We start from the raw sequence: 51,929 nt of genomic DNA on the forward strand, positions 1-51,929 counted from the left end.
ACAGACTTATTTACACACTCCTGAAAATAATAATAAGCATATTCATTTAAGACTTAAGGTATACTATTATTTATAATTTATTCATAGGAGCATTTTTAAAATGTATAATTATCTTCAAATAAATTGTTAAGCTCATTATCATTTAAAACATCTAACTCTTCAAGGTCATCTGTATTATTTGAATCTAATTCAATCATAACACTTCTTTTTTTATTTCTTGACAATTTTCTTTGATTCTTATCATCTAAGGCCATTTTTATTAATTTTATTGATTCAGTAGGGGTTTCACATCCACCAAGAACTACTATATTGTGTTTATCATTGTATGTTATATAGGTGCTTTTATAAACTTCAAATAACTTAGAAACCTCATATGGATCGTAACCATCAATTTTTAAATTAACACCTAGGTAATCACAATCATATACATCAGGTTGAACAAAAACGCTATTTTTTATGGCTAAATCAACTGCTGTTTTGGCATCCTTCAAACCATCATATAATTTCAAAACAAGACCAGAGCCATCTGCTGTATTTATTCTAAAAGAATCCTTATTATCGATACTACCATCAGCATGAATACCTGTTATATTATAGGATAAATCTAAACTCTCAATTACTTCATTATTTATTTCTTTATATGTATTTCGCTTGTTATTATCTACAAATTTAACATCATTTATTAAATTCATTATACTATTTATATCGTTCCAACATTCTAGAGTGTTTTTAAAGGCTAATTCATCCTCTTTTAAGCTAGGTAGGATAGCTACTACATTAATTTTAGAATTTGGTAATGCTTTTTTTGCAATTTGTATAAAGGTTTTTATTGCTCCAGAACCTGTTCCCCCAGCCATAGTTGTAAATATTACAATTGATTCTGTTATAGGATACTTTCTTAATAATAGCCCTATAGAGTTAGCATTATCTTTTATCATGTCTTTAGATTTATTTCTATCTCTTCCTGAACCATCTGTTCCTGGATAAATATATACATTTTTACCTATATGTGCATTTTTTAATGGCTTAATATCAAACAAGCTACTATTTAAAAATAAGCCGTTGTATCTTGGGTTTTTACTTAATAATCCATCTACTATATTTCCAGCACCTTGACCTAATGAAACTAATAACATTTTACCTTTTTCCATAACTAATCTCCCTTATCATATTATCTAGTAGTATTATCGAAAAAAATTATAACAACATTACACTTTATATAATTTTTACGTAATTTTTCATAATATTTCATTTATCACTTAAGTTTAAGTTTGTTAACTCGAAAAAAGAAGGGGGGGAGGAATAATTATATGGATTATAACACTAAGTATATAGATGCAGAAAATGTTACTTATAAAATTCAGAATAAAAAAAGAGGAGAAATATCTTACTATTCTATTGAACAAGTTTCTGATTTGTTAAATGAGGATATTAGTAATATCAAATACTACACAAAATTATTTGATGATCTCTTAAAAATTGAAATAGTTGGTAAGGAATTACGTTATACTAATGTTGATGTTGATAGATTAGAATTTTTGATAAAGTTAAAGAATAGAGGGATGTCACTTAAGGAAATTCAAGATTATTATAATATATTACCCTTAAATGATGTTGAATTTCAGGGGAGTGAAAGTAACTTGTTGTCTGTTGAAGAGCTTATTGACTCAATAAAAAAAGAAAATCAAATTCAACTTAATGATTTTAAGGCTCAACTAATCCATGATATAAAAAAGGACAATTTATTATATCTAGAAAAAATTATATCAACAATTATCGAAGCTCAAAATAAAGGGTTTCAGCAGTTAAAGGAAGAATTAACTAATGAAATTAAAGAAAAATTGAATAAAAAGTTTGATGAAGTTAATGAAACTAATATAAGTTTAAATAATAAATTTATTAATAATACCACTGAGTTTATATCTGGAAAAATAGATACAAAAAATGATGAATTAAGAACTGCTTTTCACAATGACTTTAGTAAATTCAATGAATTAGCTAATACAAACAATGAGCGTCTAATAAAAGAAGTTAAAGATTTTAAAAGAGTTATGCAAGAAGCTTACTATACTCAATATGATATAGCCATGGAAAATGCTAATAATAGTTTTATTAATAAATTAGCTCAATTACTTAAACGTAAGTAGATTTATATATTTAAGCTTTATTTGACAGTAGCTACTTTGATATAAATAACATCTAATAAACTGAGATTACTTATTTGTTTTATCAAAAGTTCTTATAGTGAATTATTAATAAGATTAGTCCTAATAATCATCTCATAGTAAGAAATAAGTTTTCTTTTATACATAGATTTATTTGCATTGTGAAATGATTAGAAACCCTCGGTCATGGTAAATAATATAAAGATAGTCTAATGTAGCAAGGAAAACAAATAAAGCATTAAAAAAAGGTTATAATAAATGATAAAATATGATATTATATTAGATAATAAATGATAAGTTATGTAGTTACTTAGAACTTTTTATAAGCTTAAATAATCAACACAAAATTTTACATAAAAGAGCAGCTGTGATGAAAGCTACGATTTTAAACTTTCTTCAGAGAGTCCATGGGTGGTGTGAATGGATGAAAGGTAAAATCTCTCCACTTTTGGAGCTGCCGGTGATGAATCGAAAGGCTAGTAACCTTTATCTGACTATATCGAGTGGCTGGATTAATTATTATTTCAGCAATTTGGGTGGCAACGCGGTGTACTTCCGTCCCATTTATATGTGGGATGGGAGTTTTTTGTTTTATAATTTTATAATAATAAATTTTAATTTTAATCAGGAGGGAATTTTATGTTAGATTTAAGATTTGTAAGGGAAAACCCAGAAATAGTTAAGCAAAATATAATAAATAAATTTCAACACAACAAGTTGGGTTTAGTAGATGAGGTAATTGCTTTGGATGCTCAGCATAGAAGTGCAAAACAAGAAGCTGAAGCTTTAAGAGCTGGAAGGAATAAAATTTCCAAGGAAATAGGTAAACTAATGGCCCAGGGAAAAAGAGAAGAAGCAGAAGAATTGAAAAAGAAGATAAATACAGATGCCCAGCGTTTAGCTGAGCTGGAAGTAAAAGAAGATGAACTAGATAAAAAGGTTAAGGATATTTTAATGGCAATTCCAAATATAATTCATCCAAGTGTGCCTGTTGGAAAAGATGATAGTGAAAATGTAGAGATTCAACGTTATGGAGAGCCTATTGTACCTGACTTTGAAATTCCATATCACACTGAAATTATGGAGAAGTTAAAGGGTATCGATTTAGATAGTGCTAGAAAAGTTGCAGGTAGTGGTTTTTATTACTTTATGGGTAACATTGCTAGACTTCATTCTGGGATTATTTCCTATGCCAGAGATTTTATGATAGATAGAGGTTTCACTTACTGTATACCACCTTTTATGATTCGTAGCGAAATTGCAACAGGAGTAATGAGTTTTGCAGAAATGGATGCCATGATGTATAAGGTTGAGGGTGAAGATTTATATTTAATTGGAACTAGTGAGCATTCTATGATAGGTAAATTTATTGATACAATTTTACCTGAGAGCTCTTTGCCACAAACCTTGACTAGTTACTCTCCTTGTTTTAGAAAGGAAAAAGGTGCCCATGGACTTGAGGAAAGAGGAGTTTATAGAATTCATCAATTTGAGAAACAAGAGATGATTGTTGTATGTAAGCCTGAAGAAAGTATGATGTGGTATGATAAAATGTGGAGGTATACAGTGGATTTATTCCGCTCTTTAAACATACCAGTTAGAACTTTAGAATGTTGTTCTGGAGACTTAGCAGACTTAAAAGTAAAATCAGTAGATGTGGAAGCATGGTCACCTAGACAAAAGAAGTATTTTGAGGTTGGAAGTTGTTCTAACTTAGGAGATGCACAGGCTCGTCGTCTTAAAATTCGTGTAGAAGGTGAAAATGGAAAGTACCATGCACATATCTTAAATAATACAGTGGTAGCGCCACCGAGAATGCTAATTGCATTTTTAGAGAACAACTTAAATGAAGATGGTTCAATAAATATTCCAGCTGCATTACAACCATATATGGGTGGAATGACAACAATAAGATAAGAAAAACCATAGTGTAGGAGAGAAAACTTCCTATACTATGGTTTTTTTATATGATTTTAAAGAAAGGCATAAGTGTTAGGTTTGTTGAAATAAAAAGCTTAGTAAAATGATAAGTTTCTTATTTTTGTCTAAAAAATTTTAAATAACTGTGATCTGTTAGCTTATAAATTTTTAATTTTCGTTCTTATAAAAAATTTCTTAAGAGTTAAACTAATTATTTTCACAAGTACAAGTAAAAAATTTAATATTACAATATTCTCTTAAGTTTTAAAGTTAAAAGTACAAGCATATATTAGAGAGTAATTATTTTAAAAAATGTATTTTTGGCGAAAGGTATAAACCAATATGAAGAATCTTAGTGTAAAGAATTTTTTAAAAGGCAAAGCATTAGGAAATGTTGTTATTGCAATAGGCTTAATTATGCTACTATACATACTTATTTCCATATATTTTGCTAAGCATTTCTTTTTTAATACAGTAATAAATGGAGTAGAATTATCACTAAAAGCACATAGCGATGCTAATGGAATAATTAGAAATTATGCCAAAGATTATAAATTACAGTTAATAGAAAGAAATAATGAAATAGAAGAAATACAAGGAAAAGATATAGGGATGCTTTATAATGAACAAAATAGCATTTCTAAAGTTTATGAAGCACAAAAACCTATGAAATGGATATATTCTTTATTTAAGAAACAAAAATACAATGTAGAAGATTTGTTTAGCTTCAATGCAGAGGATTTAGAAAGCAAAATAATCGGACTAAACTGTTTGAATAAAAACATTATAGAGCCAAAAAATGTAAGTTTTAAATATTCCAATGGGTCTTATGAGGTAATTGAAGAGGTTTATGGAAATAAAATAATCAAGGATAAGTTAATTGAAATAATAAAAACCAGCATAGTAAAAGGGGAAAGAAAGTTAGATTTAGACCAAAATCAATGCTACGAAAGTCCAAAATATGTTGCAGGATCTGATAAGGCACTTCAAACTAAGAACTTGCTAGATAAATATATAAGGACAAAGGTAAAGTATTTATTTGATAAGAACAATGAGATTTTAGATGAAGGCCTAATAAGTCAATGGTTAAGCATTGATGAGAATTTAGATGTAGTAATCGATAAAAAAGCAGTTTTTCAATATGTGTTAGAGCTTAGTAAAAAATATGATACAGTTGGAACTGTAAGAAAAATAAAGACTTCCCTAGGAAAAACCGTAGAAGTTAAGGGTGGATTTTATGGATGGAAGATTAATATATCTTCTGAAACGAAGGCTTTACTAGAAAGTATAAACAAGGGAGATGCAGTTGAAAGAGAACCAGTATATACGCAAAGGGCTATAACTAGAGAGGAAAATGATATAGGGAATACTTACGTAGAAATTAATATAACAAGGCAGCACTTATGGTTCTATAAAAATGGGAAACTGGTGACTCAAGGTGCTGTAGTAACTGGAAACCCCAATAGAGGGAATGCTACAAATGTTGGAATCTATATGCTAAATTACAAGGAAAAGGATTCTACTCTTAGGGGCGCAAATTATGAAGCAGAGGTCACCTATTGGATGCCTTTTAATGGGAACATAGGCATACATGATGCCAGTTGGAGATATTCCTTTGGTGGGGAAATATATAAAAATAATGGAACTCATGGCTGTGTTAATGCTCCCAAATACTTAGCTAAAACTATTTTTGAGAATATAGAACCAGGTACCCCTATTATTTGCTATGAAGAAGAGAAGTTATAATAACAGAAGAGATTATAATAGCTAAAACTCTATTGGAGTTTTACCTGTAGAAGTTATTGGGGAAAATAGGTAAGACTGTAGGAACATTAGAAAAGTTTAATTATTAATATAAGAGGTTGCGTCAATATATTTCTATGCAAAATACTTTGACACAACCTTTGCTTATTTAAGCTTTATAGACCTACATATATAGATTTTGTAAAAAAACATTTTAGGGTTAGGTAAAGTAAAGTGAGCTATTCAAAGCATATGTCCATGCATTTCTAGGGAACTGAATTTGTTTAAGTTAAGTATTCAATAAATTCCTTCAAGGAATATTTCATATGTTCATTTCTGCCAAGGGTAGTATCAGCACAAATAAGTGAATTCAAAATAGCTTCTTCTATACTTTCAGCAGTAGCTTTGAAAACTAAATCTATTTTATTGTCACTTAAAATCTTCATGTCGCAGATAGCCTTTTCTTCATAATGACTAACCTTATTAGCGGTTGAAAAGCCAATAACAATATCTCCACTTCCATTTCCAATGAAGGAACCTGTTCTTGAAAGTCCTACAACTGCATGTTTGCATACTCTTTTAAGTTGTCTTTCACTAAGGGGTATATCAGTAGCAATTATCATAATAATAGATCCCTTATCTCCTTCCTCACTTCTTTTAGCGAGTAAAGAGTTTATTTTTTCACCAGCTTTAATTCCGTTTATTAAGAGCTCTTCTCCAATACCAAAATTGGATAACACTAGGCTTCCAAGAATATATTTTTTATTATCTAAGGGGATAACTCTTGAAGCTGCTCCAATACCTCCTTTAACACCAAGGCAGCACATACCAGTACCAGCACCTACCGAACCCTCTTCAAATTCTACATCAGCCTTTTTTATAGCTTCTAGTACATGAGATTTTTCAACTACTCTTTTTCTTATACTATTTAAATAACCATCATTACACTCACAAACAATAGGATTTATAGTACCAGTTGTAGTACCAATATCCTGATTTCCCTCTAGCATATAGTCTAAAACTCCATCAAAAGCAGTTCCAATACTTAAGGTATTAGTTAAAACTATAGGACTTTCAATGGTGCCTAATTCATCTATTTGAATCAGTCCCATAGATTTTCCAAAACCATTTATAACATAACTAGATGCCATAACTTTTTCCTTAAAAAGATTGCCACTATGAGGTAGTAAAGCTGTTACCCCAGTTTTAATTTCACCACTATTTAGAGTAATGTGGCCAACTTTTATTCCGTCTACATCTGTAATAGAATTTAGTTTTCCCGGAAGCATTCTTCCAATTGATACTCCATAATCTCTAATTCTTTTTTGATTTTTCATAACAATCCCACCCAACATACCTGTAATATAGTTATATTGTACCATGATATAGGGGGAGAAGGTAAAAACTTATTTTATTTATTAGTAACATGGGTTAGTGACTTAAGATATGTGGATATAGTGGACCTGGAATAAAATTTAAACATCTATATTTTAGTTGGGATAAAGAGTAACTTTAAAGGTTATTTCAATATTATGATGAATATTATATAATTATCAACACCTTTAGAAAAATGAGGATTCTTTAGATGTTGAATTTAACTTAAGTAAGTTAGGGGGAGATTCTTATGTATGAGTACAAATATGTTAAGTGTTCTATGGGGGGAATGTTTACAGGAGATAATCACCAAGAAATCATTAATGAATTTGCAAAGCAGGGGTGGAGGCTTATTCAAATTTTACCTTTATATTATAGCTTAGAAGGAAGAGGCAAGGACTTTGAAATTATCTTTGAGAGAGAGATAAGGTAAAAGAAGATAGGCAGAAGCAGCTAGAAAATTATTATAAAAGTAAGTGCATTATAAAACACATAAAAAAGTAACGATGCATCTCAAAATGAGACTAATAAAAATGGAACTAGGTGCTAATACACCTAGTTCCATTTTTGTTACATTATTCTTGGTAGTTAGAAAGTGTGTTATTAACTGATTGCATTGCATTTTCTACAGAGCTAAGTGTGCTTTGTATTTTTTCTCTGTTTTCTGGTTTCTCAACAGATTGTAAAGCTTGGTTTAAGCAACTTGAAGCACTTTGAAGATGGTTTTGTACATCTTGAACATGTTGTTTAGCATTTTTTCCTTGGTTGTTTCCTTGATTGTTTTGCATGGGAATCTACCTCCTAAAAATTTAAATTTAAGAAATGAAGTGAAATAATTATTACTAAATCCATTTCTTATAATATTGGTGTTAACTCTCCCTAGAGTTTTTACTGAAGTAAAAAGTTTAGCAAGCATTAACTACAATCTTATTATTAGTTTTTAACTTAAAAAAATACTTGGTAACTTTAATTTGTTAAGGAAAAAATGTTGAATTAATAATTATTTTGTCAAATAACCTAACTAATTGTGGAAAGAACTCTTGTTAATCAGTGGTTAAACTATCTTAACAAAAAAATAAATTATCATAGAATCCTAAAGTTTATAGCCTTAAAAGAATTAGAAATACTAAGGTTGCATCAAGTGTGAAGTCTTAACAAAAACTTTAAAAAGTATATTTAAGTAGTTATATGTATGTAGGAAAATGAATATAAATAGAATTAAATGGAAAATAAAAATTTTTACATGATAAGTTACAATATTAGCTTTATGCTGGAGAAATATTCTAAGTTACCGTAAATTGAAAAAATGCAAATTGAAATCACCATTTAAGAACAACTTCTATAAAGTCTATGAACTTAAGAATTTGGCTAATAAGATAAGAATTACTTATGTGAGTACTTAATTAAAGGTACAAATACATAGACAACCTAGTTAACAAATAATTAACGAACAATATATATTGATTTATTTCAAATGTTCGTGTATAATTCAATGTGTAGTTCGGATTTATTGTAATTAGTATTGTTAATATTAAAAAAGGTAGGTGTTCTTGATGGATAAGTTCTTTAAACTAAAGGAAAATGGTACAGATATTAAAACAGAATCATTAGCTGGATTAACTACGTTCCTTACAATGGCATATGTTATTTTTGTTAATCCAATAATTTTATCTCAGGCAGGAATGGACAAGGGTGCAGTATTTGTAGCAACAATTCTTGCAGCGGTAATTGGAACCTTTATTATGGGGTTTGTAGCTAATGTTCCTTTTGCATTAGCACCAGGTATGGGACTTAATGCATTCTTTACTTTTACCGTAGTTTTTGGCTTAGGCTTTACATGGCAACAGGCTTTAGCAATGGTATTCATCTGTGGTATTGTAAATATCATAATTACAGTTACTAACATAAGAAAAATGATAATAGTAGCTATACCAGAATCACTTCAATATGCAATTAGTGGTGGTATAGGGTTATTTATAGCATATATAGGCGTTAAACAAGCTCACTTCCTCCAATTTACTGGAGAAGCAGTAAACAAGGTTGCGGCTTTAGGTGAAGGCGGAGTATTCCAAGATGTGGTTCCAGCTATCGTTAACTTTAAGGATCCAGTAGCTCAACTTGCATTAATAGGTCTTATAATTACAATAGTTCTTATGATATTAGAAGTTAAGAGTTCAATTCTTGTAGGAATACTAGCAACAACAGTTATAGGAATTTTCTTTGGAGTTACTCAAGTTCCAGCATCAGGAGTTATGAACTTTGATGTTCCAAGTCTTAGTCCAACACTATTTAAACTAGACTTTGTAGGATTGTTTTCAGATCCAGGAAAAATATTTGTAGCATTAACAACAATATTTGCCTTTTCTTTAACTGATACTTTTGACACTATAGGAACCTTCTTAGGTGCTGGAAAGAAATCAGGAATATTTGATAATAATGAAGATTATTCTTTAAATAAAAATGGCAAAGGTTTTTCATCAAAGTTGGAGAGAGCATTATTTGCTGATGCAACAGCAACATCAATTGGTGCATTACTTGGAACAAGTAACACAACTACTTATGTAGAGAGTACTGCGGGTATAAGCCAAGGTGGAAGAACTGGTCTTGCTTCAGTAGTAACAGGAATATTATTCTTACTATGCTTATTCATAGCACCAATAGCAGGAATGGTTCCAGGTGCAGCAACAGCTCCTGCGTTAATAGTTGTAGGTATATTAATGGCTGAGTCTCTTCAAAAAATAGAATGGTCAGATTTAGAAATTGCAATACCAGCATTCTTTACTATAGCATTTATGCCATTCACATATAGCATTACAAATGGTGTAGCAGCTGGATTCATATTCTATTGCATAGCTAAGGTGCTAAAGAAAAAAGGTAAGGAAGTGCACCCAATTCTTTATATTGTAACTGGACTATTTATATTAAGTTATGTAATTTCAGCAATGGTTTAAATTTAAAGGTGTCTCATTAAATTGAGGCACCTTATATTTTTTTGCATAAGTTTATATTTTGAGATTTAACTCCCTATATTAAGATAAACATAGTATAATTTTATATATAAGTATATTACGGATTAATTGAAATATAAAGAACGTAGGAAAGTAGCATCGTTAATAGCTAGTTTCTTTTTAATTATTTAAATAATAGTTAGCTTTATCATAGTTTTAAGGAGATATAGCTCAACAAGTTAACTAAAGGAAGTTGACTATTTAGGATAAGTAAAAAAGAAAAGCTGTAATTTATATAGAATTGGCAGCTTAATTATGGGGGGAAAATGAAGAATAGAGTTTTATTAATAAGTATCAGGTATTTATCTATAATCCTAATTATTTTTACAATGATTTTATATAATAAAACCTTGATTAGCATGTTTTCAGTAGGAATAATTTTGTTATACATAATAAATAATCAGGTCAGGTTTTTTAACTTTCAGCAAAAGGAAGTATGTCTTATTTTATCTATATTATTAGAATGGTTAATTGCTTATATTTCTTTTGCTCATCATGGCGGAATGTTATTCTTTTATTTTCTACCCTCAGTTCTTGATGGAGCCTTCTTTCTAAAAGAATACAAAGCTAAGATGTTTTCTTTTTTAGCAATTATAGCTGTAGTAGTTATTGGAAGAAATATAGCTAGCAGGGAACTACTTATAACAACCTTTTCTTTAATCACTCTTATTGCCTTAAGTAATTATATCAAAGAAGAAGTCCAAGGAAAGTTAAAGGCCCAGGAGCTTTATGATAAGCTTAGAATTTCAGAAGAGGAACTAAAAAAGGCAAAAGAAGATATAGAAGCTTATGCAAGTTCTATTGAAGAGCTTACTCTGCTAAGGGAGAGAAATAGGATTTCTAGGGAAATTCATGATAGTGTAGGACATAGCTTATCTACAGCAATAATTCAGCTTGGAGCCATTGAAAAGATGGCAAAAACTAATGGAGAAATGGCTTCAACTTTAGCAAAAAATTTAGGGGATTTTGTGAAGGAAAGTCTTCAAGAGGTAAGAGGAGCGGTAAGAGCCTTGAAACCTCGTGAATTTGAAAAATATGAAGGCATACTTGCAATTGAAGAGCTGGTGAAAAACTTTCAAAAGCTTACAGGGGTTAAGGTGAATCTAAGGTATTCAAAGCAAAGTTGGAACTTAAACTCAGATCATTCCTTTGTGATATATAGAGTTATACAAGAATTTATGTCTAATTCCTTAAGACATGGAAAGGCCACAGAAATTAGCATATTCATGCACTTTAATCAGGATAATTTAATAATAACCTTAAGAGATAATGGAGTTGGAACACAGAGGGTTACTAAGGGCATAGGCCTTCAAAGTATATGGGAAAGAGTAAAGGAACTTAGAGGAGAAATATCCTATGATACAGAGATAAATAAAGGTTTTAATCTAAAAGTTGTGTTACATCCTAATGATACCCATGAGACTAGTAATGTAGCCTTTGCAGTGGAGGATAGAGGGGAATATGGACATAAATTTTTAGAAAAGGTACAGGCTAATGGAAGTAAATCCATTTTTAGTTCTAAAGAGCAAGCTCTAGAAGCTCTTAGAAAAAATAATGTATTAGCAGTTTATATAATACCTGAAAATTTTACAGAAGAAATTAACAAAGGAATAAAACCAGAAATTCAAAGCTTTAAAAGGGAAGAAGGAAATGGTACTTCCTTTATTGAGGCCACTATGGAAGAGGAGCTTATTAAACTTACTAAAGCAAAATTTCTTTCTAGCAAAGGGATTATAAATGGAGAGGAGGAAATAAGCACCACTATAAAGATTAAAGAAGAGAAAATTCAAGGTAAAAACCAGGTTCTATATATGATAATTTTAATGATTACAAGCTTTATTTTATTCTCTGCCAACTCTGTAGGAACTGAGCTGATAAGCATGAAAAAGCAAAAGGTTTTATTTAGATCTATTACTACCTCAAATACAGGCTATGAAATTATGGGGGGCCTATATTTAGGTTTCTTCCTAGTGCAAGCTATCATATATATGGCTGTGCTGTTCATACAAAAGGTATTTTTAGGATTTAGTTTTGAAGGATTACTTCCTATACTTCTTATAAATATGCTACTCACTGTGTTAATTTCTGTTAGTATAGGTTTAGCAGTTACTAGAGTAGTGGAAAATGAAGGAGTAGCTGCACTTATAATAAATCTATTTGGCATAATAACTACCTTTGTTAGCATGGCTGCTACAGTTATGGCAGGAGATAATATGCCACAAATTATAAAAAGCATAGGTAAATTCACTCCACAGTACTGGGTAATAAACAGTATGGATACAGGAACATTATTTCCTAATGCCATAATTTTGGCCTTAATGGCAGCTGCAGTGTTTACAGCAGGTAGCTTTAGAATAAGAAGTTTCGTGAATAAATAAGAAAATATCCTAGAGAATTTAATCATTCTCTAGGATATTTCTATTCAACTAATTAATATATAAAATAGTAAGATTTATTTAAGTAATCTATATCATATTTTAAGCATAGTCGTTTTAAGGTTCCCTTAATTTTAGCTCTATTTTTTATTGGGTCTTCTAGCAAAGCAAAGAAAGCCTCTTTTTCTTTTGGAGTGACTTTATCCTTTAGATACCCATAAACATGATTAACTCCGTTAATAAAGTTTCCTTCATTGAAGGGAAGAGATAGGGCGGTATCAATAGCTTTATATACTTCTTTCATGGAAGAAGTTGAATTCACAACATTACTACACTTTTTATACTCCAAGTAATTTTTCTCCATAACAGAGTACTTATACTTTGCCCACTGAGTATATTTTACAGAAGATTTTAAGGAAGATTTTAATAAATTTACACATTTAATAGCAGAGATTTCCTTATCTTTAACCTCAAGCATAATATCAATAGGGAGCTTTTCTAAACTTTCTATATAATTTAAAAAGTTTTCACTAATTACAAATTGAGAGTGTGCTCCATTTTTCTTTTCTAAATCTTGATCTGAGTAATGAACTTTCATCTTCCCATCTTCCTTTTTCCAAGTAGTACTTACCTTTTTAAGAATTTCTTCAAAGGTTAATGAGCATGGATTTATCTTGTGGTGAAGATTATCAAATACAGCAGGTATATTTAATTCCTTGCATATACTGAGCACATCTTCAAGCGTATAACTTTTATCATCATTTTCAATAACTAATCTTTTTTGTGCTGATGCAGATAGTCTTTTAAAATTATCAATAAATCGTCTTGTGGATAGATACTTATCACCATAAACTCCACCCACATGAAGAATAATTTTATTTGTATAATCCACTCCAAGGGAATCTAAGAAGTTACAATGATATTCTATGTCACTTATACTTTTTATGACTACATCTTCATTAGGAGAATTAAGCACTGTGTATTGCCCAGGGTGCATGGAAACTCTTAGCTTGTGAAGTTTTATATAAGCTCCGCAAGTTAAGAGCTCTTCCTTAAACATATCCCACCATTTAAGGGTATTTATGCTGTGGCTTCCGAAGGGAATAATGTCTGAACTTATTCTAAACATATATATGCTATTTTCTACATTCCATTTTAAGATACTCATTAAATCATCTAAGTTATCTTTAACACATTGAAAAAATCTATCTTCATTAAAATTTTTCAGTATAAAACTCCTGGAGGTTTTAAAGGGAAGGGAAGAGGGTGTACAAGCATATCCAATTCTTATATTATCTAACATAATTTTATCACCTATTTAAGTTATAGTATTTTCACTTTAAGGGCAGCAATTTAAACCCAAAAATTTTTTTAATTCAAAGTTTGTCTCAGTGTTAAATTTCGATACACTAAATCCTTATATGTACATGTAGTAATAATGAATAGTTATGTGTTTTTTCTCAGTATAATATGTAATAACATATAAGTCTACAAGGGTTCACGTTATATTTATCTATAATTTAAACTAATGAACTTTCTTATTCTGTGCAAAACATAATACAGGTATAAGTGAATTTTGTTTTATATTTTCCATACTGAAACAAAGTACTAAATTTATTAGTATAATTTTATAGAGCTAAGTATAATTTGGAATAATTTTATAGATAAAATTACTTATTTATATTACAATAAAAGTAAATAATAAAAAGCAAATTTAATATAAAAAATAGCGGTAAAGTATTTATGGTTAAATAAGGGCTTATAATAGAGGATACATAGGATGGGATGGGAGAAAATATGGAAGGGTTAGAAGCAAAAAATAAAACTACTTTAGTACATATGACAACTATGACTTTTATAATTGTTTATTACAGCTTTTTACTAGCCTCAGGGGGAGTGTTGTCCCCATTGATGGGGAACTTACTTTCTTTTATTGGAATTTCAATAGCTGCAAGCATGGTATACAAAGCAGTGAGGCAGGGTAACAAAAATAAGGAATTTTGGATTCTAATATTATTAAGTACTATAAGTTACTTAATTGGAGATTTAGTATGGGCCTATGGAGAAATAATACTAAAGTCCAATATTGAACCTGTTAGTGCTACTAACTTACCCTATGCTATTTCCAGTTTATTATTATGTTCTTCTATTTGCTATGTAGCTTATAAGGAGAAAGATAAATGGAATAAAGTTCAATTAGCTGTTGACACCATAGCTATAACCATAGTATATATGTATATGGCTTGGATAATGTTATTGAAAAACATAGTTCCAAACTTACAGAGCTTTACTCAAGGTGAAATGTTTACTGCTGCTTATGTGGCTTTAGATTTTATTTTAATCACAACTGTTAGCATACTATTTTTTAGCAATGAAGAAAGATTTTTGTTAAACAAACCCTCCATAGTATATTTTTTAGGAAGTATAATTGTAGCTGTGGGAGACTTCATTTATTCCTATGAAATATTCTATAATAAGTATGTATCAAATGGAATATTAGACTCTATTTGGGTTATTGGATTTTTAGTTATAGGATATTCAGCTTTATGCGAAATACAACAAGATGAAACAAATAAAAAACAAAAGAGAGATAAAACTGTGAGATTAAGTAAAAATAAAAGAAAAGTATCATACATAATATTAACAATAATGGCAGTGATTTTAGCTATAACTATTAAAAGCTTAAAGTATAGTTTAGCAATTTTTATTATAATAGGTATTCATAAGATAATATCAAAGTATATAGGTATAGCTATAGAAAATCAAAGATTGCTTGTGAAACAACAGGAATTAAATAAATCCTTAAATCAAAAGGTTTCTGAGGCCGAGGTTCTAAACGAAAAATTACAAATAAAAATAAATGAGATAAATGAGTTTAACACCTTTTTAGAGAGAAAGGTAGAAGAAAGAACAGAGGAATTGACTATAAGAAATACTGAATTAGAGTTAATTTCTAAAGAAGATTCTCTAACGAAGCTACCAAATAGAAGATGGTTTTTAGATAACTTGGACAAGCTGATTTTAAAGTCAGAAAATTCCGATACAATTATAGGAGTAATGTTTATAGATCTAGATAGATTTAAAGCAGTTAATGATTGGTATGGACACGATGTAGGTGATATATTACTTAAGAAAGTAGCCATGCGGTTAAAAGCCCATGCACCTAAAGATGCAATGGTAGCAAGATTAGGTGGAGATGAGTTTGTAGTGGTAATACCTGATGCACCTAGTAAAAAGTATGTATTAGAAGTTACAAAACAAATTCAAAACTGTTTTAAAGAATCCTTTAGTATAAAGGAGTATAAGTTGGTAACTACTTTTAGCATTGGAATTTCCCTATACCCCTTTGATGGAAGAGAGCGTTCTATACTAATGAAATGTGCAGATATTGCAATGTACAGAGCAAAGGCCCTGGGGAAAAATAACTTTCAGTTCTATGATAACAAGGTTAAGGAAGAGGTATCTAAAAAACTTGAAATGGAGAATCTACTTAGAGATGCGGATTACGATGAAGAATTTATTCTCCATTATCAACCTCAGTGGGATTTAGAAGGAGATAAAGTTATTGGTCTTGAAGCTTTAATTCGGTGGAAGAGTCCTGCTCTTGGATTGGTATCCCCCGGAGACTTTATTCCAATAGCTGAGGAAATAGGAATAATAGACAAAATTGGAGAATGGGTTTTAAAAAGAGTTTGTGAAGAGGTAAAAGGGTTAAATACCACTTACCATATGGATTTAAAAATTGCGGTAAACATATCACCAAAACAATTTAATAACACTAACTTTATTGATGTGGTGAATAAAAACATAGAGGAAAGTGGAGTTGCACCTAAGTGGCTAGATATAGAGATAACAGAAGAAAGTGCTATGGGTAATGAGGAGAACATTATTGAAAAACTAATACACTTGAAGAATATCGGAGTAGAAATTTCTATAGATGATTTTGGTACAGGCTATTCTTCACTAAGTTATCTTAAAAAATTTTCAGTGGATAAATTAAAAATTGCTATGCCTTTCATAAGAGGCATTAAGGATCAACGAGAGGATTACCAAATTGTAAAAACTATAATAATGATGGCAAAAAGTTTAAACCTAAGAGTTATTGCAGAAGGAGTAGAAAGTTTAGGGGAGTCTGAAATACTTAAAGGATTAGGGTGTGATGAGGTACAGGGTTATTACTACGGCAAGCCTATGACTATGGAGGAAATAAAACAAAGATACCTTCAAGTTCAATAAAAAATATAGTTTAATTAATCAGATTAAGTTCTAGTTTTAGAAGGTTAGATAGGCAATGTCTAGCTGACTTTCATTTAGAACTTAATTTTTTTACTTTTTGTTAACTGAATTATTAGGATATTTATCTGGATAATTAGCTGATATAACTAGAAGTTTTATAGCTTAAATAAATCTATATTCTTTTCAACAACTATGGGAAAGTGAGATAGCAATGGGTGAAGTCAAAATACTTAAGGATCAGTAAAGTAATCACAAAATAAGCCTTTGAACATAAGATATTCTTAAGAGTAAAATGGGAAAGGATTATGTTATGTGGAGTGAAGTGAATTTATTTAACCTTGTAAAGAAGTTCTTGCCTAATAAAGCAGATATCATAATCATGGAAGGTCCATATAAAAAACCAGCAATTATAATGGCAGACATAGATGGGGATGGAAGAAAAGAAATAGTAGCAGCATATAAGCTAAAGAATGAAGCTTATTTAGTTATACTAAAGAATTACTACAATAGTTGGTATATGGAAAACAATATTAAAGGTAAAGGATATAATGTAACATATTTAAAAGCTGCGCCAGTAACCAGTAGTAAAACACCAGAGCTAATTGTCGGGTGGCAGATTGGAGCTATATGGTCTCGACTAAGCATTTTAAAGTGGAGTAATAAGCGGGTTAGGGAATTAATTAAAGATGAAATATATTTCTCTAAAATTGAAGTAGAACCTATGCCTAGTATTAAAGGTATAAATGGAACTGTAGAGATGGCTCTCTGGTCTCATGTTACAGGAGAGATATATGAGGTTAAGGTATACCGATGGAAAAGGGGGTACCTAAGGCCTGCTGTAGATGTTTATCCTTATTATTTCTCAAAAGTGGTATGGTACTATAAGATGAAATTAAGGGAAAATCCTGAGTTAGAACTTTTATGGTATTTCCTGGGTAATGCGCAATTTAAAGCTGGTATGTACCAGGAGGCACTATACTCCATTAAGGAAGCTTTAAATGGAAAAATCTCACCTTCTTATAAGAGTAAGTTAATGAGTATTAAAAGTGATATTGAGAATATGTTAGATAATGAAGATAAAGATGAAGGTTGTAATCATAGAGAAATTAACAGTGAGACTCAGAAAGTAGAAGCTAAAAAGGATATTAGGACTAATTTATATCCTGTAGCAACTAAGGAAATTGGGGGCACACTTTGGGGGTATATAGACTCAACTGGGGAGTTTATAATTGAACCCAAGTTTGATTATGCTATGGATTTTCAAGACAATGGTTTAGCTATAGTTGGAGTTAATAATCTTCAAGGGGCAATAGATAAAGAAGGAAGATATGTTATTGAACCAAAATATGAAAATGTAATTGGTTTTTCAGAGGGGCGAGGAGCGGTTATTGATAAAGAGGGTTTTAAAGTTATAAATGAAAAAGGAGAAATTTTAAACCCTAAAGCCTATAGCTTTATAGGAAGCTACAAAGATGGAAGAGCAGTATTTAGTGAAACAAATAAAGAAGGTAAATATGTATATGGATATTTAGATTTAGAAGGTAGGGAAGTAATACCAGCTAAATATGATTCCGCAGGAGACTTTGATAATGGCAAGGCTATAGCTAAAGTTAAGGAAAATCAATATGAGCTTATTGATAGCAATGGAAATATATTAAATTCATATGACTATTATTTTGTAGGGAATTCCAGTGATAATCTACTACCTTTTAGTAAGAATATCAACGACAAGTATGGATATATAAATGAAGAAGGAAGGGTAATTATAGAGCCACAGTTTCCATGGGCGGGCTCATTTAAGGAAGAAAGAGCTTTAGTTAATATGTCAGAGGATTATTTAAATAAGTACGGAGTTATAGATAAACAAGGGGATTTAATAATTGATCCTGAATATAACAATATAAGCTTTCTGGGAGAAAATAGAGTGTCCCTAGGAAAGGCTATTGACGAAGAAAAGCCTTATATGGGTTCTAAATTTGCTTTAGCAGATATAGATGGGAAAATACTTACAGATTTTATATTTAATAATATATTAGAGTTTAAGGAAGGCGTGGCATCTGCTACAGATGGGAAAAGCACTTTTTTCATAGGTTTAGATGGGAAAATTGAAGATAGTTTGCCAAAGGTTGAGGGTGAGGGAACTCTATTCTTGGAAGATGATATAATTAAGGCAAATATAGATTATAGAACCTTCTATTTAAATAAAAACGGTAAGGTAATCTGGAGTGAAGATAAAGTTATTCCATTAAATGAAAAGTATCAGGTTATGGAGGAAAAGTATAAGCCTAATAAAGATTATTTAGTTTATTATCCTAAAATTCAAGGTATTGAAGATAAAGAATTACAACAAGGTATAAATGATAAATTAAAGGAATTAGCTTTGGTTAAACCTGTTGATGCAAACATCCAACTTGATTCTAGTTATGTAGGGGATTTTTCAGTAGAATTTTTTAGAAAAAATCTCCTAGTTTTGGAGCTTGATGGCTATGAATACTATTTTGGAGCTGCTCATGGAATGCCTACTAAAGTTTATGTTCATATAAATCTTAGCAATGGGAACATTTATGAATTGAAGGATTTATTCAAGACAGATAGTAACTATCTACAGGTAATTAGCGATATAGTAGGTAAGCAAATAAAGGATATGGGAGAAAATTTTTATATATTCCCAGATACCTATAAGGGGATAAGAGAAAATCAACCCTTCTATGTAGATGAAAACAATCTATATGTTTACTTTACTCCTTATGAGATAGCAGCTTTTGCAGCAGGATTCCCAACTTTTAAAATACCCTTTACGGAGATTGCGAATATAATCAATACAGAAGGGGAGTTTTGGAGATCTTTTCATAATAATTTAAACGAGTAAATAAGTGGTAGCAATAGGAGGCAATAGGAGGCAAATAATTAAAGGTAACAAAAGGAAGCTGTTGTAAAATGTATATTTGTTAATTTTATATTATTAAAGCCATGGATATGAGAGGAATTATTTCTCAATTTATCCATGGCCTTTATATTATTCAGGACTTTTATGCATGATGCATAGTGCCTTTTTGCCTAAACTCAATTTTACTTATTTTTAGGAAGGATTATACCAACCTTTTGATTGCATTTCTTTAAATAAAGTTTCAGCATGACCTTGTTCCTCTTGTTGAATATGTTGAAGCTGTTTTCTTATGTTAGCATCTACAGACTCTAAAACAGCGGTATTATAGGAGCTTGAAACATGTTTTTCAGTGCTAAGAGCATCATTCAAAAGCTGAGCGTCAGTAATCCCTAAACTATTTTGGATATCTGATAAATCACCTTGGGGTTTATTATAGCTTTTAAATAGGCTATTAGAACTAGAACCATTTTGGCTTAACATGTTTTCAAGAGTAGTAGCATGTTGTTGTTCCTTACTTGCAAGATCTGTAAACACTTGTTTAATATGTGGATCGGATGCCATAGCAGCATATTGTTCATATTTTCTTATGCATAGATATTCAGCAGTTAAGTTATCTTCAATTAAAGTTTTTTCTTTATTGGTTAGCATTATTTAGGACTCCCTTCAATTAATATAGGTATAGTATTCCATAAAAAATTAAATTTATTTATGAAAAATCACTGCAATAAATCTATGCAGTGATTTTTAAAATTACATTGAATTACATATACCTTAATTAGAACTTATCCTAAAATTGGGATAGGCAACTTGGCTTTTCATCAGTTGAAAAAATTTTATTTATTTTATTAATGTAGGATTTATTAGAAACTAAGGCTCTTCCGTACTTATATAAACTTTTAAAGGAAACAGAACAAGTTATTAATGAGGAAAAGTCAGCTATATCCAGGGTTACCTCTACATCAAAGTCAGTTTCACTACTTAAGGAAGCCTTGCCATGCTGAAATTTAACTATTATACTTCCATCATTATCACTAACAAAGGTGTCTTTTACAGTTAACTTCATAGTGCAAGTTACATCATTAAAGTTATGATCTTTTAATTCCTTAAATAGCCCTTTAGTATTAATAACTCTATACATTATTCCAGTTCCTTGAATGTTACTTTCATGATAAACAGGAGTAAACATATTATTACTACCATTTCTAGGATCATCTAAGATGAATCTAAAATCTTCATCTTGAACATTAAAAATTATATATCTTATTTGATCATTTTGGCTATTAAAGAAGGTCAGCATTTCTGAAAGAGCAGAAGAATTTTCAAACAAAAATTCATTTATAACCATATCGTTCAGTAGAAAGTTTCCATCTTCACTAGGTTTAAATTCGAAGAAGGCATAACTTTGAACTACATTATTTCTTTTATAGCCAACTGCCTTTAATCTAGGATTTTTAAGTTTTCCAATAAACTCAGCTTCATACTTCTCTATTAAGCCATTAGTTTTTTTAAACACTCTAGTGTAGCAATCTAAAAGCAAAGACGCCTCATCTTCTTTTATAAAGCAGATGTTGTTTTTTGAAGAGCCTTTTGGTAGATTACAAGGCTGAATCTTAAACTGATTCATACTAGTTCCAAAACCAAAGCCCATTTTTTTATAGAAATCGGGTCTAAAGGGATAAAGCACCACCATGGAAGCTCCTAGATTTTTATAGTGATTTATAAAATAAGTTACAATTTCTTTTGCTACCTTTTCCTTTTTATTAAGAAGGTTTACAGCTACAGAGCCTAACCCTCCAACAGGAATTTTATGAGACAAAAGATTCATTTTGAAGTCATGAAGCCTCATACCACCTACCATGGTATCACCATTGAAAGCTCCATAAAATTTAACAAAAGGATTTTCTTTATGAATCTTTGTAATATTTTCAAGAAATTTATTTTTTTCTTCTAAAGAAGTGATTTTTAGTCCTGGATAAGCATTAAGGTCAATTTCAATAAAGTCCCTAAAATCCATATCACTCCATAGTTTTCTAATTAAGTACATTATTTCACCCCATTTTATTGTTGATAAAAAGTTTAGGAATATCCCCATGATAATATACGAGTAAAAAATGGAAAAGTTTAAGGGAAAATAATAAATTAAAATAAAAATATTATTAAATAGTAATTAAATTCACTTTACTAATAAGTTTTGGAAGGAGATTTAAGCTATAAATAGAAAAACTAATTAACTCCCACTCAAGCATAATTTAAAAGGTATATGGTTATATATTAAGATACATTTCATACTGAGAAATGGAATCTTTTTTAAAGCCTATATGTCTTATAAAGCCTTCCATAAGGTGGTTATTTGGTACTGTTATAGAAAGTTTTGAAGCATCAACTTCCTTAGAGAATGTACTTAAAAGACCTAAGGCAATCCCTTTATTTCTAGCATTTTTATTAACCCACAAAATATTTGTTTTTCCAGTAGTATTTCCACATAAATACCCAACTAAAGTTTCTCCTACATAAGCACCATAATAAAGCGAGTTTTCTAGCGTTTCTACATAATCTATATCGCTCTGCCAATTTATGTGATAATCTTTAGTCTCTTCCAAGGCATTTTTGAAGTCCACAAAATTAATTTTTTCAATGTGCATATGTGGATTATTATAATTTCTTAATGTGGATAAATCCTCTAGTGAAAAGTACTTTAAGTCATAAACTTTTTCATAGGAAAGGTTATTGTAGAATTTAATAGCTCTATCATTACCAACAATTACTTCTAAAAATAATTGTTTGCAGTTATTTTTAGAAGCAACTTCTTTATGAAGCTCCATAAGTTTTTGGCTAATGCCCTGCCCTCTATAGTTAGGATGGACAGCTAGTGTTCCACAGCGCATAGTTTTAATTCCTTCATAATGCTTAATTCCACCAAGAATAACACCTATAGCTTTATCACCATCAAGAGCTATATGAGAATAATCTAAAGAATTACCCTCTGGTCCAAAGAATCTGTTAACAAAAATATCCTTTGGCATAGAAAGTTTTATAATGTAATCAGAAAAACCTATAGTAAACGCATCAAATATTAAATCCATATTAACTTCAGAACATTTTTTGTAATTTATCATTTAATCCACCTCACAAATATTATTTATAATCATATTTACTAAGTTATTAGCTATTGCGTCGTTTGCTTTAACCCCCATGATACCTGTATAAAATCCTATAGAATCAGTAGAAGAGAGTATTATATAGCAAATAGAATTTACATCTAAATCTTTCCGAAACTCACCTCTAGTAACTCCTTCCTTTAAAAGAGCACATAAATCTTTTGAAACCTGGTTATACCTCTCTAAGGCAAAAGTTTTTACAGCATCATTTCTAGAAGTAACGGACCAAAACTCAAAAGTAAATTTAATTTGAAGTATATTTTTTTCATCAATAACCCAGTTAAGTATCCATTGAAGGTAGCTACTTAATTTTTCTTTGCTACTCATTGATGAAGTAAAACTTGCTATTAATTTCTTTCTATTGATTAGACGGTCTTCTGCTATTGCTAAAAATATTTCTTCCTTACTCCTAAAATAAGTATATATTCCGCCCTTACTAACTCCTGAAGCATTAACAATATCATCAATAGTAGTGTCAGAATAACCTTTATGAGAAAATATTTTAAAAGCATGATGCAAAATTAAAGATATTCTTTCTTGTTTACTTTCTTCGGTAATCTTTGGCATTTTAATTAACACCTCCTTAAAAAAAGACTGGTCGGTTTTTATTTTAACATGTAGGATATATTATGGCAATACAGTTATTTTAATGAATAAAAAAGTATTAAATATTATTAACTTTATTCCTATGATTTAAATAAGATATACTAATAGTACTTAAGTAAGAGGATGCTATGATAAACTTTAAGTGTTTTTCCACTAACCAACTTATAGCTTTATCAGTATTAATAGGGGTAACAATAGCAAAAAATCTGGAAACTAATGATCAAGTTACTGTAGCTAATATGATATATATAATTGGGGATGTAATAACCTTTATTAATGGGGAAATTGAAAATCAGAATAGTAGTGAACAATCAAATAAAGATGAGAAAAGTAATGGAGGAGATTCAAAAGAAGTTAAGAAACTAAAGAAGCAAGTAGAAGAATTAACTTATTGGGTTATGGAACTAAAAAATAAAGCAGAAGGTAAAAGTCAAACTAACTCCTGATTTTTTACAAAAATGCAAAAGTTAAGCCCCTCTCTACTTTTAGGGGTAGAGAGGGGCTTTGCTACTAATAGTTTTCGCAAAAAACTTCAAAATAAGATTTTGGATGTACGCAAGCTGGACATTTCTCAGGAGCTTCTTTTCCTTCAAATATGAAGCCACAGTTGCCGCATTTCCACATTACTGGCTCATCTTTTTTAAACACTGTTCCGTTTTCTATGTTAGCAAGTAACTTTCTATATCTTTCTTCGTGGAATTTTTCAACTTTAGCAATCATTTCAAAAGCTAGAGCAACTTCAGGGAATCCCTCTTCTTTTGCAACTTTTGCAAACTCAGGATAAAGTTCAGTCCACTCTTCATTTTCTCCAGCAGCAGCATAACCTAGATTTATTTTAGTGTCATCGCTTAAGCCTACTGGATAAGTAGCAGTAATTTCAATACCTTCTCCATTCATTTGCTCTTTTAAAAACTTATAAAATCTCTTAGCATGTTCTTTTTCTTGCTCTGCTGTTTCCATGAAAAGAGCAGATATTTGGTTAAAGCCCTCTTTTTTAGCTACACTTGAGTAATAAGTATACCTATTTCTAGCTTGAGATTCTCCAGCAAAGGCCTTTAATAAGTTTTCCGCAGTTCTTGTACCTTTTAAGTTTTTCATTGCTCAGTCCCCCTTGTAAATAATAATCAATATTAATTATAGCATATTTTACTAAATTTGGCATGGGGAAAATTCCATATAAAAATCAGTTTACAAAACCTTAACAAAGCTATAGAATGATATTTTCTTAAGACTTATTATTAATTGCAGTAATAAATTTATATTTTCATACATAAAAATATTATGACAAAGTTTTAATATACTAAAAAAATGCCAAAAATAAGTTTGTTTTATTGACGAATATTAATAATGATGTAATAATATAGGTAATATTGGGAAAATTTAATAAATAATGTTAGTATGGTTTAACACATAATAGGGACTTGTCAATAATAGTCAGGAGGATTTATTCAATGAATGATTTGTTAGGTAAAGACAGTATAAGGAATGTGAGATATTTGACATCTAATGAAAGGGAAAAGAAACTTAACTTAGTTGTTATGGCAACTCTATTTTTTTGTGCAATGAGCTATTTAAGTTATAAGAATTTCTTGTTATTCCATGGGATTATTGAAATTTTTTGTATACTGGTAGCCTTGATGATATTCACTATTGTTAATAATACCAATAATTTTTCAAGAGATGCAGCTACTAATATTCTTGGAATATCTTTTGGTGTTGTAGCTATAATAGATGGAATACATACTTTAGCTTATAAAGGCATGGGGGTATTTCCAAATTTTGGTCCAGATTTACCAACTCAAATGTGGCTTGCCTCTAGATATATTAACAGTATTTCAATTTTTTTAGCTTTAATGCTGTTTGGAAAGTCAGTAAAGTATAGAAATATATTGATTCCTTATTTAATAGTAACCATTGTTTTATTTGTAGATATATTTACAGTTAATTTATTTCCAAGCTGTTTTATTGATGGAGTAGGATTAACACCCTTTAAAATTTATAGTGAATATGTTATTAGTGGAATCTATATAGCAAACATGGTTGTATTATATAAAAAAAGAAGTAAGATTAATCCAGTAACCTTTAAGTACTTACAGGCTTACTCTCTATTAAGCATTGCAACAGAACTATCCTTCACTTTTTATATTGATGTATATGGACTTTCAAATATAATAGGACATCATTTTAAGTTGGTTGCTTTTTATTGTATTTATAAAGCTATGGTAGAAGTTAACATAAAGGCTCCTTATAGAGCTTTACAGCAAAGTGAAAACAGGTATAGAATGTTTTTTGAAACTTCTCCTAATGGTATACTTCTATACTGTAAAGATAAGATACTATTAGCCAATTCTTGTTTTTTAAATATGTGTGGATACTCTAGCTATAGTGAAGTTATTGGAAAGTCAGTTTTAAACTTTATTCATCCAGATGACTTAGAGAAAGTTAGGGGTCTTAATAAAATACTTGAAGTTCATAAACTGGTTGAAGGTTATGAGGTTAAACTTACAAAGCTAGATAAATCTGTAGTTGATGCAGAACTCACTGTAATGCCATATGAGTATGAAATGGATGATTGCATGTTTATAATGATTAAGGATATAACGGCTCAAAAACAATCAGAAAAACTTAAGGAAGAAGTAGCACAAAAAACCTTATTTAATAATATGCAGAGAGACTTCTTCACCAATCTATCCCATGAGCTAAAAACTCCAATAAATTTAATCTTTGGTACTGTACAACTTATGGAAAGTAAGGTTAGAAGTAATATTACAAATATAAAAGAACTAGGCTTTAGTAAACATAGCCAAGTTCTTAAGCAGAATTGCTATAGAATGTTAAAGCTTATAAGTAATCTTATAGACATTACAAAAATAGATACTGGTTATTTGAAATTAAATTTAAAAAACTCAAATATCATTTCAGTTGTAGAGGACATAACCTTATCAACTACAGAGTATATCGAAGGCAAGGGTATTTCTCTAATTTTTGATACAGATATAGAAGAAAGAATTATGGCTATAGATGGAAATATGATTGAGAGAATCATTTTAAATTTATTATCCAATGCCATTAAGTTTACAGATAGTGGTGGGAAAATAACAGTTGAAATAATAGATAAGGAAAATAGTGTAGTAATATCGGTTAAAGATACTGGGGTTGGAATCCCTAAAGAAAAGCTTGAAGAAATTTTTAGTAGGTTTGCCCAAGTAGAAAAAACTCTATCCAGAAACACAATGGGAAGTGGAATAGGTCTTTCTTTAGTATATTCTCTTGTAAAAATGCATGGTGGAATTATCTTCGCTGTAAGTGAACCAGGAAAAGGTACTGAGTTCATCATAGAGTTACCTGTAAAAGTAGTATCAGAAGAAGAAGAGTGTAATTTTATAGAGCTTCAAGGAAAAGAAAGATATGTAGATATGATGAATATTGAATTCTCAGACATTTACTCATAGTAATATAATCAACAGAAGCCAAGCTAATGGAAATACTTCATAGCTTGGTTTTTATTGTGCTATAAGAATTCGAAGGTAATTAGAAAAATATAAATATTTAATTAATATGTGTTTACTTTAAAAATGTAAATTCAATTAACATTTATCAATAAAAAGTTATAATAATAAGTTTAATTGTCATTAAAACTTATCAAATAATTTAATTTGCTAAATATTTGTAGAAATAATAACCTTAAGGAGAGAAAAATGCCACAAAAAATAGACGAATAATTGTTGAAATACATTGAATTTATAGAATATAATGTTAATAAAGTGTTTACAACAAATGTTTTATTTAACAATTATAGGGGGGATTTTATGTTTTCTAAAAAAGTACTTGCAACTATGTTGTCCTTATCAGTGATAGTGAGCTCTTCAGCTACTACATCTATGTCGATGCTAAATAATCAAAAAACAAACCCAAGTCAAACAACAAATGAAAATGCCTACTACAAGTATGGTGGGCCTGTTGATTTGTCTGTGGCAAATGAAGAAAAGGTTATTGAAATGTTGAAAAAGGAAGGACAAATTCCTAAGGATGCCACATATGAAGAAGCACATAAAGCATTTATGAAGTATATGCAAGACAGTGCAAAAGCAAATGAAAAACAAAAACCAACTAAGATGGAAAGAGACTTAAAAGCAAAACAAAATCAAAAGGTTCAAAAATATAAATTTGAATCAAGTCAGCCAGATAATAATCCAAAGGAAGTAAACATACTAACACTACTCGTAGACTTCAATGACTATAAACATAATAATATTCAGCCTGATGAGAGCGATATGTATTACAAAGATTATAGTCATAAGCACTTTGAGGATATGATTTTTGGGGATAATGGCTATGAAGGTCCTAATGGGGAAAGATTTACCTCAATGAAACAATATTACAAGGAACAGTCAGGGGGAAGTCTTAACATAAAAGGGAAAGTTGCAGGCTGGTATACACTGTCAAAGGATGCAGCTTATTACGGAGCTAAAAATGGAGGTTCTAATGATATAAGGCCAAGAAATGCAGTGGCTGAGGCTCTTGCATTAGCAGCTAAAGACCCAAATATAAATTTAGCTGATTTTGATAAAACTGATAGATATGATTTAGATGGAGACGGAAACCTTAATGAACCAGATGGAGTAATCGATCATTTAATGGTTCTTCATGCAGGAGTTGGTGAAGAAGCTGGTGGTGGAAACTTAGGTTCTAATGCAATTTGGTCTCATAGATGGAATCTTGGTGGCATGTATAAAATACCAGGAACTGAATACTATGCATATGATTATACAATAGAGCCAGAGGATGGAGCAGCAGGAGTTTTTGCTCATGAATTTGGGCACGATTTAGGGCTTCCAGATGAGTATGATACAGATTATACAGCACCTTCAGGAGAGCCAATATCTATGTGGTCAATTATGTCTTCAGGAAGTTGGGCAGGAAAAATTGGTGGAACGGAGCCAACTGGATTCAGTCCATATGCGAAACAATTCTTCCAAGCAAACTATGGTGGTAATTGGCAAAAACAAATAACTCTTAACTACAATGAAATTTCAAAGGCTGGAGTTCGTTTAAATTTAAGACAAGCTAGTGAAGAGGGACAAGTAGTAAGAATTAATTTACCAGATAAGGCACATGAAATCGTTAAACCTTTTAGTGGAAAGCGTATTTACTTTGGTGGAAAAGGACAGGATGGAGCTCCAATTCTTACAAATATGACTACTAAAGTAGATTTAACAAAGACTTCAAATCCAAGTCTTAACTTTAAAACTTGGTACGATATTGAAAAAGGATGGGATTTTGCAACAGTTCAAATTAGAGAAGTAGGGACAACTGCGTGGACATGCGTTCAAGGAAACATTACAACAACTGAGCATGATCCTCAAGCAAGTGTTGTAGTTCCTCATGGGATTACAGGGACTTCTAATGGTTGGGTAGATGGAATATTTGATTTAACTGCATTTAAAGGTAAGAATGTAGAAGTTAAGTTTGAATATCAAACAGATACTTATTCCTTTGGAGCAGGCTTCTATGTAGATGACATTAAATTAGTAGATGGAGCTAACTTGCTGCTTTCAGATGATGCAGAAGGAACTTCTAAATTTGCAATGAGTGGATTTAAACAAGACACAGGAACTATTTATGCTCCACATTATTATTTAGTTGAATGGAGAAATCACCACGGAGTAGATAAGGGACTTGCAAATATCGGTGTAATGGGGCAAACTTTAGCTTATGACCCAGGTATGGTTGTATGGTATGTGGATGATTATTATTCAGATAACTGGAGGGGAGTTCACCCAGGAGAAGGTTATCTTGGTGTAATTGATGCGGATCAAAAAAGTGTGCTTTGGAGATTTGCGGATGGAAAAACACCATCTAGTTTAGCAAGTGGAAGATATCAAATGCATGATGCTGCCTTTAGTAAGAATAAGGAAGCTGTTATAAATATCAACACAGATGCAGAACTTGGAAGATCACCTATTGATGAATATAGATTTACAGAGCCGAGCTTTGATGATAGCAATAACTACTCAAATGTTGAGATACCTACTCTTGGAACTAATATTCCTAAGTATGGCTTGAAGATTCAAATAACAAATCAAGCTAAGGATAATTCATCAGCTAGCATAATGATTAAAAAGTAATGATTAAACAAATAAAATTTGTGACATAAATAGTACCTTTAAGCAGTGACAACTTGTATTTTTCATGAATACTATAATGTTATAAATCAAATAAATGTATAAAATAGGATAAGAATTTTTAATTTCTTATCCTATTTTTATTGTGATTTTGATTTGAATCACATATTTAACTTTTAAATCCTCCTATAATTAAGTCATGAAATAAAACAAAACTTTAAAAATATAAAATTTAAAGCTAGGAAGCTTTACCATAGGAACTAAAAATTATAAAGCTTAAAATTAATATAAGGGATATAAAAATAAAAACTATGATTTAAGGGAGGAAACAACAATGAAAAACAATATATTAGTAGGAAAAGATGCTTATTGGGTAGGTTATGTAGATGATAGAAAGGTTCCATTTCATAGATTGGTTTTAGAAAAAGGAACAACTTATAATAGTTATTTATTAAAAACTGAAAGACCTACAATAATAGATACAGTGGATATAAGCTTTGGAAAAGAGTATGTAGAAAACTTAAAGCAGTATATAGATTTTGAGGAAATTAAATATATAGTAATAAATCATGTGGAGCCAGATCACTCAGGAGCTCTTCCAGTGCTTGCAAGTAAAGCGAAGAATGCAGTAATAGTAGCTACTGAGCTCGGAGTACAAGAACTAAAGGAAATGTATAAGCTTCATAATAGAGAATTTTTAATTGTTAGAGATGGAGATACTCTTGATATTGGTGGTAAAACCCTTAAGTTCTTAGAAACTCCATATCTCCACACTGAAGAGACTATGGTGACTTATGCAGTAGAAGACAAAACACTATATCCATGTGATATATTCAGTACTCACGTAGCAACTTATGACTTGTTTAGCGATTTAGCCGCTGAAGATATTACAGGAGATTTTGAGGTTTATTATAGCCTTATCATGAACCCACATAAGAACTATGTTCAGGATATGATTAAAAAAATTAGAGCTTTAGATATAGAGGTTATTGCTCCGTCTCATGGTTATATTCTAAGAGATAATGCAAGAAAATACATTGATTCTTATGACAATATGAGCAAAACTGAGGAAGTTAATAAAAAGGCAGCTATTTTATTTTCTACTATGACTAGTAACACTAAAAAATTAGCTAACTTCATTGGAGAAGCTTTAAATAATAAAGGAATTGAAGCTACTATAATAAATGTAAAAGAAGATAAGGATGTAGAAAATGCTAAAGAAGCACTTTTAAACTCAGATATATTATTCTTTGGAAGTTCTACTCGTTATGGAGACATGGTAGGAAAAATAGAAGAAGTTTTAAAAGAACTTAAGAATATGGACTTAAACTCAAAAGTAGGGGTTGCCTTTGGATCTTATGGATGGAGTGGAGAAGCCATAGAAATTATCAATGATTACTTAAAAGCATCAACTTTAAAGGTTCTAGATAGTTCACTTATTATTAAATCTACTGGAATGGATAGTATACAAGCTCCAATAAGGGTTAAGTTTGCGGTAGAAGAAGAAGTAAACAAATTTAAGCAATCTGTAAATGGTATTAGTGAGATATTAGCAGGGTAGAATTTTCAAGGGCATAACTTAATGTAAGCTACGAAGAATAGTTGAAATAAAGCAATTTAAATGTTAACTATATATTGAAGTTTTATATTAAATAATTAATAATAAAGGTAGTAATGGAGATAATATCCATTGCTACTTTTATTATTTTGTAAAAAATTTAGAAATGAGGGATTAGTTTGAGTTGTAATTGTGATAGATGCAAAAATAAGTTATGTGCTAGTAAGGTACCTATATTTTCAAATTTGAATAATGATGAACTCCTAGAAATTGTTAATATGACAGGGCATAACAACTATAAAAAGGGAGAAACCATATTTTTAGAGGGGGATGAAGCTCAAACTCTATATCTTATTAATGAGGGGAAAATTAAACTTTATAAGTACACTAAAGATGGAAAACAACAAATCTTACATATATTATCTGAAGGAGATTTTTTTGGGGAGTTAAATCTTTTTAAGAATTCTCAATATGGCTTTAGTGCAGAAGCTATTATAGACTCTAAGATTTGCACTTTAACTAAAGAAAAAATGAAAAGTATAATCTTAAGTAAACCTGAAATTGGCATAAAAATATTAGAAGTGGTAGGAGATAGACTTTCAAAGGTGGAAAATCTTGCACAACATTTAGCAACTAATGATGTTGAATCGAGACTTGCCTATCTTTTAATTGATATGCTAGAAAGTGATGGAAAAAAGACTACAAAAGGAATAGAGATAGAGCTTTCTATATCCAGAGAAGATATGGGTAGTTATGCTGGAGTAGCTAGAGAAACCATCAGCAGAAAACTGAAAAAGTTTGAGGAAGAAGGCTATATTAAGTTAGTTGGAACTAAAAAGGTAATTATATTAGATGAGGAAACCTTGAGAGAGCTGATTTAAGGAAATAAAAGCAAGTAGATGATACTACTTGCTTTTTAACTATCTTTTATAGCTTACAGTAGGTATATTCACATCATTTCTATAAGGAGTAGGAGGAATAAATAGAGCTGTTTGGGTTTCAGGGGCAACAGTACTTCTAAGCTCTGCAATCTTAGTAACACCAACATAAATATTAGAAATTGCATACCAGGTTGCGAAATCTACTTCTCCCGTTTGAGGAAGATTGAAAACTCTTTGGAAAGTTCTCACGGAATTTGCAGTGCCAGAGCCGTATATACCATCTAAAGCAAGTTTAGGAATAGCAGGGTAATTTTGTGATATTCTATTCAAGAAGGTTTGAATAGTTCTAACAGGTTCACCTCTGCTACCTATTTTCAAGGTATATCCAGGATAAGACTTTGGAATACCAGAAACCTTTTCTGCTTGAATTAGGTCAATATTAGTTCCGTAAAAGTTAGTTAGAATTTGATAGGGTGTAAGACCACGGTCACCTAGGTCTTTACTTCCCCATTGAGTAAGCCAACCAGGACATTGAACTTGTCTTCCGTCACAATATTGAGTAAGTAGTGGCTGCTTTGCTCCCCTTCTTCTTACATAAGTAGTAAAAATTTCATCGACTATTCTATTAATGTTAGCAAAGATATTTCGCCCATAAGTAAAAGCATGATCAAAGGCAGTTGAGTTTGTTATATCGAATTTATAGCCTTTTCCACGATACCACTCCGTATAAATTCTGTTTAAAGTAAAGGATAAAATACAGTAGATATTAGCTCTAATGGTGTTTTCTGGCCAAGTTGCATAAATCTCAGAGCTTGCTACATTTTTAATATAATCCTGAAACCTAACAGTGTAATTTGGAGCAGCTGTATTAGTTGGAACGCCTGCATGAACCACTACAAATTCAGGAACCACGGGTCTAGGTAAAACTACAAAGCCACTAGGTGGTGGTGGTAAAGTTTTTTCAGGATCTTCAGGAATTTTAGGTGGGAAGTTACCAAATAAAGTATTGGCAGGAACTTGAACAATTTCAGCAGGTTCCAATATTTCTCTACTCCACCATCCCCTAGCACCTTCCGTGCTTGCTGTAGGTGCAGCCCCTGTTGCTCCGGTGGAAGGAACTATATCAGCTGGATTTAAGTTACATACTTGTAGAGCGGTGTTTTCAGGGAGAATTTGACACCCTCTTACGATAAAAGGTTCATAACCCTCAGCCTCTACAGTGATATCACAAGTACTATAAGGCTGTTCAGTGGTGTTGTTTGGGTCTAATGAAAGCTCCACGGGAGGAGCTATTAAATCTATTACTTGTGTTTGGCCCTCTGTATTTGTGGTAAGAGTACCAGTTTCTCTTGTATTTTGTCTAGTGGCAGCAGTACTGGTAGGAGTAACTGTTACCCTTGCATTTGTTACAGGAATATAAGTATTTCCTCGGAAAACTTGAACTTGTAATCTTCCTATGTCTGCCATAAAATCTCCTCAATAACATACTGATTCTTTATAGTATATGAAGTTATAAAGTTAAAGGTTACAAAAATTGGCAATGTTAATGATAAGTAGTATTTTAAATACATAGCACTAGTTTTAAGTTGTAATTATATGTTAAAATAGCTTTGAAGTTGAAAAAAGGGGCCAGATTAGAATTTATATATAAGTTAAGTTTTAACTTTGGTTCTCTATAGTATAAAAAATATAAACTCAGTTTATAATTCAACATGGGGAAGGAATGAAGGGCATTGGAAATTTTTTTACAAGGCTTTACTTTAGGGCTTGCTTATGTAGCACCTATTGGAATGCAAAATATTTATGTAATTAATACTGCTATTGGTAAAAATAGACTTAGAGCATACCAAGTGGCGTTAATTACCATATTCTTTGATATCTCTTTGGCACTAGCTTGTTTTTTTGGCATGGGTGCTATAATGGAAAAGTCGCAGTTATTAAGAGGGATAATCTTACTTGTTGGTTCTCTTGCAATAATTTATATTGGAATTGGACTTTTAAGAAGCACACCAAATTTAGATAGAGAAGTAGATATAAACAAAACATTAGGACAAGTTGTAGCAACTTGCTTTATGGTTACTTGGATTAACCCACAAGCATTAATTGATGGGTCACTATTACTAGGTGGGTTCAGGGCATCACTTCCACAAGAGGCATCAGCAATATTTATTTTAGGTGTTTGTTTGGCATCTTTTAGTTGGTTTACAGGATTAACTACAATAGTATCAGTTTTTAGAAAAAAGTTTAATGTAAAGATAATAAAAGTTATTAATATAATTTGCGGAATAATTATTGTTTATTATGGTTTAAAGCTTGGATATAACTTTTTACAAATGATTTAATATTTCTTAGATGACAGTTGTATATTGTTTAAGGGGGAGTGACTATGTCTATAGGCAGTTTTTTAAAACTAGTAGAAATTCAAACCAAAGTAGCAAGTATGATTCCTTTTCTTTTAGGAACCATGTTTACTTTATATAGGTATGATAGCTTTAAATTAGAGAATTTTATTATTATGTTTGTTTCCTTAATTTCCTTTGATATGGCAACTACTGCTATTAATAATTATTATGATTACAAAAAAGCTACAAGAACAAAGGATGATAGTTATAGAAAGGCTAACATAATTGGAAAAGATAATTTAAAGGAAGGCACAGTAGTTGGAATTATAATAACCTTAGTTCTCATTGCTGTTGTATTTGGCGCTATTTTAACAGTTAAGACAGATGTTGTAGTTTTACTAATAGGAGCAGTTTCCTTTGCCACGGGGGTTCTTTACACTTTTGGGCCAATTCCTCTTTCACGGATGCCGCTAGGAGAGATGTTTTCAGGCTTTTTTATGGGCTTTGTAATACTGTTTCTATCTATATATATTCATATTTTTGATAGCAATATTGTTGTTATAGGATTTCAAAATGGAATTTTCAATATGTCGGTTAATGTATTAGAAGTAATATATATTTTTTTAATATCTATACCTGCAGTAGGTGGGATTGCTAATATAATGCTAGCAAATAATACTTGTGATTTAGAAGAAGATATCATAAATAAAAGATATACACTCCCTTATTATATAGGAAAAAATTCTGCTTTAGGATTATTTAAAGCTTTATATTATATTGGGTATTTAGCAATTATAGCTATGGTTATATTAAAAATTGCACCGTTAGCTGTTTTACTTGTATTACTTACAATAATTCCAGTGAATAAGCACATAAATATGTTCTATAAAAAGCAAGTTAAAAGTGAAACTTTTGTTCTTGGAGTTAAGAATTTTTTAATAATGAATGGATCCTTATTACTGATTATGATTATAGTAAACATCTTATCTATATTCTTTTAATAATAGGTAAGTGGGACAGAAAAATAGCTAATATTAAAACATTTTTGTGACATGATAAGCTTATTAAGCAGTTGCTTGATAGGCGAATTATCACATATAAGGATAAGAAGTTAGGTTATAACAATAAGCTGTTAGGCTTGAGGTTATAACCTATATTTTTATTAAATATAACAGGAGATACATAAGTAGATAAATTTATAACTATTAAATTATCTACCTATTATTTATAATAAGTTTCTGTAAAATACAACCTTTAATGACAATATATACATATAATAGACAGTTGAAATGTTAATAGAGTAAATTAAATTAATCATAATAAAGAAGTGGGAAATTTAATTTAGTGAAAAAAAGTTCAATTTGTTTAATTTTAGTTTAACAATAAATACTTGCGAATTTCCAAAAAAAATTTCATAAAATAGTATTAAAATCTTAAAAACTAAAGTATAATAGTATTGGTAACAGTGTATACTTATTAGTTTAAGAAAAATGAACTTATTTTTTTACTACAAATTGATAATAAAAATACAAAAATTACCCTGTTTACATTATTAACATTTAGTTGTAGAATATTAATATAATATGAAATGTTAAAATTATAACTTATTAATTATTAATGAGGTGAAATGAATGGATAAACAAAAAAATATCCTGATTTTGGGGGCAGGTTATGCTGGGGTACATGCTGCAAAAATGCTTGCTAAAAAATACAAAAAAGACTCTAACATAAATATAACCTTAATAGACAAAAACCCATTCCATACATTAATGACAGAACTGCACGAAGTTGCAGGGGGAAGGGTTCATCCAGAATCAGTACAAGTTGACTTAGGGAAAATATTCCACAGAACAAAAGTTAACGTAGTAACAGACTACATTACTAATGTAGATACTGATAAAAAAGTAGTTACAACTAAACTTGGAAGTTACACTTATGACTATCTAATAGTAGGTACAGGAAGTGAACCTGCATTCTTTGGAGTTCCAGGAGTTAAAGAAAATGGATTTACACTATGGTCTTTTGAAGATGCTATCAGATTAAGAGAGCATATAACAAAGACTTTTGAGAAGGCTTCAAGAGAGAGAAATTCAAGTAAAAGAAGAGAAATGCTTACATTTGTTGTAGCAGGCTCAGGGTTTACAGGAATAGAAATGGCTGGAGAACTTTTAGAGTGGAAAACAAGACTTGCTAGAGAGTACAAGATTGATGAAAATGAAGTAAAAGTTCTTGTAGTTGAAGCATTAAGCACAATTTTAAACATGCTTGACAGAAAACAAGCAGATAAGGCTGAAAAATATTTAGCTAAGAATTGTGTTAAGGTATTAAAAGAATCACCAATAGTTGAAGTTACAGCAGAGAACATTAAGCTAAAAACTGGTGAAGTTATACCAACTCAAACATTAATTTGGACATGCGGTATCCAAGGAACTGAAGAAGCTAAAGAATATGGTTTAAAACTTGGAAGAGCTAACAGATTAGAAGTAAACGAGAGAATGGAAGCTGTTGGAAAAGAAGGGGTATATGTAGTTGGAGACTTAGCACTTAACACAGATGCTAAAGGAAACGTTACTAACCCACAAATCGTTGAAGCGGCAGAGCAAACTGCAGCAACAGCAGTTAAGAATATAATGGCTCATATGACAAATGGAGAAAAGGTTAACTTTAGTCCAAAATATCATGGTTTCATGGTATCAATTGGTGGAAAGTACTGTGTAGCTAATACAGCTGGAATTAAAATGTCAGGTCTTTTCGCAATGATGACTAAGCACATGGTTAACATGTACTACCTATTTGGAATAGGCGGTTTTTACTTAATTTGGAGATATTTGCAACACGAATTCTTCCACATGGAAGACAACAGAACAATAATAAGAGGACACGTGTCTTCTCATGGAAATAGATTATGGCTTGTGCCTTTAAGGTTATTTATAGGTTGCATGTGGTTATTAGAGGGTGCTAAAAAGTTCTTTGGAGAAGGAACTTGGAAAGCAGCAACAGAAAGCTTTAGTACTTTAGGTGACTTGTTTAAGGGTATTGGAGCAGATAGCTGGTTAAAAGCTGGTAATGTAAAAATGCCATTTGAATGGTTACAAGCTGCAGGTACTTCAGGAGCATCAGCAGCGGCAGGAGCAGCAGATGCAGCAACAAGTGCGTCTCAAGCAGCAGGGGCAGCAGCAACTTCATGGCCAACACCAATAATTAGTGAAATGCCTGGTTTCTTTAAATCTATAATGGAATTTATGATTCCAAACCCAGAAATAGCTGTTTGGTTCCAAAGAATGGTTGTATTCCTAGAAATAGGAATGGGCTTAGCTTTACTTGCAGGATTATTTACATGGCTTGCTAGTGCAGCATCAGCATTTATGGTATGTAACTTTATTCTTTCAGCAATGGCTGGATGGGAAATATTATGGTATTTCTTCGGATCAATTGCATTAATGGGGGGTGCTGGTAGAACACTAGGACTTGACTATTACGTAATGCCATGGCTAGGAAAAACCCTGGGTAAATGGTGGTTCGGAAAAGAAAAACCAATATATGGATACGAAAACAATAAATCAATTACAATGTAGTAAGATGTAAAATTAGTTTAGCATCTATGAAGATATAAAGATGTATCTTTATAGATGCTAACTTTTTATATGGATTTGAAAGATGAATTTTTAACCACACTTTAGGAGTGAGTTAATCCTCCTTCCAAAGTGGATGAACAAAATGAACTTGTTCATTATTTAATCTAATCTCATATAAGAAAAAATATTACTTAAAAAAATCTATAATTTATTACAAATAGTAATATACTATATTATATAAGTACATAGGTAATCTATAGGTTTGAAATTTTTGTAAAATTCTATGGATTCTAAGGTTAAAATCTAATATGATTAAAATGGGAAGTTTTAATGATACTTTGCAAAGAAACTTTCTCTATCTTCTTTAGGTAGAATTTAAATCTCCTTTCAAAGTCGTTAAATAAAGTGAACTCATTCATTATTTTAAAGTAAAATGTTATGTGCAAGTCTAGGAAAATTAACTTTTCTAGAGTTAAAAATTATCTATATAAATACATTTAATAGAGGTTGATATTATGAAGGTTAACAAAATGTGGGACAAGTATCCAGAATTAAAAAAGGATTTAGAAGGTGTTCTTCAATTAATGGAAAAAAACATTAAGTGCAAGGATAAAAGAATTGAAAGCTCCATAAAAGAATTAATTTATTCTGGTAGTAAACTTCTAAGACCAGCCTTTTCTTTAATAGCATCAAGATTTGGGGAATATAATGAAGAAAAAAGTAGAGCAGTTGCTGCAGCTGTTGAAATGCTTCATATGGCCACCTTAGTTCATGATGATGTTATAGATGATGCGAAGACAAGAAGAGGGCAAGAAACTCTTCAGTCTAAGTATGGCAAGGATTATGCAGTTTATATTGGAGATTATTTGTTTTGTGTGACTTTCAAACTTCTATCAACACATTCTTCTTCTTTAGCAAGTATTAAAATAGATTCAAGAGCAATGGAAAGAATTTGTTTAGGTGAAATAGATCAAATGAATTCTAAGTTCCTAGTAGATACTTCTGTTAAGAAATATCTATCTAGAATTCAAGGAAAAACTGCTGAGTTATTCTCACTAAGTTTTTATAGTGGAGCTTCAGAAGCAGGTTGTAATGAAAAGTTAAGCAAACAATTTTGGCAAATAGGTCACAATATTGGAATGGCCTTTCAAATAATTGATGATATTTTAGATTATTCTTCAGAAAGAAATATCCTTGGTAAGCCAGTGGCAGCAGACATAAAACAAGGCATCTTTAATCTTCCACTAATTTATGCCATGGAGAAAAATAAGGAAGAATTTAGAGCTATACTAGATAAAGAAACTATCACAGATGAAGATGTTTCAAGTATTATGGAATTAGTAAATAAATATGATGGTGTAAAAAAAGCTAAGTCCCTTGCGGAAAAATACACAAATAAAGCCTTTAAGTTTATTAATAAATTACCGGAAAATCAGTATAAAGATATGTTGTTAGAGATAACCGAAAGATTATTAGATAGAAATTCATAGCAAGTAATATGTACCTCCTAGGCTATCATGAATATGATAATTAGGAGGTGTTTTTTTATGAAAGTAGATATGGTTTTTGAAGGGGGAGGAGTTCTTGGTATTTGCTTTGTTGGTGCCTTAGCCTCACTTAAACAGAACGGATATGAGTTTGAAAGATGTGCTGGAGCCTCAGCTGGAGCAATCGTAGCTGCATTAGTGGTAGCAGGGTATTCTGTAGAAGAATTATATGACATAATAGGAAATACTAATTTCTCCATATTTAAAAAGAGCCAACGATATTGGAAAATTCCTATACCAAGACCACTTGAGTTTTTAGGTAAAAATGGACTGTACAATGGAGAAAACATAGAGAACTGGATAAGACCTCTTTTAGAAGCAAAAGGAGTTACAAAGTTTAAGCATGTAATGAAAAATGGCAACAGCAAGCTGAGAATTATAACTTCAGATGTAACTAAGGGTGATATGTTAGTACTTCCTGAGGATTTAAAAAAGTATGGTATAGACCCTTGGGAATTTGATATTGCAACAGCAGTGAGAATGAGTGCAAGTATTCCCTTTTACTTTACTCCCTATATTTTAGATTATAAAGAGGGGAAAAGCTGCATTGTGGATGGAGGACTTTTGAGTAACTTCCCCATATGGATTTTTGATGTAGAGGGGCTTCCTAGGTGGCCAACAGTTGGCCTCAGATTAGAGAAAATAAGGCCTAAACAAAAAAGTACAAGGTGTAGTTTGTTTAAATTTACAAAGGAAGTAGTAAGTGCACCCATAGATGTAAATGGAGAAAGATTTATTAGAGACAAGGATTTAGTTAGAACTATAACCATTGAATATCAAGGTCTTTCAGCTACAGATTTTGATATAGTCCATAAGTATAAGGAGGTATTGTTTCAACTTGGATATAAGTATACAGAAACCTTCTTAAAAAGATGGGATTTTCAAAGGTATTTAAGTATCCTTAAGAACGATAAAAAGGTGTAAGTAAATAAAGCAAAATAAGGATTACACAAATAAAGATTACTTAAGATAGGATTGGCTATAATGAGTACTAAGCTTATTGTAGTAATGATAAATAGGAAATAGTTAATATGAGAAATAGAGGTATATAAATTCATGCATAATAAAAAGCTACTAGAAAGATAGTTTATTTAGTACTTTCTAGTAACTTTTTTACTTATAATTAGGTTAGCAGGGTTAGGGTACTAACTTAATTATAGCTAAAAGGAGCGATTTGGGTTTAGGGGTTAACTTCTAGAATACATATTCTATGACTAGTATATTACAGTTGCTATATTTCAATTAGGTGGCAAAGGTGTGAATAAAGTGTTAATAGTGTCCCATTGTTTCTTAAATATTTTATTTGTGTTAGTATTATAAAAGAAAGTTATAATTTAAATTAGAACCAAAATTATTTTATATAGGCAATTAAATGCAGGACTTAACTTATATATGAAATCTACATAAATTGAGAGGATGTTTTTATGAGTAAAATATTAGTTCTTGCTGAAAAACCTTCTGTAGGAAGGGATTTAGCTAGAGTTTTAAATTGTAATAAAAAAGGCAATGGATATTTAGAGGGAGATAAGTACATAGTTACTTGGGCTTTAGGACACTTAGTAACTTTAGCAGACCCAGAGGCTTATGATGAAAAATATAAGTCTTGGAGAATTGAAGATCTACCAATGCTTCCTAAATATTTAAAGTTAGTAGTTATAAAGCAAAGTGGAAAGCAGTTCTCAGCAGTTAGAGAGCAAATGAATAGAAAAGATGTAACTGAAATTGTTATAGCAACAGATGCTGGCCGTGAGGGAGAGTTAGTTGCTAGATGGATAATTGAAAAAGCTGGGGTTAAAAAGCCTTTAAAAAGACTTTGGATTTCCTCAGTTACAGATAAGGCAATTAAAGAGGGCTTTAGCAAGTTAAAGCCAGGAAAAGATTATGAAAATCTTTATGCGTCTGCTGTTGCTCGTTCAGAGGCAGATTGGGTAGTTGGAATTAATGCTACTCGTGCTCTAACTTGCAAGTATAATGCCCAATTATCCTGTGGTAGAGTTCAAACTCCAACCCTTGCTATAATTGCTAGAAGAGAAGAAGAAATACAAAACTTTAAACCTAAGAGCTATTATGGAATTACTGCTAATACTAAAGATATAAAGCTTGTATGGCAGGATAGTAAAACAAGGGATGTTAAAACCTTTGATAAGGAAAAGCGAGATAAAATAATGGGAAGCTTACGAAATAAGGATGCTGAAGTTATTGAAGTAAGCAAGACAGATAAAAAATCCTTTGCACCAGGACTTTATGATTTAACGGAGCTTCAACGTGATGCAAATAGAATATTTAGTTTTTCTGCAAAAGAAACCTTATCTATTATGCAAAAGTTATATGAAAGTCATAAGGTTCTAACTTACCCTAGAACAGATTCAAGATACCTAACATCAGACATAGTGGATACATTAAAGGATAGAGTTAAGGCTGTAGCTGTAGGACCTTATTCTAAGGTGGCGTTTAAAGTGTTAAAGGGTTCTATTAAAGGGAACAAGTCCTTTGTAGATAACAGTAAGGTTTCAGACCACCATGCTATAATTCCTACAGAAGAAGTACCAGATTTAAGTGCTTTCAATGATAAGGAAAGAAAGATTTATGACCTAGTAGTAAAACGTTTCTTAGCAGTTTTATATCCACCTTTTGAATATAATCAAATATCAGTAACAGCTAGCATTGGAGGAGAACACTTCATTGCAAAGGGGAAGGTTATACTAGCTCAAGGCTGGAAGGAAGTTTATGACAATAGCTTTGAGGAGGAAGATGGTAAAGATGATGTAAGAGAACAAATCATGCCTAACTTAAATAAGGGAGACATGCTAAAGGTTATATCTATAACAGAGACTAAAGGTGAAACTAAGCCACCAGCTCCTTTTAATGAAGGAACACTGCTTTCAGCTATGGAAAATCCAGTGAAGTATATGGATACGGAAAATAGTGCTTTAAAGAAAACCATAGGAGAAACAGGGGGACTTGGTACCGTTGCAACCCGTGCTGATATTATAGAAAAGCTATTTAACACCTTTGTTATAGAAAAAAGAGGCAAGGATATTTTCATAACTTCAAAGGGAAAGCAGCTTTTAGAGCTAGTTCCAGAAGATTTAAAATCTCCAACCTTAACAGCACAGTGGGAGCAAAAGTTAGCTGCAATTGCTAGGGGGAACCTTAACAAAGATACCTATATCAATGAAATGAAAAACTATGCTAAACAGGTAGTTAATGAAATAAAAAGTAGTGAAGAAAGATTTAAGCATGATAATATGACTAGAAACAAGTGCCCTGAATGTGGAAAATACATGCTTGAGGTTAATGGCAAGAAGGGTAAAATGCTTGTTTGCCAAGATAGAGAGTGTGGTTACAGAAAGGGAGTAGCTAGGGTTACTAATGCTAGATGTCCTGAATGTAAAAAGAGATTAGAAATTAGAGGTGAGGGTGAAGGACAAATTTATGCTTGCCCAAATACCAACTGTAACTTTAGAGAAAAAGTATCTGTATTTAATAAAAGATTTGATAAGAAATCTGATAAGGTAAATAAAAAAGAAGTAAATAACCTAATGAAAAAAATGAAGAAGGAAGCAGAGGAGGATTTTAATAATCCTTTTGCAGATCTTTTAAAGAACTTTAAATAATGAAAAAAAAGGGCTTTAAGCACTACTATGGTGCTTAAGGCTCTTTAAACTTGCTTCTTAATAATAATCTTTGATACTATTACATTATGATACAAAGCTAAAAAGTAGTTTTGCTGTCTCTTGAGTTACACTTACTAACTCTAAGATAAGTAATTATGAAATTGGAATTTTTGAAAATAAATTATTAAGTATAGATAAAAGAAATATTTATAATGGTATAGAAACTCAAGAAATAAAGGAGAATTAAAATGATACTTGATGCATTACAAAGTGTTTTAACCATATTTATAATGGTTGCTTTAGGAGTAGTTTTAACTAAAAAAGGTTGGTTTGATGAAAATACTGGAAAGCTTTTTTCTAAGATTGTAACGAAAGTTTCTCTTCCTGCCTTTATGATAGTAAACTTAACTTCCTCCTTCACAAAGGATGTTTTAACAACCTCTTCTTTAGGTATTGGACTAGCTTTTCTTAACATGATAATTTGTTATGGAATCGGACATGTTCTTGGTGGAATTCTTAAGGTTGATAAAAGAAAAAGAGGACTTTTTAGTGTTATGTTTGGACTATCCAACACTATATTCATAGGACTCCCAGTGAACACAGCATTATTTGGAGGGGAAAGCACTCAATTTGTACTTCTTTATTACATAACCAATACCCTATTTTTCTGGACTTTAGGAGTGTATGGTATTAAAAAGGATAGTGGACAAGTATCTGCTAATATATTTTCTTTAGACTCCTTAAAAAATATAATTACTCCACCAATTGTTACTTTTATAATTTCAGTTATTTTAATTCTTTTAGATATAAGACTCCCTAAGTTTTTCTTATCAGCTTGTAGCTATGTGGGAAGTCTTACAACTCCCCTTTCTATTTTCTTTATGGGAATAACCTTAACCAGATTAGATAAAAAGTCTATTAGCTTCAACAGGGAAACAGTAGCAGTAATCCTTGGAAGATTTTTATTAGCTCCCGTAGTGATGTTTCTGATTATAGGAGGATTTGGATTTCCTGTTCTTATGAAAAAAGTTTTTATTCTTGAAGCAGCCATGCCAGTTATGACCCAATCTGCCATAGTAACAGAAGCCTATGGAGGAGACTATAAAGAAGCTACAGTACTTTGTACATTAACTACAGCCCTTAGCTTAATATTTATTCCAATATATATGATATTATTTAACTACTTATAGATGAAAGGCTACTTTCTACAAAGACAATGATTATGGAAATAGATGTTATTAAACATAGCTTTCATAGAAATATTAGTTAGGAAGCAGGAAGAAGTAAATATACGAATATATAAATATATGTAGGCATCTAGATAAGAATATAACCATATATAGTGTTTATACGGGTTTAGGGTTAAAGGAGGTGTTTTGATGAGTAATAAAATATCCTTAATAATAAATATTCTATGTGTAGTTTGGCTTGGGTATTCTTTTATCACAAGCAGGACCAGTGGTTTTGGCAATACCTTTCATATTGTAGCCTTAGTAGTGCTTATAATAAGTTCATATACACATTATGTAAGTATGAGAAAAACATCTACAAAAAAGGTATAGAAAAATACTAGGATGAGTATTGGTTCCTTAGAAGATATTAAACTACACCGTATAGGCTTAAAGAGTAGGGTTTACAACTTACTCTTTTTTTATTTTTAGGTTAAATATTTCTTAAAAACTTTACAAAAATCCTTGTTTGTTATGTCTTAGTTAATCCAAGTTAAACCCAATGCACAATCCCCACAAAGCTTTTTATTTATGAGAACATAAGGATGTAATAAATTGTAACTGGGGGAACGTTATGGATATGAACATAAAGCAGAAGTTTGAAAGAATTAAGCAGAGTAAATTTAAGTTTAATATTTTTGGTAAACCTAGTAGTGATAAAAGTTATGGTGAAAAAGTTGAGAATGAAAATTCCTTAAGTAAAGTTACAGCTGTAAAGTTTACTTTAAGTAAATTTAAGATTAACAGAAGTAAAGTAGGGAGAAAAGGACTAGGATATCAGCTAATAAAGCTTCTTGTTTATACTTCTATTATACCGATTAGCTTAGTTTGTTTATTTATGTATTTTAATTTATCAGAAAGCACGGAAAGAGATTTTAAACAGCTATATGACCAATCTGTATCGAGGATAGACGAAGGAATATATAGCATTATTGAAGCGAACAGTGAATATTTGACTATGTTAGCTAACAATCCTTATGTGGTGGATGGGAATGAAACTAATAAAGCTAAGGATGGACTTTTAAGAACTTTAGAAAGCTTTAAAGCCTCCAATAAACAGTGCAATACAGTATATTTCTTAAGTGATAATAATGAATATTATTCTTTTCCCTTTAAAAATGTGAACACTGATGTTTTAGTTGTACAACCCTGGTATAAGGAAGCTAGAAATAATACTTCAAAGGTGTATGTATCTCAGGTTAGAAAGGATGAAAAAACTAGTAAAAATGTAGTGACTCTATCTAAGGCAGTTACAGATATTTCAGGAAATACATTAGGAATTCTTGCCCTTGATATAACACTAGAAGCTATAAATGAAGTTACAGAGAAGGTATCCTTAGGGGATAAAGGGTTAGCCATAGTAATGGATAATAACAATGTAACAATGTCTAGTAGAATTGCAAGTTTAATGGGAAAGAACTTAGGTGAAGAACCATATATTAAAGAGATAATGAGTAAGGAAAAAGGGCTTGTAAGAGTAGCATTTAGAGAGAAGGATTACTTTGCATATAAAAAGGCTAATGAGAAGGGCTTATATACCACCATTGGACTTATTCCAACAGAGGAATACAATAAGCTATTAAAGAAAGTAATTCTTGGTCCTATATATGTTGTTGTAATATTATTGATAGCCGTAATTGCATTAGGAATAAAATTTACAAAAAATATTACCAATCCAATAACTAAAATAGAAGAATTGCTAAAAAGAACTCAAAGAGGAGACTTCACTACAAAGCTAAAGTTAGAAAGCAACACTTCTTTAGAAATTTCGAATATTGTAGACTGTGCCAATGGAATGATTGATGAAATGGTATTGCTGTTAGGACGTGTGAAGGATAGTAGCAATAAAGTACAGCAGGCAGCGGATATACTTTCAGAATCAATTAATAATACCAATGAAAGTGCAAGAGTTATAGTTCAGGGCATTAACTATATTTCTGAAAGTGCAAGGGACCAATGTGAAATAGTAAAAAATACTGCTGAAAACTCTGAAGTTTTAACAGCGGCAGTGAATGAAACCATAAACAATTCTCAGGAAATGCTCAGTTCTTCTAAGGGTGTTAAAAAGTATTGTTCACAAGGTGAAAATGCCGTAAGAGAGTTAAACCAAATTTACAGCAAAAATATTAAAGCTAATGAAATGGTGATGACTAAAGCAAATTCCTTGGTGGAGAATATCGGGAACATATCAAAGATAAGTGATACTATAAGAGGAATTACAGAAGAAACAAATTTACTAGCTCTAAATGCATCCATTGAAGCAGCACGAGCAGGAGAAGCGGGAAGAGGGTTTCAAGTGGTAGCAGATCAGGTTAGAAAGCTTTCTAGTGAAAGTGCAAAGTCCACTGAAAGTATAAGTAAAATTGTTCAACAAATTAAGAAGTCCTTTAAGGAGGTTTTAGAGAATATAAAGCTTTCTAAAGACTTATCCATAGAAACAGAAAAAAGTGTGATGGATACTTCTAAGGCTTTTGAGTATATTACAAAAGCTATTTGTAATCTAGAAAAAAACATCAATAAGGTATCCACAAACATAGAAGCTATTGAGGAATATAAGGATGCAGTGAATGAAAAAGTTAAAGTAGTAGCAGAGGTTTTTGAGGAGACACTAGCAACTGCAGAGGGCGTTAATAACTCTACTTTAGAACAGGCTAATGACATAGAAAGCATAAAGTCAGCTTCTGAAGAATTAAAACAGTTGTGTCAGCAACTTCGAAATACCAGCAGTAACTTTGTTATATAGGTATAAAAAGCTTCATAGAGTAGGTGGGAGGAAAAAAGAGTACAGGATTATATCTTGTGCTCTTTTAGTTTACAATATAATGTAGGCTTTGTGATAAAACTAATACTTTCCAAAGACAAATTATAATAAAGGTGTTATAATATTTGAAGGAATTAAGAGATATAACACAACTAATTAGGAGTGAAAACAATGAGCGAAATTGCAGGAAGCGGTTGCGATATACTAGTACCATTTAATGAAAGAAAACCCCTTGAGGAAATAGAGAGAAGCTTAGTTAAGACATATAGAAAGACTGTTTGGTCAAAGTTTATAAAGGCAATAAAGGATTATAGGCTAGTTGAAGAAGGAGATAAAATTGCAGTAGGTATCTCTGGAGGAAAGGATAGCTTAATTCTTGCAAAGTTATTCCAAGAGTTAAAGAAACATGGTCAAATGAAATTTGATGTTGAATTTATTGCCATGGACCCAGGTTACCATCCGCAAGTTAAAGAGCTACTTATAGATAACTGTAACTATTTAAATATACCAATTCATCTATATGAATCTGGAATTTTTACTGTAGTGGATAAAATTGCGAAGGATTATCCTTGCTACATGTGTGCAAGAATGAGAAGAGGTTCTCTTTATGCTAAAGCTCAGGAGCTTGGCTGTAATAAGCTGGCTCTTGGACATCATTTTAATGATGTAATTGAGACTACTATGCTTAATGTACTTTATGCAGGAAACTTTAAAACCATGATGCCAAAGCTCAAGGCAGCTAACTTTGAAGGTCTAGAACTTATTCGTCCACTTTACTATGTGGAAGAAGAGTATATACAAAGATTTACTCAAAATGCTGGAATATGGCCACTTAATTGTGCTTGTATGGTTGCAGCAAAGAGAATCGGAAATAAGCGTTATGAAATTAAGGACATGATTAAAAAGATAAAAGAAGACTTTAAGGATGTAGATAAATCCATTTTCCGTGCAGCAGAAAATGTTAATATGGAAGCTATCTTAGGATGGGAAAAAGGTGGAGAGAAGCATTCCTTTTTAGATTTTTACGATGAGGAATAATAGGCGTTTAGTATTAAATTGGACAGTACTATAATTACTACTTGTTGAATATTAAACTAATTTTTGAGTATTGGGCAAATACAGATGAATAATTAGATTCTCCTTTATAAATAATACATTTAATAATGTTTTTATAAAGGAGTTTTTTTTATGAGAAATTTTAATAGATCTTTATGGCTTGAAACTACACCAATTACACATTATGAAACCTTTAGAGGAGAGCTTAAAACTGATGTGGCAGTTATAGGTGGAGGAATTGTTGGGATAACCACAGCTTATCTATTAAAAAAGGCGGGATTAAGAGTAACCTTACTAGAGTCAAATAGAATTTGTGAGGGAACTACTGCTAATACCACTGCGAAAATCACATCTCTACATGATGTTTTCTACACTAAAATTACAGAGAACTATGGAAAAGATAACGCTGCGCAATATGGACTTGCCAACGAAAAAGCTATTAGAAAGATTAGGGAAATTATAGAGGAAAATAAAATAGATTGTGATTTTAAAGAGCAGATTAATGTAATTTACACTCTACTTGAAGAAAATCTTCCTATGCTTCACGAAGAGGTAAGGATAGCAAGAAGTATTGGACTTCCAGCTAGATTTATTGAAGAATCATCTCTTCCTTTTGATATAAAAGGTGGAGTATGCTTTGATAATCAAGCTCAGTTTCATCCAAGAAAGTATTTATTAGCCCTTGCTGAAAAAATAGAAGGCGGAGAATGTCACATCTTTGAAAACTCAAGAGTAGTAAACTTAGAGAATGAAGATAAAGGCTACAAAGTAATTACTAAAGAAGGAACCGTTTATGCTAGTAATGTAGTAGTTGCAACCCACTTTCCTATTTTTGATAGATATGGCTTGTACTTTACTAAAATGCATGCTGAAAGATCTTATGCACTAGGACTAACAGCACCGGATTTTCCACTAGATGGCATGTATAAAAGCTATGAGAATCCTGCAAGATCCTTTAGAACACAAGAAGTGAAAGGCCAGCAGTACATAATTCTTGGGGGAGAAGGACATAGAACAGGAGAAAAGAATGATACCCAAGAGTGTTACAATAATTTATTTGAGTATGCAAAAGTAGTTTATGACGGAAAGTTTGATCTTCACTTTAAATGGAGTGCTCAAGATATGATGCCATTAGATGATATTCCTTACATAGGTCAGTATGGAAAGAATACTGAGGGCTTATATGTAGCCACAGGTTTTAAAAAATGGGGAATGAGTAGCTCAATGGTGGCTGCTATGATAATTACAGATGAAATCACGGGAAAAATAAATGAGCATAGGGATATTTTCTCTGCTAGAAGATTCGACCTAGCTCCATCTATAATGGAGCTTGGAAACAATGTTAAAGAGGCCACTAAAAATTTAATATCTGCAAGACTCAATAATACAACAAAAACTCTTGAAGACTTAAAGCTTGGTGAAGGTACTCATATAATTTATAAGGATGAAAAAGTTGGAGCTTATAAGGATGAAAGTGGTAAGGTTTATATAGTGGATATTGTTTGCAAACACTTAGGTTGTGAACTTCATTTTAATGATGCTGAAAAGAGTTGGGATTGTCCTTGTCACGGTTCAAGATATACAATTAGAGGAGAAATTATTGAAGCACCAACCACAGAGCCTATAAAGTTAATAGAATTATAAACGATAAATAAAGTAAAATTTAATTCTAATGGATGTTATAGGTTTACGTATAATTTTAAAATTCAAATAAGTTTAGTAGGATGGTAACCCTATCCTACTTTTATAGTTTTATAGAGCTTTGCTTAATTTTAAAATAAGTATATAAAAATCAGACTTTGTTTTCTATATAAAATATCATAGGAATAAACTTTTAATTAAACAACTTTATTGGGGAAAAAGTTGACAGATACATGAAATTACTAGAGTATTATAATTAAAAATCGTAAAAAAACAAATTTGAGGGTAAAGTGACAAAAATAGCCATAATTCATCAAAGGGTAAAAGTGAATTATGGCGAATATATGAAAGTAATGCTCTAAAATATATGGGTTTAATGGTGAAATTCATAATAGTTAGTATAATTATTATCAGGGGTTGGGTGTATATGGTAATTAATAAAAAAAGTATATCTATTAATGATCTTGAAGTAGGAATGAGAATAGCCAAAGAAATAAAAATTAATGGACAAGTTCTAATAAACCAAGGTGTTTCTATTACAGAAACAGCAATTAGAAAGTTAAAGGATAATTACTTTATTAGTGAAATTGAAGTTTACTCAATAGAAGAAGATACTTATGAGGATGAAGATATTAAAAAAGCAAAGACTATAGAAGAAGTAGATAAAACCTTTACTGAACTATCTTTTGATGTAGAGCAAGTATTTGTAGATATGGAAAATTTAAAGGTATCAGGGATAGAAGAAGTTAAAAGGTTTGCAAAAAAAATTCAAGTTGAATTAGAAGCTACTAGTTCAATCATAAAGAATATAGTTTTACATGGCAGTGGAGAAGATTCTATATATAGGCATTGTGTTAATGTAACTGCCTTAAGTTCTATTCTTGGAAGGTGGATAGGTCTTAATGATAATGAAATAAACCTATTAGTGTACTCTGGAATTTTACATGACTTTGGTAAAACTAAGATAGACAAAAAAGTGTTAGATAAACCTAGTGCATTGACAACACGAGAATTTAACATTATAAAATCTCATCCTGTTATAGGGTATAACTATATTAAGGATGTACCATTTTTAAATAAATCCGTAGGGTATGCCGTTCTTACTCATCATGAAAGAGAAGATGGTTCTGGCTATCCCTTAGGACTTAAAGGAGACAAGATACATGTTTTCAGCAAAATCATTGCAATAGCAGATGTATTTGATGCGGTGAACTCAAATAGAGTTTACAAACAAAGTAAGGCTCCTTTTGAGGCTTTAGAAATCATACGTAAAGAAAGCATGGGAAAATTAGATTATGAGTATTGTAATGTATTTTTAAGTCATGTTGCAAATTACTACATGGGAGAAAGGGTGTTATTAAACTCTGGGGCAATATGTAAGATAGTAAAGATTGATATAAATGATATCGGAAGGCCTTTACTCCTTAGTGATGGAGACTTTATAGACTTGAAGGAATGCAAAGATTTATATATAAAGAAAATGGTATTTTAAATTAAATTTTCCAGAAGGTTTTAACTATATGGTAAAGTAAAAAATTACCAACCACGTGTTGTATTAAATATGAAACATTGTGCAAATAATAATACCGAAAGAATTTTATAGGTTAATGTTTATGAAATATATTCCATTGTTGAAGTTATATAAATACAGTTCTGTCATATGGAATAATATCAGTAAGTAGGGTTTCAATTTATATATAAATATTAAAACTTATTGATGCATACTATAATTAACTAAAGAAAAGTGAGGTATTAGATATGGAAACAGGAATAATAAAGTGGTTTGATAATGAAAGAGGATACGGGTTTATATCAGGGAATAATGGAAGAGATGTATTTGTTCATCATTCCCAGGTGAAAGAAAAAACTCATGATAAGGATTTACATGAAGGGGAGGAAGTTGCCTTTGATGTGATAGAGGGTGAAAAAGGACTTCAAGCTATTAATGTACAAAAAATGTAAAGGCTAGATTTAGCTGAAGATATTAAAGCTTTAATTTAAATTTTAATTAGACTTTTTATACTAATAGTAGTTTAAAATAGCATTAACAAACATTACCCTAGGGAGAGAACCCTAGGGTTTTTAAAACACAAATAAGTTTACTGTTAGAGTATAATTTTTGTAG

General features: G+C 30.9%; 36 protein-coding genes. 26 read left to right on the top strand and 10 right to left on the bottom strand.

The window, feature by feature from the left end:
- Window positions 1-95: 95 nt before the first annotated feature.
- A complete protein-coding gene (locus B3040_RS13265) occupies window positions 96-1,151 on the bottom strand; it encodes a cell division protein FtsZ (protein WP_291574062.1) in 1,056 nt (351 codons plus the stop codon).
- Window positions 1,152-1,310: 159 nt separating this feature from the next.
- Here B3040_RS13265 and B3040_RS13270 point away from each other — a divergent pair, with 159 nt between their 5' ends.
- The 3 genes from B3040_RS13270 (at window position 1,311) to B3040_RS13280 (ending at window position 5,831) form a co-directional block, all read left to right on the top strand.
- Entirely contained in the window at window positions 1,311-2,147 is an 837-nt protein-coding gene (locus tag B3040_RS13270) for a helix-turn-helix domain-containing protein (protein WP_291574064.1), read from the top strand.
- Window positions 2,148-2,804: 657 nt separating this feature from the next.
- The gene (gene serS / locus B3040_RS13275; RefSeq protein ID WP_291574066.1) at window positions 2,805-4,082 is read left to right on the top strand and encodes a serine--tRNA ligase; all 1,278 of its coding nucleotides are present in this window, start codon (window positions 2,805-2,807) and stop codon (window positions 4,080-4,082) included.
- A 345-nt stretch (window positions 4,083-4,427) separates the two neighbouring features.
- On the top strand, window positions 4,428-5,831 hold the full coding sequence (locus tag B3040_RS13280) for a L,D-transpeptidase family protein (RefSeq protein ID WP_291574068.1): 1,404 nt from the start codon (window positions 4,428-4,430) through the stop codon (window positions 5,829-5,831).
- Window positions 5,832-6,112: 281 nt separating this feature from the next.
- Here B3040_RS13280 and B3040_RS13285 read toward each other — a convergent pair whose 3' ends face one another.
- Window positions 6,113-7,165: a P1 family peptidase gene (locus B3040_RS13285; protein WP_291574070.1), complete on the bottom strand. Its 1,053-nt coding sequence runs from the start codon at window positions 7,163-7,165 to the stop codon at window positions 6,113-6,115.
- A 287-nt stretch (window positions 7,166-7,452) separates the two neighbouring features.
- Between B3040_RS13285 and B3040_RS13290 the strand changes: the two genes are divergently transcribed.
- Window positions 7,453-7,635, top strand: coding sequence for a DUF4177 domain-containing protein (locus tag B3040_RS13290; RefSeq protein WP_291574072.1), 183 nt, complete (start codon window positions 7,453-7,455; stop codon window positions 7,633-7,635).
- Window positions 7,636-7,777: 142 nt separating this feature from the next.
- Here B3040_RS13290 and B3040_RS13295 read toward each other — a convergent pair whose 3' ends face one another.
- Window positions 7,778-7,990: an EscE/YscE/SsaE family type III secretion system needle protein co-chaperone gene (locus tag B3040_RS13295; protein ID WP_017415076.1), complete on the bottom strand. Its 213-nt coding sequence runs from the start codon at window positions 7,988-7,990 to the stop codon at window positions 7,778-7,780.
- Window positions 7,991-8,755: 765 nt separating this feature from the next.
- On the opposite strand from B3040_RS13295, the gene B3040_RS13300 reads away from it, so the two are divergent.
- Both B3040_RS13300 and B3040_RS13305 read left to right on the top strand, forming a co-directional pair.
- On the top strand, window positions 8,756-10,153 hold the full coding sequence (locus B3040_RS13300) for an NCS2 family permease (RefSeq protein ID WP_291574075.1): 1,398 nt from the start codon (window positions 8,756-8,758) through the stop codon (window positions 10,151-10,153).
- Window positions 10,154-10,476: 323 nt separating this feature from the next.
- A complete protein-coding gene (locus tag B3040_RS13305; RefSeq protein ID WP_291574078.1) occupies window positions 10,477-12,588 on the top strand; it encodes an ABC transporter permease in 2,112 nt (703 codons plus the stop codon).
- A gap of 52 nt (window positions 12,589-12,640) precedes the next feature.
- On the opposite strand, the gene uvsE is transcribed toward B3040_RS13305, so the two are convergent.
- Window positions 12,641-13,888 (bottom strand): UV DNA damage repair endonuclease UvsE, encoded by a 1,248-nt coding sequence (gene uvsE / locus B3040_RS13310; RefSeq protein ID WP_291574081.1) that lies wholly within the window; start codon window positions 13,886-13,888, stop codon window positions 12,641-12,643.
- Between the two features lie 482 nt (window positions 13,889-14,370).
- On the opposite strand from uvsE, the gene B3040_RS13315 reads away from it, so the two are divergent.
- The gene (locus tag B3040_RS13315; protein WP_291574083.1) at window positions 14,371-16,821 is read left to right on the top strand and encodes a putative bifunctional diguanylate cyclase/phosphodiesterase; all 2,451 of its coding nucleotides are present in this window, start codon (window positions 14,371-14,373) and stop codon (window positions 16,819-16,821) included.
- Between the two features lie 292 nt (window positions 16,822-17,113).
- Complete coding sequence (locus B3040_RS13320; RefSeq protein WP_291574085.1) at window positions 17,114-19,690, top strand: WG repeat-containing protein; 2,577 nt, start codon at window positions 17,114-17,116, stop codon at window positions 19,688-19,690.
- A 210-nt stretch (window positions 19,691-19,900) separates the two neighbouring features.
- Here the strand turns inward: B3040_RS13320 and B3040_RS13325 are convergent, their stop codons facing one another.
- From B3040_RS13325 to B3040_RS13340, 4 genes are all read right to left on the bottom strand, one after another.
- Window positions 19,901-20,356, bottom strand: a complete 456-nt coding sequence (locus B3040_RS13325) for a spore coat protein (RefSeq protein ID WP_291574087.1) — start codon at window positions 20,354-20,356, stop codon at window positions 19,901-19,903.
- 139 nt (window positions 20,357-20,495) lie between these two features.
- Window positions 20,496-21,752, bottom strand: coding sequence for a GNAT family N-acetyltransferase (locus B3040_RS13330; protein ID WP_291574089.1), 1,257 nt, complete (start codon window positions 21,750-21,752; stop codon window positions 20,496-20,498).
- Window positions 21,753-21,972: 220 nt separating this feature from the next.
- A complete protein-coding gene (locus tag B3040_RS13335) occupies window positions 21,973-22,824 on the bottom strand; it encodes a GNAT family N-acetyltransferase (protein WP_291574091.1) in 852 nt (283 codons plus the stop codon).
- Window positions 22,825-23,433, bottom strand: a complete 609-nt coding sequence (locus B3040_RS13340; RefSeq protein WP_291574094.1) for a TetR/AcrR family transcriptional regulator — start codon at window positions 23,431-23,433, stop codon at window positions 22,825-22,827. It abuts the gene before it with no gap.
- Between the two features lie 167 nt (window positions 23,434-23,600).
- On the opposite strand from B3040_RS13340, the gene B3040_RS13345 reads away from it, so the two are divergent.
- The gene (locus B3040_RS13345; protein WP_291574096.1) at window positions 23,601-23,918 is read left to right on the top strand and encodes a hypothetical protein; all 318 of its coding nucleotides are present in this window, start codon (window positions 23,601-23,603) and stop codon (window positions 23,916-23,918) included.
- A 64-nt stretch (window positions 23,919-23,982) separates the two neighbouring features.
- Here the strand turns inward: B3040_RS13345 and rbr are convergent, their stop codons facing one another.
- On the bottom strand, window positions 23,983-24,570 hold the full coding sequence (gene rbr, locus B3040_RS13350) for a rubrerythrin (protein ID WP_291574097.1): 588 nt from the start codon (window positions 24,568-24,570) through the stop codon (window positions 23,983-23,985).
- Window positions 24,571-24,923: 353 nt separating this feature from the next.
- Here rbr and B3040_RS13355 point away from each other — a divergent pair, with 353 nt between their 5' ends.
- The 4 genes from B3040_RS13355 (at window position 24,924) to B3040_RS13370 (ending at window position 32,036) form a co-directional block, all read left to right on the top strand.
- Window positions 24,924-26,924 (top strand): MASE3 domain-containing sensor histidine kinase, encoded by a 2,001-nt coding sequence (locus B3040_RS13355; RefSeq protein ID WP_291574099.1) that lies wholly within the window; start codon window positions 24,924-24,926, stop codon window positions 26,922-26,924.
- A gap of 357 nt (window positions 26,925-27,281) precedes the next feature.
- Window positions 27,282-29,600: an immune inhibitor A domain-containing protein gene (locus tag B3040_RS13360; protein ID WP_291574101.1), complete on the top strand. Its 2,319-nt coding sequence runs from the start codon at window positions 27,282-27,284 to the stop codon at window positions 29,598-29,600.
- A gap of 331 nt (window positions 29,601-29,931) precedes the next feature.
- Window positions 29,932-31,158 carry an FprA family A-type flavoprotein gene (locus B3040_RS13365; protein ID WP_291574104.1) on the top strand — a complete coding sequence of 409 codons (1,227 nt, stop codon included), beginning with the start codon at window positions 29,932-29,934 and terminating at the stop codon, window positions 31,156-31,158.
- Window positions 31,159-31,328: 170 nt separating this feature from the next.
- Window positions 31,329-32,036, top strand: coding sequence for a Crp/Fnr family transcriptional regulator (locus B3040_RS13370; protein WP_291574137.1), 708 nt, complete (start codon window positions 31,329-31,331; stop codon window positions 32,034-32,036).
- Window positions 32,037-32,075: 39 nt separating this feature from the next.
- Here B3040_RS13370 and B3040_RS13375 read toward each other — a convergent pair whose 3' ends face one another.
- Window positions 32,076-33,503: a peptidoglycan-binding domain-containing protein gene (locus B3040_RS13375; protein WP_291574105.1), complete on the bottom strand. Its 1,428-nt coding sequence runs from the start codon at window positions 33,501-33,503 to the stop codon at window positions 32,076-32,078.
- Window positions 33,504-33,769: 266 nt separating this feature from the next.
- Between B3040_RS13375 and B3040_RS13380 the strand changes: the two genes are divergently transcribed.
- From B3040_RS13380 to B3040_RS13440, 13 genes are all read left to right on the top strand, one after another.
- Window positions 33,770-34,378, top strand: coding sequence for a LysE/ArgO family amino acid transporter (locus B3040_RS13380; protein WP_291574107.1), 609 nt, complete (start codon window positions 33,770-33,772; stop codon window positions 34,376-34,378).
- A 44-nt stretch (window positions 34,379-34,422) separates the two neighbouring features.
- The gene (gene menA, locus B3040_RS13385) at window positions 34,423-35,379 is read left to right on the top strand and encodes a 1,4-dihydroxy-2-naphthoate polyprenyltransferase (RefSeq protein ID WP_291574109.1); all 957 of its coding nucleotides are present in this window, start codon (window positions 34,423-34,425) and stop codon (window positions 35,377-35,379) included.
- Window positions 35,380-36,009: 630 nt separating this feature from the next.
- Window positions 36,010-37,953, top strand: a complete 1,944-nt coding sequence (locus tag B3040_RS13390) for an FAD-dependent oxidoreductase (RefSeq protein ID WP_291574111.1) — start codon at window positions 36,010-36,012, stop codon at window positions 37,951-37,953.
- Window positions 37,954-38,468: 515 nt separating this feature from the next.
- Window positions 38,469-39,443 (top strand): polyprenyl synthetase family protein, encoded by a 975-nt coding sequence (locus B3040_RS13395; protein ID WP_291574114.1) that lies wholly within the window; start codon window positions 38,469-38,471, stop codon window positions 39,441-39,443.
- Window positions 39,444-39,500: 57 nt separating this feature from the next.
- Window positions 39,501-40,424, top strand: a complete 924-nt coding sequence (locus B3040_RS13400) for a patatin-like phospholipase family protein (protein WP_291574116.1) — start codon at window positions 39,501-39,503, stop codon at window positions 40,422-40,424.
- Between the two features lie 500 nt (window positions 40,425-40,924).
- On the top strand, window positions 40,925-43,117 hold the full coding sequence (locus B3040_RS13405; RefSeq protein WP_291574119.1) for a DNA topoisomerase III: 2,193 nt from the start codon (window positions 40,925-40,927) through the stop codon (window positions 43,115-43,117).
- A 248-nt stretch (window positions 43,118-43,365) separates the two neighbouring features.
- Complete coding sequence (locus B3040_RS13410; protein WP_291574121.1) at window positions 43,366-44,307, top strand: AEC family transporter; 942 nt, start codon at window positions 43,366-43,368, stop codon at window positions 44,305-44,307.
- Window positions 44,308-44,496: 189 nt separating this feature from the next.
- On the top strand, window positions 44,497-44,679 hold the full coding sequence (locus B3040_RS13415) for a hypothetical protein (RefSeq protein WP_291574123.1): 183 nt from the start codon (window positions 44,497-44,499) through the stop codon (window positions 44,677-44,679).
- Window positions 44,680-44,920: 241 nt separating this feature from the next.
- Window positions 44,921-47,089 (top strand): methyl-accepting chemotaxis protein, encoded by a 2,169-nt coding sequence (locus tag B3040_RS13420; RefSeq protein ID WP_291574126.1) that lies wholly within the window; start codon window positions 44,921-44,923, stop codon window positions 47,087-47,089.
- Window positions 47,090-47,278: 189 nt separating this feature from the next.
- On the top strand, window positions 47,279-48,145 hold the full coding sequence (locus tag B3040_RS13425) for a tRNA 2-thiocytidine biosynthesis TtcA family protein (protein WP_291574128.1): 867 nt from the start codon (window positions 47,279-47,281) through the stop codon (window positions 48,143-48,145).
- Window positions 48,146-48,295: 150 nt separating this feature from the next.
- A complete protein-coding gene (locus tag B3040_RS13430) occupies window positions 48,296-49,807 on the top strand; it encodes an FAD-dependent oxidoreductase (protein ID WP_291574130.1) in 1,512 nt (503 codons plus the stop codon).
- 424 nt (window positions 49,808-50,231) lie between these two features.
- Window positions 50,232-51,296: an HD-GYP domain-containing protein gene (locus B3040_RS13435; RefSeq protein ID WP_291574132.1), complete on the top strand. Its 1,065-nt coding sequence runs from the start codon at window positions 50,232-50,234 to the stop codon at window positions 51,294-51,296.
- Between the two features lie 266 nt (window positions 51,297-51,562).
- Window positions 51,563-51,766, top strand: coding sequence for a cold-shock protein (locus B3040_RS13440; RefSeq protein WP_291574135.1), 204 nt, complete (start codon window positions 51,563-51,565; stop codon window positions 51,764-51,766).
- Window positions 51,767-51,929 lie beyond the last annotated feature (163 nt).

It is taken from the genome of Clostridium sp. UBA4548, from assembly GCF_002387895.1.
In the GTDB taxonomy this organism is placed as follows: Bacteria; Bacillota; Clostridia; order Clostridiales; family Clostridiaceae; genus Clostridium_J.

Bases quoted from the DNA above. Each gene is read 5' to 3' on its own strand.
- B3040_RS13265 (WP_291574062.1), bottom strand. From the start codon at position 1,151: ATGGAAAAAGGTAAAATGTTATTAGTTTCATTAGGTCAAGGTGCTGGA.
- B3040_RS13270 (WP_291574064.1), top strand. From the start codon at position 1,311: ATGGATTATAACACTAAGTATATAGATGCAGAAAATGTTACTTATAAA.
- serS (WP_291574066.1), top strand. From the start codon at position 2,805: ATGTTAGATTTAAGATTTGTAAGGGAAAACCCAGAAATAGTTAAGCAA.
- B3040_RS13280 (WP_291574068.1), top strand. From the start codon at position 4,428: ATGAAGAATCTTAGTGTAAAGAATTTTTTAAAAGGCAAAGCATTAGGA.
- B3040_RS13285 (WP_291574070.1), bottom strand. From the start codon at position 7,165: ATGAAAAATCAAAAAAGAATTAGAGATTATGGAGTATCAATTGGAAGA.
- B3040_RS13290 (WP_291574072.1), top strand. From the start codon at position 7,453: ATGTATGAGTACAAATATGTTAAGTGTTCTATGGGGGGAATGTTTACA.
- B3040_RS13295 (WP_017415076.1), bottom strand. From the start codon at position 7,990: ATGCAAAACAATCAAGGAAACAACCAAGGAAAAAATGCTAAACAACAT.
- B3040_RS13300 (WP_291574075.1), top strand. From the start codon at position 8,756: ATGGATAAGTTCTTTAAACTAAAGGAAAATGGTACAGATATTAAAACA.
- B3040_RS13305 (WP_291574078.1), top strand. From the start codon at position 10,477: ATGAAGAATAGAGTTTTATTAATAAGTATCAGGTATTTATCTATAATC.
- uvsE (WP_291574081.1), bottom strand. From the start codon at position 13,888: ATGTTAGATAATATAAGAATTGGATATGCTTGTACACCCTCTTCCCTT.
- B3040_RS13315 (WP_291574083.1), top strand. From the start codon at position 14,371: ATGGGAGAAAATATGGAAGGGTTAGAAGCAAAAAATAAAACTACTTTA.
- B3040_RS13320 (WP_291574085.1), top strand. From the start codon at position 17,114: ATGGGAAAGGATTATGTTATGTGGAGTGAAGTGAATTTATTTAACCTT.
- B3040_RS13325 (WP_291574087.1), bottom strand. From the start codon at position 20,356: ATGCTAACCAATAAAGAAAAAACTTTAATTGAAGATAACTTAACTGCT.
- B3040_RS13330 (WP_291574089.1), bottom strand. From the start codon at position 21,752: ATGTACTTAATTAGAAAACTATGGAGTGATATGGATTTTAGGGACTTT.
- B3040_RS13335 (WP_291574091.1), bottom strand. From the start codon at position 22,824: ATGATAAATTACAAAAAATGTTCTGAAGTTAATATGGATTTAATATTT.
- B3040_RS13340 (WP_291574094.1), bottom strand. From the start codon at position 23,433: ATGCCAAAGATTACCGAAGAAAGTAAACAAGAAAGAATATCTTTAATT.
- B3040_RS13345 (WP_291574096.1), top strand. From the start codon at position 23,601: ATGATAAACTTTAAGTGTTTTTCCACTAACCAACTTATAGCTTTATCA.
- rbr (WP_291574097.1), bottom strand. From the start codon at position 24,570: ATGAAAAACTTAAAAGGTACAAGAACTGCGGAAAACTTATTAAAGGCC.
- B3040_RS13355 (WP_291574099.1), top strand. From the start codon at position 24,924: ATGAATGATTTGTTAGGTAAAGACAGTATAAGGAATGTGAGATATTTG.
- B3040_RS13360 (WP_291574101.1), top strand. From the start codon at position 27,282: ATGTTTTCTAAAAAAGTACTTGCAACTATGTTGTCCTTATCAGTGATA.
- B3040_RS13365 (WP_291574104.1), top strand. From the start codon at position 29,932: ATGAAAAACAATATATTAGTAGGAAAAGATGCTTATTGGGTAGGTTAT.
- B3040_RS13375 (WP_291574105.1), bottom strand. From the start codon at position 33,503: ATGGCAGACATAGGAAGATTACAAGTTCAAGTTTTCCGAGGAAATACT.
- menA (WP_291574109.1), top strand. From the start codon at position 34,423: ATGTCTATAGGCAGTTTTTTAAAACTAGTAGAAATTCAAACCAAAGTA.
- B3040_RS13390 (WP_291574111.1), top strand. From the start codon at position 36,010: ATGGATAAACAAAAAAATATCCTGATTTTGGGGGCAGGTTATGCTGGG.
- B3040_RS13395 (WP_291574114.1), top strand. From the start codon at position 38,469: ATGAAGGTTAACAAAATGTGGGACAAGTATCCAGAATTAAAAAAGGAT.
- B3040_RS13400 (WP_291574116.1), top strand. From the start codon at position 39,501: ATGAAAGTAGATATGGTTTTTGAAGGGGGAGGAGTTCTTGGTATTTGC.
- B3040_RS13405 (WP_291574119.1), top strand. From the start codon at position 40,925: ATGAGTAAAATATTAGTTCTTGCTGAAAAACCTTCTGTAGGAAGGGAT.
- B3040_RS13410 (WP_291574121.1), top strand. From the start codon at position 43,366: ATGATACTTGATGCATTACAAAGTGTTTTAACCATATTTATAATGGTT.
- B3040_RS13415 (WP_291574123.1), top strand. From the start codon at position 44,497: ATGAGTAATAAAATATCCTTAATAATAAATATTCTATGTGTAGTTTGG.
- B3040_RS13420 (WP_291574126.1), top strand. From the start codon at position 44,921: ATGGATATGAACATAAAGCAGAAGTTTGAAAGAATTAAGCAGAGTAAA.
- B3040_RS13425 (WP_291574128.1), top strand. From the start codon at position 47,279: ATGAGCGAAATTGCAGGAAGCGGTTGCGATATACTAGTACCATTTAAT.
- B3040_RS13430 (WP_291574130.1), top strand. From the start codon at position 48,296: ATGAGAAATTTTAATAGATCTTTATGGCTTGAAACTACACCAATTACA.
- B3040_RS13435 (WP_291574132.1), top strand. From the start codon at position 50,232: ATGGTAATTAATAAAAAAAGTATATCTATTAATGATCTTGAAGTAGGA.
- B3040_RS13440 (WP_291574135.1), top strand. From the start codon at position 51,563: ATGGAAACAGGAATAATAAAGTGGTTTGATAATGAAAGAGGATACGGG.